Annotated in this window: 53 protein-coding genes, 2 tRNA genes and 3 pseudogenes (2 of these 58 running past the window's edge); 20 read left to right on the top strand and 38 right to left on the bottom strand. The window is 67.9% G+C overall.

Going from position 1 to position 56,651, the window contains the following annotated elements; all coding sequences use genetic code 11:
- Positions 1-828, bottom strand: partial view of a helix-turn-helix domain-containing protein gene (locus ACZ466_RS24240; RefSeq protein ID WP_378284010.1) — the 5' portion only. The gene continues 45 nt to the left of window position 1, outside the view; only the first 828 of its 873 coding nucleotides appear in the window; the start codon lies at positions 826-828; its stop codon lies off the left edge, out of view.
- Positions 829-1,606: 778 nt separating this feature from the next.
- On the opposite strand from ACZ466_RS24240, the gene ACZ466_RS24235 reads away from it, so the two are divergent.
- Positions 1,607-3,052, top strand: a complete 1,446-nt coding sequence (locus ACZ466_RS24235; protein WP_378284009.1) for a cyclic nucleotide-binding domain-containing protein — start codon at positions 1,607-1,609, stop codon at positions 3,050-3,052.
- 456 nt (positions 3,053-3,508) lie between these two features.
- Here the strand turns inward: ACZ466_RS24235 and ACZ466_RS24230 are convergent, their stop codons facing one another.
- From ACZ466_RS24230 to ACZ466_RS24205, 6 genes are all read right to left on the bottom strand, one after another.
- Positions 3,509-4,849 (bottom strand): sensor histidine kinase, encoded by a 1,341-nt coding sequence (locus ACZ466_RS24230; RefSeq protein WP_378284008.1) that lies wholly within the window; start codon positions 4,847-4,849, stop codon positions 3,509-3,511.
- 149 nt (positions 4,850-4,998) lie between these two features.
- A complete protein-coding gene (locus tag ACZ466_RS24225; RefSeq protein ID WP_378284007.1) occupies positions 4,999-5,619 on the bottom strand; it encodes a nitrile hydratase subunit alpha in 621 nt (206 codons plus the stop codon).
- Positions 5,606-5,887 (bottom strand): SH3-like domain-containing protein, encoded by a 282-nt coding sequence (locus ACZ466_RS24220; RefSeq protein ID WP_378284006.1) that lies wholly within the window; start codon positions 5,885-5,887, stop codon positions 5,606-5,608. Before ACZ466_RS24220 ends, ACZ466_RS24225 begins: the two co-directional genes overlap by 14 nt.
- Positions 5,880-6,143, bottom strand: a complete 264-nt coding sequence (locus ACZ466_RS24215; protein WP_378284005.1) for a hypothetical protein — start codon at positions 6,141-6,143, stop codon at positions 5,880-5,882. Before ACZ466_RS24215 ends, ACZ466_RS24220 begins: the two co-directional genes overlap by 8 nt.
- Before the next feature lie 42 nt (positions 6,144-6,185).
- Complete coding sequence (locus ACZ466_RS24210) at positions 6,186-7,160, bottom strand: glycerophosphodiester phosphodiesterase (protein ID WP_378284004.1); 975 nt, start codon at positions 7,158-7,160, stop codon at positions 6,186-6,188.
- 374 nt (positions 7,161-7,534) lie between these two features.
- On the bottom strand, positions 7,535-9,745 hold the full coding sequence (locus ACZ466_RS24205; RefSeq protein ID WP_378284003.1) for an adenylate/guanylate cyclase domain-containing protein: 2,211 nt from the start codon (positions 9,743-9,745) through the stop codon (positions 7,535-7,537).
- Between the two features lie 578 nt (positions 9,746-10,323).
- Between ACZ466_RS24205 and abc-f the strand changes: the two genes are divergently transcribed.
- Positions 10,324-11,940, top strand: a complete 1,617-nt coding sequence (gene abc-f, locus ACZ466_RS24200) for a ribosomal protection-like ABC-F family protein (protein WP_378284002.1) — start codon at positions 10,324-10,326, stop codon at positions 11,938-11,940.
- A 43-nt stretch (positions 11,941-11,983) separates the two neighbouring features.
- On the opposite strand, the gene ACZ466_RS24195 is transcribed toward abc-f, so the two are convergent.
- Positions 11,984-13,372, bottom strand: a complete 1,389-nt coding sequence (locus ACZ466_RS24195; protein ID WP_378284001.1) for an amino acid permease — start codon at positions 13,370-13,372, stop codon at positions 11,984-11,986.
- Between the two features lie 186 nt (positions 13,373-13,558).
- On the opposite strand from ACZ466_RS24195, the gene ACZ466_RS24190 reads away from it, so the two are divergent.
- Positions 13,559-13,633 (top strand) — tRNA-Asp (locus ACZ466_RS24190).
- Positions 13,634-13,656: 23 nt separating this feature from the next.
- Positions 13,657-13,730, top strand: a tRNA-Phe gene (locus tag ACZ466_RS24185).
- A gap of 76 nt (positions 13,731-13,806) precedes the next feature.
- Here ACZ466_RS24185 and ACZ466_RS24180 read toward each other — a convergent pair.
- From ACZ466_RS24180 to ACZ466_RS24135, 10 genes and pseudogenes are all read right to left on the bottom strand, one after another.
- The gene (locus tag ACZ466_RS24180) at positions 13,807-15,171 is read right to left on the bottom strand and encodes a tyrosine-type recombinase/integrase (RefSeq protein ID WP_378284000.1); all 1,365 of its coding nucleotides are present in this window, start codon (positions 15,169-15,171) and stop codon (positions 13,807-13,809) included.
- Complete coding sequence (locus tag ACZ466_RS24175) at positions 15,171-15,350, bottom strand: helix-turn-helix domain-containing protein (protein ID WP_378283998.1); 180 nt, start codon at positions 15,348-15,350, stop codon at positions 15,171-15,173. Before ACZ466_RS24175 ends, ACZ466_RS24180 begins: the two co-directional genes overlap by 1 nt.
- The gene (locus ACZ466_RS24170; protein WP_378283997.1) at positions 15,347-16,780 is read right to left on the bottom strand and encodes a replication initiator; all 1,434 of its coding nucleotides are present in this window, start codon (positions 16,778-16,780) and stop codon (positions 15,347-15,349) included. Before ACZ466_RS24170 ends, ACZ466_RS24175 begins: the two co-directional genes overlap by 4 nt.
- A 99-nt stretch (positions 16,781-16,879) precedes the next feature.
- Positions 16,880-17,035 (bottom strand): hypothetical protein, encoded by a 156-nt coding sequence (locus ACZ466_RS24165; protein WP_378283996.1) that lies wholly within the window; start codon positions 17,033-17,035, stop codon positions 16,880-16,882.
- A gap of 14 nt (positions 17,036-17,049) precedes the next feature.
- On the bottom strand, positions 17,050-17,202 hold the full coding sequence (locus ACZ466_RS24160; protein ID WP_378283995.1) for a hypothetical protein: 153 nt from the start codon (positions 17,200-17,202) through the stop codon (positions 17,050-17,052).
- Positions 17,202-17,642, bottom strand: coding sequence for a hypothetical protein (locus tag ACZ466_RS24155; protein WP_378283994.1), 441 nt, complete (start codon positions 17,640-17,642; stop codon positions 17,202-17,204). Before ACZ466_RS24155 ends, ACZ466_RS24160 begins: the two co-directional genes overlap by 1 nt.
- Before the next feature lie 19 nt (positions 17,643-17,661).
- A pseudogene (locus ACZ466_RS24150) lies at positions 17,662-18,424 on the bottom strand (DUF2637 domain-containing protein).
- Positions 18,421-18,699 carry a hypothetical protein gene (locus ACZ466_RS24145; RefSeq protein ID WP_378283993.1) on the bottom strand — a complete coding sequence of 93 codons (279 nt, stop codon included), beginning with the start codon at positions 18,697-18,699 and terminating at the stop codon, positions 18,421-18,423. The pseudogene ACZ466_RS24150 and the gene ACZ466_RS24145 overlap by 4 nt, the downstream one beginning before the upstream one ends.
- A gap of 98 nt (positions 18,700-18,797) precedes the next feature.
- Positions 18,798-20,156 (bottom strand): FtsK/SpoIIIE domain-containing protein, encoded by a 1,359-nt coding sequence (locus ACZ466_RS24140; protein ID WP_378283992.1) that lies wholly within the window; start codon positions 20,154-20,156, stop codon positions 18,798-18,800.
- 9 nt (positions 20,157-20,165) lie between these two features.
- Positions 20,166-20,516 (bottom strand): SCO3933 family regulatory protein, encoded by a 351-nt coding sequence (locus ACZ466_RS24135; protein WP_464043948.1) that lies wholly within the window; start codon positions 20,514-20,516, stop codon positions 20,166-20,168.
- 142 nt (positions 20,517-20,658) lie between these two features.
- Between ACZ466_RS24135 and ACZ466_RS24130 the strand changes: the two genes are divergently transcribed.
- The 3 genes from ACZ466_RS24130 (at position 20,659) to ACZ466_RS24120 (ending at position 22,914) form a co-directional block, all read left to right on the top strand.
- Positions 20,659-21,042, top strand: coding sequence for a winged helix-turn-helix domain-containing protein (locus ACZ466_RS24130; RefSeq protein WP_464043933.1), 384 nt, complete (start codon positions 20,659-20,661; stop codon positions 21,040-21,042).
- A 349-nt stretch (positions 21,043-21,391) separates the two neighbouring features.
- Positions 21,392-22,357 (top strand): P-loop nucleotide/nucleoside kinase family protein, encoded by a 966-nt coding sequence (locus ACZ466_RS24125; RefSeq protein ID WP_378293544.1) that lies wholly within the window; start codon positions 21,392-21,394, stop codon positions 22,355-22,357.
- A complete protein-coding gene (locus ACZ466_RS24120) occupies positions 22,354-22,914 on the top strand; it encodes an ATP-binding protein (protein ID WP_464043947.1) in 561 nt (186 codons plus the stop codon). Before ACZ466_RS24125 ends, ACZ466_RS24120 begins: the two co-directional genes overlap by 4 nt.
- A 4-nt stretch (positions 22,915-22,918) precedes the next feature.
- Here ACZ466_RS24120 and ACZ466_RS24115 read toward each other — a convergent pair whose 3' ends face one another.
- The 3 genes from ACZ466_RS24115 to ACZ466_RS24105 form a co-directional block, all read right to left on the bottom strand.
- On the bottom strand, positions 22,919-23,095 hold the full coding sequence (locus ACZ466_RS24115) for a hypothetical protein (RefSeq protein ID WP_378293602.1): 177 nt from the start codon (positions 23,093-23,095) through the stop codon (positions 22,919-22,921).
- Between the two features lie 41 nt (positions 23,096-23,136).
- The gene (locus tag ACZ466_RS24110) at positions 23,137-23,484 is read right to left on the bottom strand and encodes a hypothetical protein (protein ID WP_378293604.1); all 348 of its coding nucleotides are present in this window, start codon (positions 23,482-23,484) and stop codon (positions 23,137-23,139) included.
- Between the two features lie 89 nt (positions 23,485-23,573).
- A complete protein-coding gene (locus ACZ466_RS24105) occupies positions 23,574-23,813 on the bottom strand; it encodes a hypothetical protein (protein ID WP_464043946.1) in 240 nt (79 codons plus the stop codon).
- 155 nt (positions 23,814-23,968) lie between these two features.
- Between ACZ466_RS24105 and ACZ466_RS24100 the strand changes: the two genes are divergently transcribed.
- Positions 23,969-24,901: an AAA family ATPase gene (locus ACZ466_RS24100; RefSeq protein WP_378293430.1), complete on the top strand. Its 933-nt coding sequence runs from the start codon at positions 23,969-23,971 to the stop codon at positions 24,899-24,901.
- A 23-nt stretch (positions 24,902-24,924) separates the two neighbouring features.
- On the opposite strand, the gene ACZ466_RS24095 is transcribed toward ACZ466_RS24100, so the two are convergent.
- Complete coding sequence (locus ACZ466_RS24095) at positions 24,925-25,344, bottom strand: hypothetical protein (RefSeq protein ID WP_378293432.1); 420 nt, start codon at positions 25,342-25,344, stop codon at positions 24,925-24,927.
- Between the two features lie 320 nt (positions 25,345-25,664).
- Between ACZ466_RS24095 and ACZ466_RS24090 the strand changes: the two genes are divergently transcribed.
- On the top strand, positions 25,665-26,669 hold the full coding sequence (locus ACZ466_RS24090) for a hypothetical protein (protein ID WP_378293434.1): 1,005 nt from the start codon (positions 25,665-25,667) through the stop codon (positions 26,667-26,669).
- Positions 26,670-26,906: 237 nt separating this feature from the next.
- On the opposite strand, the gene ACZ466_RS24085 is transcribed toward ACZ466_RS24090, so the two are convergent.
- The 3 genes from ACZ466_RS24085 to ACZ466_RS24075 all read right to left on the bottom strand — a co-directional run bounded on the left by ACZ466_RS24085 (position 26,907) and on the right by ACZ466_RS24075 (position 29,635).
- Positions 26,907-27,338, bottom strand: a complete 432-nt coding sequence (locus ACZ466_RS24085; RefSeq protein ID WP_378293436.1) for a hypothetical protein — start codon at positions 27,336-27,338, stop codon at positions 26,907-26,909.
- Between the two features lie 28 nt (positions 27,339-27,366).
- Positions 27,367-27,879, bottom strand: coding sequence for a hypothetical protein (locus ACZ466_RS24080; RefSeq protein WP_378293438.1), 513 nt, complete (start codon positions 27,877-27,879; stop codon positions 27,367-27,369).
- A gap of 886 nt (positions 27,880-28,765) precedes the next feature.
- Positions 28,766-29,635 carry a hypothetical protein gene (locus ACZ466_RS24075; RefSeq protein WP_378293440.1) on the bottom strand — a complete coding sequence of 290 codons (870 nt, stop codon included), beginning with the start codon at positions 29,633-29,635 and terminating at the stop codon, positions 28,766-28,768.
- Positions 29,636-29,894: 259 nt separating this feature from the next.
- Here ACZ466_RS24075 and ACZ466_RS24070 point away from each other — a divergent pair, with 259 nt between their 5' ends.
- Both ACZ466_RS24070 and ACZ466_RS24065 read left to right on the top strand, forming a co-directional pair.
- Positions 29,895-31,139, top strand: coding sequence for an IS701 family transposase (locus ACZ466_RS24070; RefSeq protein WP_378293571.1), 1,245 nt, complete (start codon positions 29,895-29,897; stop codon positions 31,137-31,139).
- A gap of 914 nt (positions 31,140-32,053) precedes the next feature.
- Positions 32,054-32,386: a hypothetical protein gene (locus ACZ466_RS24065; RefSeq protein ID WP_378293023.1), complete on the top strand. Its 333-nt coding sequence runs from the start codon at positions 32,054-32,056 to the stop codon at positions 32,384-32,386.
- A gap of 446 nt (positions 32,387-32,832) precedes the next feature.
- On the opposite strand, the gene ACZ466_RS24060 is transcribed toward ACZ466_RS24065, so the two are convergent.
- The 3 genes from ACZ466_RS24060 to ACZ466_RS24050 are packed head-to-tail and all read right to left on the bottom strand — an operon-like array spanning position 32,833 to position 34,957.
- Complete coding sequence (locus tag ACZ466_RS24060) at positions 32,833-34,185, bottom strand: tyrosine-type recombinase/integrase (protein ID WP_378293022.1); 1,353 nt, start codon at positions 34,183-34,185, stop codon at positions 32,833-32,835.
- Complete coding sequence (locus ACZ466_RS24055; protein WP_378293021.1) at positions 34,185-34,364, bottom strand: helix-turn-helix domain-containing protein; 180 nt, start codon at positions 34,362-34,364, stop codon at positions 34,185-34,187. The genes ACZ466_RS24060 and ACZ466_RS24055 overlap by 1 nt, the downstream gene beginning before the upstream one ends.
- Positions 34,361-34,957: a replication initiator gene (locus tag ACZ466_RS24050; RefSeq protein ID WP_378293024.1), complete on the bottom strand. Its 597-nt coding sequence runs from the start codon at positions 34,955-34,957 to the stop codon at positions 34,361-34,363. The genes ACZ466_RS24055 and ACZ466_RS24050 overlap by 4 nt, the downstream gene beginning before the upstream one ends.
- Between ACZ466_RS24050 and ACZ466_RS24045 the strand changes: the two genes are divergently transcribed.
- The 3 genes from ACZ466_RS24045 to ACZ466_RS24035 all read left to right on the top strand — a co-directional run bounded on the left by ACZ466_RS24045 (position 34,933) and on the right by ACZ466_RS24035 (position 36,118).
- Positions 34,933-35,301: a hypothetical protein gene (locus ACZ466_RS24045; RefSeq protein WP_378293025.1), complete on the top strand. Its 369-nt coding sequence runs from the start codon at positions 34,933-34,935 to the stop codon at positions 35,299-35,301. The genes ACZ466_RS24050 and ACZ466_RS24045 overlap by 25 nt on opposite strands.
- Before the next feature lie 39 nt (positions 35,302-35,340).
- A complete protein-coding gene (locus tag ACZ466_RS24040; RefSeq protein ID WP_378293020.1) occupies positions 35,341-35,775 on the top strand; it encodes a hypothetical protein in 435 nt (144 codons plus the stop codon).
- Between the two features lie 97 nt (positions 35,776-35,872).
- Complete coding sequence (locus tag ACZ466_RS24035; RefSeq protein WP_378293019.1) at positions 35,873-36,118, top strand: DUF2283 domain-containing protein; 246 nt, start codon at positions 35,873-35,875, stop codon at positions 36,116-36,118.
- Positions 36,119-36,153: 35 nt separating this feature from the next.
- Here ACZ466_RS24035 and ACZ466_RS24030 read toward each other — a convergent pair.
- The 5 genes and pseudogenes from ACZ466_RS24030 to ACZ466_RS24010 all read right to left on the bottom strand — a co-directional run bounded on the left by ACZ466_RS24030 (position 36,154) and on the right by ACZ466_RS24010 (position 45,607).
- Positions 36,154-37,397 (bottom strand): annotated as a pseudogene (locus ACZ466_RS24030) (IS110 family RNA-guided transposase).
- 334 nt (positions 37,398-37,731) lie between these two features.
- A pseudogene (locus ACZ466_RS24025) lies at positions 37,732-39,514 on the bottom strand (IS481 family transposase).
- 2,389 nt (positions 39,515-41,903) lie between these two features.
- Positions 41,904-42,323 carry a ribosomal maturation YjgA family protein gene (locus ACZ466_RS24020; protein WP_378293018.1) on the bottom strand — a complete coding sequence of 140 codons (420 nt, stop codon included), beginning with the start codon at positions 42,321-42,323 and terminating at the stop codon, positions 41,904-41,906.
- Between the two features lie 1,559 nt (positions 42,324-43,882).
- On the bottom strand, positions 43,883-45,259 hold the full coding sequence (locus ACZ466_RS24015) for an IS1380 family transposase (RefSeq protein WP_378293550.1): 1,377 nt from the start codon (positions 45,257-45,259) through the stop codon (positions 43,883-43,885).
- An 87-nt stretch (positions 45,260-45,346) separates the two neighbouring features.
- Positions 45,347-45,607 (bottom strand): hypothetical protein, encoded by a 261-nt coding sequence (locus tag ACZ466_RS24010; protein ID WP_378286209.1) that lies wholly within the window; start codon positions 45,605-45,607, stop codon positions 45,347-45,349.
- 434 nt (positions 45,608-46,041) lie between these two features.
- On the opposite strand from ACZ466_RS24010, the gene ACZ466_RS24005 reads away from it, so the two are divergent.
- Positions 46,042-47,121 (top strand): hypothetical protein, encoded by a 1,080-nt coding sequence (locus ACZ466_RS24005; RefSeq protein ID WP_378286208.1) that lies wholly within the window; start codon positions 46,042-46,044, stop codon positions 47,119-47,121.
- Positions 47,122-47,385: 264 nt separating this feature from the next.
- Here ACZ466_RS24005 and ACZ466_RS24000 read toward each other — a convergent pair whose 3' ends face one another.
- The gene (locus ACZ466_RS24000; protein WP_378286207.1) at positions 47,386-47,757 is read right to left on the bottom strand and encodes a hypothetical protein; all 372 of its coding nucleotides are present in this window, start codon (positions 47,755-47,757) and stop codon (positions 47,386-47,388) included.
- Between the two features lie 1,242 nt (positions 47,758-48,999).
- Here ACZ466_RS24000 and ACZ466_RS23995 point away from each other — a divergent pair.
- A complete protein-coding gene (locus ACZ466_RS23995) occupies positions 49,000-49,242 on the top strand; it encodes an XRE family transcriptional regulator (RefSeq protein WP_378286213.1) in 243 nt (80 codons plus the stop codon).
- 475 nt (positions 49,243-49,717) lie between these two features.
- Here the strand turns inward: ACZ466_RS23995 and ACZ466_RS23990 are convergent, their stop codons facing one another.
- From ACZ466_RS23990 to ACZ466_RS23980, 3 genes are all read right to left on the bottom strand, one after another.
- A complete protein-coding gene (locus ACZ466_RS23990) occupies positions 49,718-50,059 on the bottom strand; it encodes a cupin domain-containing protein (protein ID WP_378286206.1) in 342 nt (113 codons plus the stop codon).
- A gap of 27 nt (positions 50,060-50,086) precedes the next feature.
- Positions 50,087-50,359 carry a hypothetical protein gene (locus ACZ466_RS23985; RefSeq protein ID WP_378286205.1) on the bottom strand — a complete coding sequence of 91 codons (273 nt, stop codon included), beginning with the start codon at positions 50,357-50,359 and terminating at the stop codon, positions 50,087-50,089.
- Between the two features lie 613 nt (positions 50,360-50,972).
- Positions 50,973-51,437: a hypothetical protein gene (locus ACZ466_RS23980; RefSeq protein ID WP_378286204.1), complete on the bottom strand. Its 465-nt coding sequence runs from the start codon at positions 51,435-51,437 to the stop codon at positions 50,973-50,975.
- 585 nt (positions 51,438-52,022) lie between these two features.
- Between ACZ466_RS23980 and ACZ466_RS23975 the strand changes: the two genes are divergently transcribed.
- On the top strand, positions 52,023-52,565 hold the full coding sequence (locus ACZ466_RS23975; protein WP_378286203.1) for a DUF4262 domain-containing protein: 543 nt from the start codon (positions 52,023-52,025) through the stop codon (positions 52,563-52,565).
- A gap of 588 nt (positions 52,566-53,153) precedes the next feature.
- Here ACZ466_RS23975 and ACZ466_RS23970 read toward each other — a convergent pair.
- Complete coding sequence (locus ACZ466_RS23970) at positions 53,154-53,750, bottom strand: hypothetical protein (RefSeq protein WP_378286202.1); 597 nt, start codon at positions 53,748-53,750, stop codon at positions 53,154-53,156.
- A 904-nt stretch (positions 53,751-54,654) separates the two neighbouring features.
- On the opposite strand from ACZ466_RS23970, the gene ACZ466_RS23965 reads away from it, so the two are divergent.
- The 3 genes in view from ACZ466_RS23965 to ACZ466_RS23955 are tightly spaced (at most 9 nt apart) and all read left to right on the top strand, a layout consistent with a single transcriptional unit that may run on beyond the window.
- Positions 54,655-55,092: a nitroreductase family deazaflavin-dependent oxidoreductase gene (locus ACZ466_RS23965; protein ID WP_378286201.1), complete on the top strand. Its 438-nt coding sequence runs from the start codon at positions 54,655-54,657 to the stop codon at positions 55,090-55,092.
- 9 nt (positions 55,093-55,101) lie between these two features.
- Complete coding sequence (locus ACZ466_RS23960) at positions 55,102-55,716, top strand: ABC transporter ATP-binding protein (RefSeq protein WP_378286200.1); 615 nt, start codon at positions 55,102-55,104, stop codon at positions 55,714-55,716.
- Positions 55,713-56,651, top strand: the 5' portion of a protein-coding gene (locus ACZ466_RS23955; RefSeq protein WP_378286199.1) for a DUF6297 family protein. It continues 459 nt past the right edge of the window; the window shows 939 of its 1,398 coding nt (coding positions 1-939); it begins with the start codon at positions 55,713-55,715; its stop codon lies beyond the right edge, outside the window. Before ACZ466_RS23960 ends, ACZ466_RS23955 begins: the two co-directional genes overlap by 4 nt.

Here is a 56,651-nt window from a genome sequence, read left to right as displayed (position 1 = left end):
CTTCTCAGGCGACAGCGCCTCGTCCAGGAGGACCTCGAAGTTGTCGCGGTAGTCGGCGACGCGCTGGTCGTCGCCGGTGATCAGCGAGCTGGGGCCGGTCATGCCCTCCATGTAGAGGACGTCGCCGAGCCCCCCTTCGAACTCCAGGACGGTGAACGGCCCGTACACGCCCAGGTGGGCGCCCGCGCTGAACGGGATCACCCGCACGGTCATGTCGTCCTTCTGCTCGGCCTCGTCGGCGATGCGGGTCAGCTGCCGCGGCATGATCGCCGGATCGGTCTTGATCCCGACATGCCGCCGGATGACGGCCTCGTCGAGGATGTAGTGCTGCTTCGGCGGGACCTCCCGCTTGGCCAGCTCCTCTTGGCGCTGTATGCGCATGCGCACGTTGCGGGCACGGATGATCTGGCTGACCAGGCCGGTGCTGAAGACCTCGGCGTACTCGCGGGTCTGGAGGAGGCCGGGGACGATGGAGTTGTGGAAGTGCCGGATGTAGGAGGCTCCGGCCGCGTATCCCACGAAGTTCAGGAAATCGTCGCTGACCTCCCCCTTGTAGGTGCTCCACCACGCGCTCTCGCGCGCGCCGCGGGCGAGTTCCTGCATCCGCTCCTGTTTGCTCTCCGAGGTCACGTCGTAGGTGAGCAGGAGAGCTTGGAGATCGGTACGGGTGATGGCGTTCTTCCCGCCCTCCACGCGGATGAGCTTGGACGGCGACCACTCCAGGGCGCGTGCCACCTGCTCCTGCGTCATCCCCTTCTCTTTTCGGAGCCGGACGAGTTCGCCGCGCAGCAGGGCGCTCTGGACGATGGGCCCTTGATCACTAGCCATCTTCGCTCACTCTATGTAGTCGGTGCCATCAACTCGCCTGCTACCTGGCATCCCGGAACCCGCCAGGCCGATCCCTGCCGCCCCGTCACCTTCCGTGGACGTTGATCGACCTGAACACCCGCGGTTCCAGGTGATCAGGCCGATAAGTACGGGTGAAAGTTGCAAATCGACCTTGCCGGATGCTGCATGTCGCGAGTCTATGTTGTAGCGTGCTATGTAGCAGCGTAGCAGGGGTCACAATGGGACCGAGCCCGGTGCGTGGTATGGTAAAGAAGATCTTGCACTCTCGGTAGTGGCGGCGCCGGCGCCCCGGCGTGCTCAACCCGATGACGCCCCCTCGGATCGGGAGGCAGATGACAGCGCCGAAATTCGTCACACACGCACAAAAAAATAGAGTCGCCCTCACTCGCCTCTGATCACCGGTAGCCAGCCAAGCAGATCAAAGGAAGCGGAGGGCGACCCCTTCGGGACCGTCGGGGCCGTTCACCAAGCCTCGGACCTGTTCTGGCACTCTTTGCCAAGACACTCCGCTGACCAGGAAAAACGACCTTAACGGACTCACCCAGTCTAACCGCGTCCACGCGGTTCAGGCTATAGGTGACAGCGACTTCCGATCGGTGCGCCCATCCGATCACGGACTCGAATCGGAACGGCCTAACGCCGACCAGCGCCATCGTTCCTCGGAGTCGCATTCGAGCATGGGGTGACTCGACCATATGCGTACTGACCACAAGGCAACCCCGACCGCAGCCATAACCCCCGCGTCGAAGGGGGCCCAATGACCCGAGACCCGGTACTCGACCCGGCACACCGCTTCGACCCCGACAACACGGGCCGTCTCCCCGACCACCACGGCCATCTGCCCGACCAGTGCGGCGACACCCACCGCCGTCCCACCGCCGCGTCCCACCACGCGGGGCGGACAACGCGCCCCGCCGACACGATGCACCCGGCCCAGGTCATGCGCGAACGCGCCCACCCCCACCATCAGCACGGCGTACTCCAGCAGTTGCCGCCCGGCTTCCCCGCGCACGGCTTCTGGGCGTCGCTGACCCGCGAAGAGCGGCACGCCTTCAGCATCGCCGCCACCACCAAGATCTACTCCGCCGGGGCGGTGCTCTGGCACGAGGGCGAGGTCGCCGGGCACCTGCTGGTCATCCTGTCCGGCTACGTCCGGGTCAGCGTCATCCGGGACGGCCACGAGCGGATCATCGCCACCCGCGGCCCCGGCGACATCATCGGCGAGCGCGCCGCGCTCCTGCTGCGGCAGCGCTCGGCCGGCATCGTCGCCCTGGACGTCGTGCGCACCCTGTGCATGACCACCCAGCAGTTCGCGGCGTTCCTGTCCGACCACCCCCGGGTCGTCGCCGTCCTGGAACGCGAACTCTACGAACGCCTCACCGAGAGCGGCGGCTCGTCCACCGACATCGTCTTCCCACCCGACCTGACGGCCACCGCGCTCTACACGCCCGCCCCGGCCCCACCGGAACTGGGCGGCGCCCACCGCGCGCCCACACGACCCACGACGCCCTACCCGTCCCCTTCCCCGTCCATGCTGTCGGCCTCCCCGGCGTCGGCGCTCGTCCCATCGCAGCCCGCCCCCGCCACCGTCCCCGCGCCCGCCTCCGGGTCGGCCACGTGGGCGGGGCAGATGTGCTCGATCATGTTCGTCGACATCGCCGGGTTCAGCGCGCCGCACCGCAACGACGACGACCGGCTCGCCGTCCGCCAGGTGATGTACCGGCTGCTGCGCGAGGCGTTCGCCGGATCCAGCGTCCCCTGGGACGACTGCCACCGCGAGGACCGCGGCGACGGAGCGATGATCATCGTCCCGCCGCAGCATCCCACCCGCTCGGTCGTCGACCCCCTGATCGCCGACCTCACCGCCGGCCTGCGCCGCCACAACCGCCGCGCCAGCGACGCCGTGCGCATCCAGCTGCGCGTCGCGCTGCACGTCGGCCCCGTCACCCACGACGACGAAGGCGTCGCCGGCTCGGCCGTCATCCACACCGCCCGGCTGCTGGACGCCCCGATCCTCAAGGAGTGGCTCGCCAAGACCCGATCCGACCTCGGCTTCATCGCCTCCGTCTTCGTCTACGAGAACGTCATCGCCCACGCCCCCGGGCACGTCGTCCCGGCGAGCTACCAGCAGGTCAGCTGCACCGTCAAGGAATCCGACATCTCCGCCTGGATGCACCTGTCCACCGCCACCGCCGCCGCCTGACAAGAGGCCGGGCCCTTCCCCGCACCCGGCCCCCCAGGCGCCCCGCCCCGCGCGCCTCGCGCCCCCGCCCGGCCCTGCGCCCAGCGCACCCGCCCCCGGCCCTCGCGCCCCGCAGCCCCAGGCCCCGCGCCCCGCACGCCCCCGAGGCCCCGCGCCCCGCGCACGCGGCCCGATCATCCTCGCGCCCCGCGCACCAATCCGGCCCTCGGGTCTCCCGCCCAGCCCGGTTTCCGCTTTCCGGCGCCGCAGGCACTCGGCCCGTGCCCTACACCGCTCGCGTCGCGCACGCGGCCACAAACCCACAACCCACCCAAGCTCGCCGCCTTGCGCATCCGGCCTCGCGCCGCCTGCCTCATGTACCGGGCTCCGTGCTCCAGGCGCCCAGCCCGCTCCCCTCACGGCTCATGGGTCGCAGGCATCGGTCAGGCCCGCTCGCCGGTCGTGTTCGCGGAAACGTCAGGTTCCGGGGCGTCGCTGGCGGCGCGGGAGTCTCAGGACGAAACGGGCGCCTCGCGGGCTGTCCTCGACCGTGAGGGTGCCGTGGTGTGCGCGCGCTACCTGACGGGCGATGGGCAGCCCAAGTCCCGTCCCCTGCGCGTCGCGTTCACGGCCCGCCTTCAACCGGGCGAAACGCTGGAAGACGGCCTCGCGGTCCTCCGGGGCGATGCCCTCCCCGTCGTCGGTCACCTCCAGAACCGCGGCCCCGTCGTCCCCCCGCACGGTCACGGTGATCTGCTCGACGGCGTGCCGTTCGGCGTTGTCCAGCAGGTTGGCGAGCAGCCGCGACAGCCGCAGCCGGTCCCCCTGGACCTCCACGCCCTGCTCCAGCGACCTGACCAGCCGCTTCTGCCGGTAGCGCGACGCGCGGTCCAACTCCGCGTCGACGAGCGCGCCGAGGTCCAGCCGCTCGCCGCGGCGGCCCGCGCCGTCCCCCTGCGCGACGGCGTCCAGCCGGGCCAGTTCGAGAAGATCGGTGACGATCGCCTGCAGCCGCTCCAGGCTCGCCAGGACGGACCGGCCCACCCGCGGCCAGTCGGCCTCTGCGGGATTCAGCAGCGCCTCCTCCAGCTGGGCCCGGGCCGCCGTGATCGGGCTGCGCAGGTCGTGGGAGGCGTCCGAGGTGAACTGCCGCTGGCGCGCCAGCGCGGCGTCGAGCCGGTCCAGCGTGGCGTTGGCGGTCTCGGCCAGCAGCCGGATCTCGTCGCGGCTCGCCGGGACGGGGACCCGCCGCCCCGACTCGGTGTCGGTGATCTCCGCCAGCTCGGCGCGGATGGCGTCCACCGGGGCCAGGGTGTGGTCCACGGTCCGCCAGGTCCGCACCGCCGCCATCAGGCTCATCAGCACCGACGCCGCGACCAGGAAGCCGAGCAGCCCGCCGCTGACGTACCACGGGACGCCCCGGTCGGACGCGTACACGGTCCAGTCGCCGTCCTGCTGGTAGACCCGGAAGGAGATGACCCGCATGCAGCCGCGCAGCCCGGACGGCGGGCACAGCGTGCGCACGGCGAACACGTTGTCCTCGTCGGGCTGGAACCGCGCCATCCTTCCCCGTCCCCGCAGGTTGGGCGTGGAGGCGACCACCCGGCCGCCCGCGTTCAGCACCTGGAGGGCCTGCGCGCCGGCCGGGTTGAGCGTCGGCGGCAGCCGGTCCCGCTTGATGAGGTGGACGATGCCCAGGGCGGCCCGACCGGTCTGGTTCTGCTTGAAGTCCTCGGCCCGGCCCCGCACGGCGACGATCAGCAGGGCGGTCACAGCGACGGACACGAGTGCGGCGAGGACCCCGGCCTTGAGGGTCATGCGCACCCGTATGGACCCTGTGTGCCGTCCGGCCACCCGACCTCCCAAAGGTGAGGTAATCACCCCGGGCGCCGGAACGCGCTCCCTGGACGGGCGACGGTCGGCTAAGAGACAACAAAGATCTCACCGAAGGCACCCGCCGGGGCCGATCAGACGGCGGCGGTGCCGATCAGGCCCTCCCTGGTGACAAGGGCGACCAGCTCGTCCCCGGTCAGGTCCCCGGTGCCGGACGGGCGGCGCGGCAGCACCATGTAGCGCGCCTCGGAGCTGGAGTCCCACACGGCGATCTCCACCTCGGCGGGCAGGGTCAGCCCGAACTCGGCGAGCACGGCCCGCGGCTCCCGTACCGTCCGGGCCCGGTAGGCGTGGCTCTTGTACCAGGACGGGGACGGGCCCAGCAGCGACAGCGGGTAGCAGGAGCAGAGCGTGCAGACGATCACGTTGTGGACGCCCTCGGTGTTCGCGACGACCTGGAGCCGGTAGCCCTCCCGCGCGGGGTCGCCGGGGCTCAGTCCGAGCTCGGCCACGGCGGCGTTGCCGTCGGCTAGGAGCCGTTCACGGAAACCGGGGTCGGTCCAGGCCCGCGCCACCAGCCGCGCCCCGTTCACCGGCGAGGCGCGGCGCAGGAACTCGCCGATGAACGCGTCAAGGTTCTCGTCGGTGGTGAGCCCGGCGGCGATCACGCGCTCCTCCAGCCGCCGCACCCGTGCGGCCACCGGCAGGTCCTCGTGCTCCGCCGTCTCGGCGTGGTGGTGGTCAGCAGCGCTCAAGGTAGGACTCCCACAGGTCAACGGCCACGGTGTGCCCGCCCTCGCCGCCCCACAGGTCGCGGGCGTCGAACCGCACGACGTACACGGTCTCCACGCGCGGCGGGTCGATGCCGCGCGCCCCGTCGTCCGGCAGCGGCCACGCACCGTGCGACAGGACGATCTCGCCGGCCTGCCCGCGCACGTAGCGGGGCGCCCGGGTGTGGTGGACGGGGTCGCCCGGCCTTACCCGCACCCGGTCTCCCACGGCGAACGCGGACGCCTCAGACAAGGCCCTTCGCCTCCAGCAGCCCTTCCATGGCGTGGAGCCACCGTTCGTAGTACGACGACCGGAGATAGGTCTCCGGCGGCAGGCTCTCGATGGCGTCGCGGAACTCGTCCATGGTGAACACGCCGACGCGCAGCAGCACGGCGCTGACGGCGAACACCCGCGCCTCCCAGTCGGCGTGGAACGGCGGCTCGTCGCCGACCACGACCGGCACGGGACCGAATCCGAGCTGGCCGCCCATGTCGTGCACTCGGCTCATGCTCTGACGCTAACCGAAAGGAGGGCGCGGCGCTCGGACCCGCTACCCGGCGGCCTGGCGGGAGCGGCGCTCCTTCCGCACGCTTTCGAGCACCTTGGGCTTGTTGGTGAAAATGCCGTCCACGCCCAGGCGGATGGCACGGCGCATCCGGGCCTTGTCGTTGACCGTCCAGGTGAGGACGTCCATCTTCAGCTTGTGCACGCGTTTGACGTACGCGGCGGTCAGTCCGCGCTGCGGCGGGTTGATCTGGTCGGCGAACTTGGCCAGCCCTCGCAACCGGCTCGTGGCCGGCTTCCCGAGCAGCCCGATCGGAACGCGCGGCATGGCCTTGTGGAAGCGCCGCATCGAATTCCAGTCGAACGACTGGACGGCCAGCCGCCGCTCCGCCGGATCGCGCCGCAGCCAGGACGGGTGCCGCCGCAGTTCGGCCGCGACGCGGCGCTCGATGCCCGGGTACCCTCCCGGCCGCTTGATCTCGATCAGCATGCCGACCCCGCTGCCGCCCATCGCGCGCAGCGACTCGCTCAGCGTGGGCACGCGCGTGCGCTTGTACTTCTTGCCGAACCACGAACCCGCGTCCAGCCTGCGGATCTCCTTGAGGGTGAACGAGGAGACGCGGTACGGCTTGCGGCGCGGGAAGACCGACTCCACGTTGGTGGTACGCGCGAGCGTGGTGTCGTGCATGAGGATCAGCTTGCGGTCCTTGGTCTGCTGCACGTCCACCTCGACGACGTCGGCGCGCTGGGACCTGGCCGCCCGGAGCGCCGGAAGCGTGTTCTCCGGCGCGTACGCCGACGCGCCCCGATGGGCGATGTTGGCGAGACGGGCCCGCGCGGCGGTGCGCTGCGCGGCCGGGAGCGCGACGTTCGCGGCCGACGAAGCCGCGGGCATTGCGGGCCCCGGGGCGGGCGTCCGCTGCGTCCGGCCGGCGGCGACGGTGGCGGACGGGGGCGCGGCGGCGGCCAGCGACGTCCCGGCCATGATCGCGGCGAACGAGAAACCGAGCCGTCGGAACATTCGTCACCTCTCGGACTAGGAGCTCTCGCTCCCACCGTCAAGGCGCCGGATGACTTCAGAGTAACGACCTGGTAGCAGATAGTGTCTACCGTATGACCTTCTGTGTCCCGTTTCGCCCGGAGACTCGCTGTAACGCTACTGCTGCGCCTCTTTGCGCGTAACGTGCTTAGTTTCCGCAATATCCGATTCAGCGGGCGTCGGAACGCCGTTCGGCCGCCCCTCCACGGGCTAAGACACAGCCCCGCCCCCCGCCCTCCACAGGCCCCGCGCCTTCCGCGCCACCCGCCCTCGCCGCACGTCCCGCCGCGCCCGCAGAGCCCGTGCTCCTCGCATCCCGCACGCGGGAAGCGGGGCCTGCGTCGCTCGCGGGCTCCTCAGTCTCCGCGGCGCGCACTCTCCGCACGGCCCGCGGTCTCCGTACCACCCGCGTTCTCGGCAGGGCCCGCCGCGTCCGCAGAACCCGCGCTCTTCGCGTCCCGCACGCTTGACGCAGGGCCCACCGCGTCCGCAGGGGCCGCGGTTTCCGCGGCGGACGCACTCTCCGCAGGGCCCGCCGCGTCCGCAGGGGCTGCGGTTTTAGCGGCGCGCGCGTTCTGCGCAGGGCCCGCGGCGCCCGCGAGATCTGCGGGGACGGCGGGATCCTCAGTCTCCGCAGCGCCCGCAGGATCAGTGGGAGCCGCAGGATCCCCGGGACCGGCCGAATCGGACGGATCGGCCGGACGCGAGGCGGGTGTGGGCTTTGACGGGCGGATGACGCGGGCCAGCGACACCGTCATCGTGAGCGGGATCGGAATCGACGGCCGCAGCGGGATCCGCCGCGGCCGGCGGAAACGCGGCGGGAGCGGCGGGCGGGGCAGGCGCAGGCGGCGGGCGGCCGAGACGGCGGCCTCGGACATACCCGCCACCGCCGTCGGCGCCGGGACCGGCGGCTCGACGGGATCGGCGACGGCGGCCGGACGCGGCGTCACCAGCCGGGTCTGGCGGCGCCGCCCGCGCAGCGTAACGGGACGCCCGGCCTCCCACTCCGAGGACTCCCGCGGGTCCGCCAGGTCGTAGACGGTCCCGGAGGCCAGCACGCGGCCGGGCGAGACCTTCGCCAGGTCGCTCAGCCGGGCCGCCTCGTTCACCGGATCGCCGATGACGGTGTACTCGAACCGCTTCTCGGCTCCGATGTAGCCGGCGACCACGGGCCCGGCCGAGACGCCGATGCCCGCGTCCAACTGCGGTACCTCGGTGCGCAGCCGCACCGCCAGTTCGCGCGCGGCGCCCAGCGCGGCCCCGCCGGCGTCCTCGATCTCGGTGGGCGCCCCGAAGATCGCCAGCGCGGCGTCGCCCTCGAACTTGTTGATCCAGCCGCCGTGCGCGCCCACCACGTTCACCACGACGCCAAAGAACCGGTTGAGCAGCCCCACCACCTCGTCGGGCGAGCGGGTCTCGGCGAGCCGGGTGGAGCCGGTGAGGTCGACGAACAGCACGGCCACCTCGCGGGTCTCGCCGCCGAGCTCGATGTCCTCGCGCTCCAGGGCCAGCCCCGCGACCTCCTCGCCGACATGCCGGCCGAACAGGTCGCGCAGCCGTTCGTGCTCGCGCAGCCCGGCCACCATGTGGTTGAAGCCGACCTGGAGGCGGCCCACCTCGCTGGCGTCGTACACGGGCACCTCGGCGCCCAGGTCGCCGCGCTCGACGCGGGCCATGCCGGTGCGCACCGACTTGATCGGGTCGGCGATCGCCCGGGTGCCGATGTACGTCACGTACATCCCGACGAGCAGCGCGACGCCGCCCAGCCCGAGGACCGTGATCGCCAGCTGGGTGGTGGCGATGCCGGGGGCCGCCAGCGCCGCGATCGCCACGCAGATCATCCCGAACACGGGGATGGCGGTGCCGAGCGCCCAGGACAGCATCACCCGGGTCGTGACGCCCGGCAGCGCGATCCGCTCCGACAGCCCGCGCGGCTGCCCGTCCGCGCCGGCGGCGGCCGCGGCGGCGGGACGCCAGCGGTTCTCCGCCTCCTGCCGCTCGCTGGCCAGCACCAGCGCCGCCGCGGGACGCAGCAGCCGTTCCGACAGCAGGTAGACGATCGTGCACGTGGTCATCGCGCCGAGCAGGCAGGTCAGCCCGGTCTTCACCGCCAGCCGCGCGGTGAAGAGCGCCAGGTCGAGCACCGCCCAGCCGAACGCGCCGACCACCCACAGCGCGCCGACCAGCAGTGTGAGCCGGAACGGTCCCAGCAGCACGGCACGGCGTTGCGCCTGGTCGGGGATGCCGCCCTCGCGGACGAGCCGTACCACCGGGCGCCACAGGTACAGCCCGAGGACCAGCGCGCCCGGCCCCGCGACCACCGGATAGCTGAAGAACGCGACCGTGTTGACCAGCCGCACGTGGTCGACGTCCGCCAGCGGCGGGTCCGGGACGACGAAGATGGCGAACAGCAGCACCACCACCGCGCCGCCCGCGTTGGCGACCACGACCACGACCAGGAGCACCCAGCGGACCCGCAGCTCCAGCATCGTGCGGGGCAGGCCCGGATAGTGGGGCAGGCTGTCCAGCCGGGCGCCGAGACTGCGCGCCACCGCTCTGCCGGTCACATGCGCCTCCAGCCCTCTGGGGGTCTGCGGCTGGCTCCAGGACTTCGCAACCCGCGTCTACGGCCGCCATTGCCGAGACGGTCCCAACTTTAGAACGCGTCGTCCGCCGGCGCCCAGGGGGACACACCGTACTATGACGGTCACCACAAGCACGGGGCCATCACCGTCCGGTAACATGAGGCGCATGGGAACACCCAAGATGAACCCCACCGGCCGGCTGCGCGCTCTCTGATCTCCCGCGCGATCACGGCACCCGGCTGAGTCCGCGGACCTCGCGTCCCGCGCCACGTACCCGACCGGCAGGCCAGAGCCGTTCCGCAGGAGATGCCGCACCCCGTCGTTCCCCAGGTTCGGAACGACCTCTCACGTCTTCGACGACGTCCTCGGGCGCGGCCTTGCAGAGAACCGCTTCTTCCCGCTCGCCGCCGGGTTCACGTTGTTCCCTTCCTCTCCACGGCCGTTCGAACACGGGCACAGCACCGCACGCAAGCCTTCGTTCCGTACGCGCGCAGGGGGCGAACCGGCTCAGCCGCGCCCCGGTGAGCGGACCCGTTCCGCACCCACCAGGAGACGCATCCATGAACCGCCGCCATCCGCATACGGCAACCTCACAGCTCACCGTCAAGGACGTCGCCAAGTCCTATGACGGCCGCGTCGTGCTCGACGACGTCTCGTTCACCGTCCGGGCCGGCGAGAAGATCGGCGTCATCGGCGAGAACGGCTCGGGCAAGTCCACGCTGCTCCGCATCATCGCCGGTACGGAACGCCCCGACGCGGGCGCCGTCACCGTCGTCGCGGACGGCGGAACCGGGCACCTCGGCCAGACCCTCGGCCTCGCGCCCGACCTCACCGTGGCCGACGCCATCGACCACGCCCTCGCCGACCTGCGCGACATGGAACGCCGCATGCGCGAGGCGGAAAAGGGCCTCGCCGACGCCACGCCCGACGAACTCGCCGCGTACGGCGATCTGCTCAGCGCGTACGAGGCCCGCGGCGGTTACGAGGCCGACGCCCGCGTCGACGCAGCGATGAACGCCCTCGGCCTGGCGCACATCACCCGCTCCAGGACGCTCGGCACGCTCTCAGGCGGAGAACAGTCACGCCTGGGCCTGGCCTGCGTACTGGCCGCCTCCCCTGAACTGCTCCTCCTGGACGAGCCCACCAACCACCTGGACGACCAAGCAGTGTCCTGGCTCGAAGCACGGTTGAGGGAGCACCACGGCACGGTCGTGACCGTGACCCACGACCGGGCGTTCCTCGAAGGGTTCGCCACCGCCATCCTCGAAGTCGACCGGGACCTCCATACGGTCACCCGCTACGGCGACGGCTGGGACGGCTACCTCGCCGCCAAGGCCGCCGCCCGCCGCCGCTGGGAACAGGAGTACGCCGAATGGGTCGACGAGGTCGCCCGCCAGACCGACCTGGCCGAGACGAACGCGGTGCGGCTCGCCAACGTCCGGCCCACCGCGCGCGAGGACCGCGCACGCAGCCATCGCCGCTCCCACGAAGGCGGCATCTCGGCCCAGGTCCGCAACGCCCGTGAACGCCTCCAGCGGCTCCACGAGAACCCGGTGCCGCGCCCACCCGACCCGCTGCGCTTCAACGCCCGCTTCCACGGAAAGGGACGCACCGCCGAACTCACCGACGTACGCGTCGCCGGCCGCCTGCACATCAACACATTCACACTGCACCCGGGCGAACGCATGCTGCTCACCGGCCCGAACGGCGCCGGCAAGACCACCTTCCTGCGCGTCCTCGCCGGAGACCTGGCCCAGGACCACGGCAAGGTGAAGCGTCCGGGACGCATCGGCTACCTCCGCCAGGAACTGCCGGCCGAACACTCGCGCCGCACCGTCCTGACCGTCTTCGCCGAAGGTCTCCCCGGACCGTCCGACGACCACGCGACCGCCCTGCTCGACCTCGGCCTCTTCCGGGAGGAGGACCTGTCCAAGCCCGCCGCGGCCCTCTCCATCGGCCAGCGCCGCCGCCTGGAGATAGCCCGGCTCGTCACCCGTCCCGCCGACCTGCTGATCCTGGACGAACCCACCAACCACCTCTCCCTCGCCCTCATCGAGGAACTGGAAGAGGCCCTGGCCGCGTACAAGGGCTCGCTCCTGGTCGTCTCACACGACCGCCGCTTCCGCAGCACCTTCGACGGCATCCGCGCCGAACTCGTCAACGGCCGCCTCGCCTGACCCGAAGGCCTCCCCGGGCGGAAACGCCCGGGGAGACCCCGGCTCAAGCCACCACCGTCTCCTTCTCGGCACCGCGCCCGGCACTGGACCCGCGCCGCACCAGCGGCCACGCGACCGCGACCAGCACCAGCCACCCGGCCATCACGTACAACGCCACCCGCGTGTCCGCCTCCCAGGCGATCAGCACGGTCACGAGCACGAAGAACGCCAGCACCGCCCAGCTGCTGTAGGGAGCCCACGGCATCCGGTACTCCGACCCGGGCACCAGCCCCGCGCGCACCCGCCGCCGGTACACCAGGTGCGACACGACGATCACCGCCCACACCATGATCGCGCCACCGGTGGAGACCGAGGTGATGTACTCGAACGCCTTGTCCGGCACGACCGCGTTCACCACCACGCCGATGCCCATCACCACCGCCGAGATCACCACCGTCAGCACGGGCACGCCGCGGCCGTTGAGCCGGGCCAGCACCTTCGGCCCGTCCCCGTTGGCCCCGGCCGTCCGCAGCATCCGGGACGTGGAGTACAGCCCGCCGGCGTTGCACGACGACAGCGCCGCCGTCAGCACCACGAAGTTCACGATCCCGGCCGCCGCCGGAATACCGATCTTGGTGAACGCCAGCACGAACGGGCTGGTGCCCTCCTCGAACTCCGTCCAGCTGATCACCGACAGGATCACCAGCAGCGACCCCAGGTAGAACAGCGCGAACCGGATGGGCAGCGCGTTGATCGCCTTCGGGATGTTCTTCTCCGGATCCTTCGCCTCGCCCGCGGTCACCCCGACCAACTCCACGCCCAGATAGGCGAACATCACCATCTGCAACGTCATCAGCGTCGCCCCGAACCCCTCGGGGAACACGCCGCCGTGCGACCACAGGTTCGTCACCGACGCGGTCTTCCCCGCGTCACTGAACCCGATCACCAGCACCCCGAGCCCCACAACGATCATCCCGACGATCGCCGCGACCTTGACCATCGCGAACCAGAACTCCAGCTCGCCGAAGATCTTCACCGAGATCAGATTGACCACGAACAGCACGACCAGCGCGATCAGCGCCGTCTTCCACTGGTCGAACTCCGGCCACCAGTACCGCACGTACTCCCCGGCGGCGGTCAGCTCCGCCATCCCGGTCGTCACCCAGATGATCCAGTACGTCCAGGCGGTCGCGTACCCCCAGAACGGCCCCATGAACTCCCGCGCGTAGTCCGCGAAGCCCCCGTCCGCCCGCCGGTACATCAGCAGCTCACCGAGCGCCCGCATCACGAAGAACAGCGCCAGCCCCGCCACCGCGTACATCAGGATCAGGCTCGGCCCCGCCTTGGCGATGTTCTTCCCGGCCCCGAGGAACAGCCCGGTCCCGATCGTCCCGCCGATCGCCAGCATCTGGATCTGCCGGGTCCCGAGCCCTCTCTCGTACCCCTCCGCCATCAGGCCCCTCTCTTCACCAAAGCACCAGGAGTGACACCCCTGCTACCGCCCCACCATCCCCACAGGGGGTATCCCTAATCGAGTTGGCGTCCCCTCCGCCCATCACGTATGCTTCCGGAGGTCGCCGAGAAACGGGCCAGCCCCGGTCGGAGACCCCCTCCAGATCCGCTAGGCTCTGGACAGCAAGGTCCTGTGGAGCAGTTAGGAGTGCTCGCCACCCTGTCAAGGTGGAGGCCGCGGGTTCAAATCCCGTCAGGACCGCAAGACGTGCGGATGCGCGTCATGGGCAGGTAGCTCAGTCGGTACGAGCGTCCGCCTGAAAAGCGGAAGGTCGGCGGTTCGACCCCGCCCCTGCCCACACTTCTGACCAGCCAAAAGGCCCGGACCGTGATCGGTTCCGGGCCTTTTTGACGGCAACCCTGACGGCAACGTCCTCAGCCGAGCGCATCCCCCAGCATCCGAAGAGCCACCCGCTTGTCGTCCAGCGAGGTGTGAGCGTAGATCGTCATGGTCACCTCAATGTCACTGTGACCAACGATCTCCCGGACGACGTTCGGCGCGATGCCCAGGTGCAGCAGCAGCGAGACGCAGGTGTGCCGCATGTCGTGAAACCGGACCCCGTCCAGCCCGGCCGCAGCGCGGACGCGCCCCCAGCTTCGGCGAAGGTTGTCCGGCTCCATGGGCGTCCCCCGCCGGGACGGGAAGACCAACCCGTGATCTTCCCAGTCGTCCCAGGCGTCGGCCCGTTCGGTTGCCTGCCGCACCTTGTGCTCGCACAGGGCCGTGATGCAGTTCGGAGGCAGCGGGATGGTCCGCTCCGAGTCGTCGGTCTTGGGGCGGACGAAGCGCAGCGCTCCCCTGACCCGTTGGAGCGTCTGTACGACTTCCAGCGTGGCGCTCTCCACCCCGCTACCGGCGCAGGTCTGGCACTCCTCACCGTCGATCTCCCCGCCTTCCCCAGCACAAGCGCGGCATCCGACGAGGGTGACGTCCTCCCAGCGCAGGCCGAGCAGTTCCCCGCGCCGCAGGCCGAGGCATAGCGCCAGGACGTACAGCGCGCTGAGCCGTTCGCCGGCGGCGGCCTTGAGGACGTCGCGCGCCTGGTCGACCGTGAGTCCCCGATTGACCTTGTACTTGGGCGTCGTGACCTTGACCAGCTTGGCCACGTTGCGCGGGATGACCTCCTCCCGGACGGCCGATTCCAGGGCGTTCCGCAGTACGGCATGGATCGACTGGACCATACGAACCGAGGGGTGAGATTCGCAGCACTCCCCACCCTTGAGAGCGCAGCAGCGCGGTACGTCGCGCGCAGCGTCCACCCCGTGCTTGCAGCAGAGGCACTGTGCCCGCACGCGGTTGATGAAGGACCGCACATCCCGCACGGCGAGCTTGCCGAGGCGCTTCTTACCCAGCTCAGGAACCAGGTAGAGCCGGATCACGCTCTCGTACCCCTGGACAGTCCTGGGCTTGCGTTCCGGCTGGACGACGTGTTCCAGCCAGTACGTGAGGTACTGCGCCACTGTCCAACTCTCGGCCGCTACGGGGATGCCCTGGTCAGCCTGTTCCAGGACCTTGGTCAGCTTCCGCCGTACCTCGTCACGCGTCCGGCCGTAGAGACGCACCCGCTTGAAGGTTCCGGCGGTCGTCGGTACGAAGGCCGCTCCCTCGTATCGCCCGTCCTTCCGCTGGTAGATCGTCCCTTCCCCATTGGCACGCTTGCGCGAACGACCCTTGCGAGGCTTAAAGACCGGCGTCTCTTCCGGTTCATCCGGAACGGCGAGCAGGGTGGTGACGGCCATCAGGCAGCGACCTCCGTGAGCTGGTCGAGGTATTCAGCGAGAGCGTTGGCGGGGACGAGACGACGGCGACCGATCTTGATCGTCCGGAGCTGGTTGGAGCGGATGAGGTTGTAGAGGGTCCAGCGGCTGACGCGGAGCCGTTCGGCGGCTTCGTCGACGGTGAGGACCAGTTCGGTCAAGCTGTGCTCCCTTGTGCGGTGGCGGTGATGTTGAGCGGCGGTAGAGGTCTGCCGGTGAGTGCGGCGGTGAGGAGTACTTCGCCGGGGGTGAGGCCCTGGCCGAGGTAGCGCCAATGTGCGACAACGAGGACCTGGTCCTCGTCGGTGAGCGGCAACCGCCCCGTGGTGATTTCGTGTTGCTGCTGGTTGTGGGCGATCCGGGCCTCACGGAGGGCGCCGAGGGTGGTGGAGTAGGCGCGGGATTTGGTGGAGAAGTGGCCGCGGAAGCCGAGCATGTGTGCCCAGTCGGTCAGCCGTAGTTCGGCGAACTCGTCGAGGGCGCCCAGGCGGAGGCATTCGGCGATCAGCCGCCGGGCATGGCCCGTAACCGGCAACTCGTCGAGGTCATCGGTCGCCCGAACCCGCCGGTCAAGGGTGCCGACGCATTCGGCCGCCTTGGTGGCGTACTTGGCGATGTAGCCGGCCACCACCCGATCGGTGAGGTCTCCGGACGTGGTGATGGGGCGGATGTAGAGTTGTGTCCCCCACTCGTGCGTCTGGGCGGGGACGCCGTTGACCGCCGGGGAGGAGACCGCGACCGCCCCACGCGCATGCGTGACCGCAGCGGCCAGCACGTCATGTGTCGCCCAGGCGGGTGGGGCAGCATCGGGTCCGCCGGGTCCGCCGGGTCCGTCGAGGCGGATGACGGCGTGGAAGTGGACCAGGCCGCGCCGCTGGTATTCGGCGACCTTGGCGAAGGAGACGGTCAGTGCCTCGCGCAGTTCACCGATGCGCAGCCCGCCGGCTTTGGCGAGGTGGCGGCGCACGGCGAGGGTGAAGCGGCGCCACAGTTCGGGTGCGTGGGCGTTCCAGAGAACGGCGCCGGTGTAGTCGAAGCAGTCGGGGCAAAGCGGTTGCCCCAGCCGAGGGTCATCGGGGCTGTGTCGGACGGCGCACGACACCGGCCGACCGTGCGGACACGTCCCGCCGTTGCGTCGAGGACGACACGGCGCCGCCTTCCTGCCCTGCTCGCGGCGGGAGTGCACGGGTCCGAAGGACGGCGCGGTGAGGGTGACGAACGCCGCCGGATGAGAGGTGACCGAGACCGGTACGCCCTTCCCACCGATCAGCCCCGCCCGCACCAGTTGATAGGTGTCGGCGCGGTAGGTCTCGGCACACGCCGGGCATCGGGAGGCGCGGCGTGTCTTGCACGCCACCCGCAGCACGCCGCCCGGTTCGCGGGCCGTGGAGTAGCGGTGCAGGACTTCACCGGTCATCGGGTCGATGTGCTCGACGCGGCCCCGCAGGTGAACGGGTTGGGCGCACCCGCCGGTGGAGCGTGCTCGCTTGGCCCAGCGGGCGAAGTCGGGCCGGTTGTAGCGAGTAGCCATGTCGCGGGCGGCGACGCCGGTGATGTGGGGTGTGGTGACGGCCGGGGCGGCGTCGGGCACGATGGGCGGGTCTCCCGTTCGTCGTTGAGGCGGGCGAGGGGCGTGGCCCCCGGCGCGGTGTGCTTGCTTGGCGGCTGTGCTGCCGCGCCGGGGGCGTGGTCAGAGGGCGGTCACGAAGGCCGAGAGCGCATCGGCGAGCGCGGCCATGGCGCTGAAGACGGCGGTGAGTGAGTCGGCGGCGGTGGTCGGGTGCCGGAGTACGTACAGGGCCAGGACGATCCAGAGGGCGGCGAAGCCGCAGCGGCGCAGGAACATGGGCGGTTGTCCTTTCAGCAGTTGCCGAAGCCGTTGCAGTCGGGGCAGGTCTCGCCTTCGGAGGCGATGCCGCGTCCGCCGCAGGTGCCGCAGGCCCAGCGCCGCACGCACACCACCACGGGCGGGGAGTCCTCACGCTGGGGGTCGTCCGGGATGTGGTCGTCCATCAGGCGGCCTGCTCGCCATCGGCCGACTCGTCGGCGCCACCCGGGGCCCCGTTGGTGGTCTCGTCGGTGGGCGGGTCGAGGACGATGTTGCGTGCGTAGCTCCACCGGGCTTCGTGGAGTTCCTGGGCGCGCGGGGGGATGTGGACGGCCTGGTAGGTGATGCGGCCGAAGGAGCGGCTGGCCCGGTAGTGTCCGCCGCGGTCGGTGTCGTCGCAGACCTGGACGTCCAGGAGTGCGGCGACGTCGTCGATCAGGGCGCGGCCGTCCGCGTCGGTGTCGGTGCGGGTGTAGACCGCGTAGAACTCACCGAGCGAGGTCACCGGCACGGCCGGGTTGTCCTCTATGAAGTCGGCCAGGGCGCGCAGGCCGGTGATGGTCTGGTGGCGGGCGAACAGGTCACCGGGAACGATCGGGCGGGTCGGGTCGGTGGGGGCGGTCATGGTGGTCTCCCTCAATCGGTCAGGCGTGTTCGGTGCGGAGCTGGCGGAGGAGGTCGGAGGCGAGTTGGTTGGACACCCCCAGCCGGGCACGTAGCGCGTCACGGGTGATCGGGCGCCCGTGCGCGGTGTGGTGTTCGGCGGCGCACACGGCGGGCGAAGTCGACCAGCGGCGCCGGAGACGAGGACGAGGAGGTGTCGCCCTCGTCGGTGGGGACGGGAATCGTGGTCTGTCCGTCCTGGTCGCCCTCCTCGCCAGGACGAGCAGAGACATCGGCGGCCAACTCGGGACGGTTCTCGTCCTGGGGCAGGGGTGCCGGGGACGGGTCGGGACGGCCGAAGGACGGCGGCGCCGTCATCACCGCTGCGGCAGTCGAATGCGACTGTTCGTCGCCCTGGCCGGTCGCCCCGGTGGTACGGCGTTCGAGCATGGAGACCGCGACGAGGAAGGCGCCGGCGGGCGTCGCAGCGGTGATCCAGCCCCACGGGGACGGGTCGGCCTGCGCCAGGTTCGCGGCCAGGGACAGCAGGATGCCGCCGACCAGGACCACCGTCGGCCACGACAGCCGCCCGGTGTGCCGGTCGGTGCGCTTGTCGCGCTGCCGCTCACGGGCCGCCATCACGCACGTCAGATCGATGCACACCGCGATGGCCCAGGCCATCCAACCGCCCTGGCCATGTTCGGTGGCGGTGTCGCGGATGTGGGTGAACGACCCCGCCGCAGCGATCCCCGCCAGGATCAGGACGGGCCCGGAGTCGGCGACGGCGCCCAGGAGGCGGGTCATGCCGCCCGCCGGACGGTGATCTCGGCCAGCAGCGCGACCAGTTCAAGGTCACAGCGGTGCGTGTCGGCCCACTGGTCGACCTCGTCGGCGCGGGACGAGGCGAAGGAGTCGGCGCACATCTCGCACCGGGCGAGGTGCAGGGAGCGGAAGGCGTCCCAGCCCACGGCGACCGGCGGGACGGCGGGGGACGCCCAGGACGACCGGGGACGGGTTGCCGGGACGGGCAGGGACGCGGGGACGGGACGGGGACGAAGGGCGATCACTTGGGCAGCCATGGCTACTACCTCCGAGAGTGCGGTTTCGGGCATGGGTCGGGTAGGGACGTGGCGTGATCAGGGCTCACACCCAGCCGCAGGGAGGGGAGAAGCGGGGGTTACGCGGCCTCAGGCAGAGGCGGGCGCGTGGTGGGGACAGAGCCGATGACGATGTCCCAGGCAGGGGTCAGGTGGGCGTGGTCGCGGGCGGCCTGCTCTGCCGTCTCCTCGGAGAGGTAGACCGACCGGGCACGGTGCCAGGAACCGTCCTGACCGGCGACGACGGCCACGCCGGGAGTCTCGGCGGGGATGGCGCGAGCGGCGTCCAGGGCAGCGGGATCCATGTCGCCGAGCGTCATGTTCGCCGTCTCGGGGTCGTTGCCCCGGTGGCAGACCCGCCCGGACAACTGGGAGCGCAGCGCGGTGACGCCAGGCCCGAGGTCGGACCCGATCCGCTGGCCGCACACGATCAGGTGGACAGCGAACGCCCGGCCGAGCTGAGCCACCCGCAGTAGCGCTGTACCGGTCTTGGCCACCTCGTCCTTCTCGGCCTTGTCGGCCATGAGGAACAGTTCGGCGACCTCGTCGATCAGCACCACGATCGGCACCGGCCGCAGGCTCTCCGGCAGCCGCCACACGTTCCGGGCACCGTGCCGACGGCACACGGCCATGCGGGCCTCTACCTCGCCCACCAGGTCATCCAGTAGCCCCACACACTCCTTACGGGTCGTGGCCAGCGCCGACAGGCGGGGCGCGTAGGGGGTGAACTCCACACCGCCCTTAAGGTCGAACCCGACCAGCGCCACGGGCTGTGGCGCCAGGCCCGCGATGATCGCGTTCGCCAGGTTCGACTTGCCTGATTGGGTGGCGCCCGCGTTGAGCCAGTGCGGGACGGTGCGCAGGTCCATGACCCAGTCCTGGCCGTTCTCCAGCTTGCCCGGCCGCACCCGCAGCAGTTCACCTGTCGCCGGGGTCACGGTCACCTCGGTGAGCGGGTCGCGCATGGTTGCCCACAGCGTCACCAGACCCGGCCGCACGTCCACCACCCGCACCGAGTGCACCCGCCACGCGTGCGCGATCCCCTCCGCCGCACGCTCGTAGTCGGCCGGGACCTGGCCATCGTGCAGCCGCAGGCGAACTCGCCACCCTTGAGCGGTCGGCCGCAGCAGCCCCAGCCGCGGAGCGCGTTCGACGTCGACACGGCGCATGCGCCGCTTGTGCTCGACGATCCCGGCCGCGCCGCGTACCACCAGGCCCGCCGCGGGGACGGCGTCCAGGGTGAGGCGCCAGCGCTGGCGGTGCCGGGTCAGCTTGCAGCCGGAGGCGATGTGATGCCAGGTCAGGTAGACCAGCACCGCCCGCGCCGGGAACGCCACGCCGTACCAGAACGAGGCCGGGTGCCAGCGGCGCCAGGCCCAGAGCCCGGCCGCCGCAGCGGCCAGGACCCCGAGCACCATCAGCGAATCATTCACCGTCATTCCCCCGGCTCAAGCGGCGTCCGCAGTGGCGGGCGAGGGCACGGCCGCGGGGACGATGCGGTCGGCGCGGTAGGCGATGCCCCACCGCTTCTCACCGTTGCGGACCTGCTCCCACGGGAAGGCCACCAGGCCCACCGGGGAGACGATCTGGCCGAGGGTGACCTCCTGGTCGCCGGAAACCGAGATGTTCAGCAGTTCGACCCGGCCCATCGGGTCGGCCGCCGACAGACCCACGGTGAACACCGTCCGCCCGCTGCGGTCCACCTTCACCTCGCCCGTGTCCTGGTCCACCAGCTTCGGACGCGGCGGCGACACACACACGAATGTGAGAGCCGAGATGTCTACAGGGATGTTGCGCACGCGGATCCTCCTGCGGTCCGTCCTGTGAAGTACTTAGACAACATAGTCGACATAGACGGCCAAGCTGTCAAGGCAGCCTTGGCTTTCTTGGTCGGTCGGACTGTGCTGAACTGGAGTCCACAGCCATGAGGGAAGGCGGACGATGGTCAAGAGGACGGGACGCCCCGGATACCTCCAGATCGCCGATGACCTGCGAGCACAGGTCGCCGACGGTCGACTCAATCCGGGGGACGCGTTGCCGTCGACCGCGCAGCTTCGCGAGCAGTACGACGTGTCCGCCGGTGTCGTGAAGGCCGCCATCAGCGTGTTGCGCACCGAAGGCTTGGTCGTCGGCCAGCAGGGCAAGGGCGTGTTCATCCAGGACCGGGACTCAGTCGAGTCGCCGGCCCCGCCCGCCGAAGACGGCGCGCTCATGGAGCAGCTCGCCGAGGTGCTGGGCGCCGTCCGGGATCTGGGCGAACGGGTCGCCCGGCTTGAGGAGAGCGTGTTCGCAGAGCCACCGCAAGCTCGTCGACCCGGCAAGTGAGGTCGTCCAGTTCCGCGAGAATCTGCGCCAGCAGTTCCCCAGGGGTCTGCCTCCGCTCACCCTCCGCCGTCACTCAGAACCGCCCCCTGTCATGCTGCGTTCTCTCGTTTGTCGGCACACTGAGATTTCAACGCAGGAGGCGAAGGAAACCCATCACTTATCAATCATCAGAAGCTTTCACAACGGTTTATACATCCGCTTTCACACCTCCCATGTAGACCGCGAAGCCCGCAGAACGCGGCATTATCTACAGTGAACGGAAAGGCCGATACGCATGACCGCAACCAAGCAGCGTCCCGGTTGGCAGCCCGGCAGGCTTCGTGAGCGACGCGAGGCGCACGGTTTGAGCTTGGAAGCCGCCGGCGACAAGTTGCGCCAGGTCGCCGACCGGGCAGAACTCCGCGTTGCGGCCAACTTCCAAACCCTGTGGGGGCACGAGAGCGGGAGTGTCTACCCAGGGCCGCACTACCGGCGCGCGTACTGCTTGATGCACCAGTCCACAGAGCCCGACCTGGGCTTTCGCCTCCCCCTCCCCGGCGAGGAGGTAGCCCTAGACGCCGTCCTGCCGCTCCCCACGCCCGGCACCAGCCCGGCCGTGACCGAAGAGGCCGCCACCACGATCTCTCGCGGACTGGACAAGGTCACCGACGCCACCCAGGACCGGGACGCCGCCGCCGGGACGGTCCTCAAGAACCGCGTGGTCAACGCGTGGCGAGGTCGAGCACTGTCGGACGGGATCAACAAGCCCGTTCTGGTCCTGGTCGGCGGCTACGCCGGATCGGGCAAGACCGAGTTCGCTCGATTCCTAGGCGATGTATCGGGATGGGCGTTCCTGGACAAGGACTCTCTGACCAGGCGACTCGTCGAACGCCTCTTGACCGCCATGGGCGGCGACGCCCACGACCGGCATAGCGACCTCTACCTCAAAGAGATCAGGCCGCTTGAGTACAAATGCCTGATGGACACCGCGAACGACAACATCGATTGCGGCATTTCCACGATCCTCGCGGCGCCGTTCATCTCAGAACTGAACGACGAAGCTTGGATGAACCGCCTCACCAACCGGTGCAGGGCCAAGGGCGTAGAGGTCGCCGCGATCTGGGTCCGCTGTGACATCGACTCCATGCGCGAGTACATCGAGTTCCGCGACGCTCCCCGCGATGAGTGGAAGCTCACCCACTGGGACGACTACATCCAGGGCATCAACACCGAGGCCAGCCCGCCGGGCGTTCACCTCACCATCGACAACCGCCAGGGCGCAGCCATCAGCATCGCCGACCAGACGCGGGACGCCATCCGTAAGATCCTGGGGTGACCAAGCGAGGCGTGATCCTGTACGGCCCGCCCACCAGCGGCAAGGACACCATCACCGCCGAACTGACCGACCAGGATGACCGGTTCGCGCTGTTGCCCAAGCTGAAGGCCGGAACGGGCCGTACGACGGGCTACCGCCAGATCTCGGCCGACGTCCTTGTAGCGCTTCGCCAGGCCGGGCGCCTGGTCGTCGAGACCGAGCGCTACGGCAACCGCTACGCCGTCGACCGCCACGACATCGACGAACTCACCGAGACGGGCCACGTTCCGGTCGTGCACATCGGCAACCTGGCCGACCTGGCCGAGCTGCGCACCGCCGTCCCACTGGACTGGACGACCGTATGCCTCTGGATACCTCGCGAGGTCTGCGCCGAACGCTCCCACCAACGAGGCGACGTCGACACGCCCGCACGGCTACGGGCATGGGACGAGACCGACGCAGACCTACAACGAAGCCAAACCCAGGAAGGCGTGTCGCCGTTCACCCTGGTCATTCACACAGACCAAGCCGAGCCAGCCGACACGGCCCGCCGCATCATTGAAGCCGTCAAGCCATGACCGGTCACTGCAACGGCCACGGCCAGAACCACGGCTCCCTGATCGCCGCGGCAAGTTCCTGGGGCGTGATCGCCTCCACCAGCCGCGGGGAATCCGCCACCTGAACCAATGCCCAGAACATCCGGGTATGCAGCCCGAACCACAGCAGCACCCCCGGAAACTGCTCGCGCAGTTCCTCCACAGCAAGAGCCGCCGGCGACCCACCCGACCGTGCATCAGCACTCACGACGCACCCCAGCGACCGCCCGTGGTGATACCCCACACGCCCAGCAGCGCCGTGACCGAGTCGGCCGCTCGCCAAGGTTGGGTGCACTGCCCCAGCCATGCGCCCGTACTCGACTGGAACCACCACAGCCCAGGCCCCCGGACGACCAGGATGCTGTCACCCACCACCGGAGCGTTCTTCGAGAACACATGCAGTACCGGCGGCTCCTGGCCGTAACGCCGTTCCGTCGCCCAGCCCTGACGCCGCAGTTCCCGCGCGAGCCGATCCAGTCGACGGCACGCCCAACGCCGCTTCCAGCGATCGGTGAAGGACGGCGCGGCCGATGCATCCGGGGAGATATCCACCGACCGCGCCGCCTTCTCATCCCCCCACGGGGCCGCCCCCTCCGAAGCGGCCCCATCCGGTGATGGCATCGACGGCCCCTCACCATCCATCACCGGGCCCGAGAGCGCTTCTTGACCTGCGCCCGTTGCCCCTCCAGCGCCCCGCGCAGCGCCTCAGGATTGTCGCGGATCACCGTCGCGTCGACGCCCTCCGCAGGGTCGTGCAGAGTCGCGACCCAGTCGCCGAGTCGGCCGTCATAGCGAATCGAGCGCCAGATGCGATGACCAGGGAAGTCCGCGCGAAGCCGGACAAGGGTCGGATCCTCGACATTTCTTGATGTTCCTGTCATGGGAGACCTCGTGTTCATGCACGAATCCAGCCATTAACGACCGGACCCGTTCGCAGGAATGGGGTCGATCCAACTTCCCGCGTGCACTCGTTCACCAAAGGCGTCTGACAGGGGGCCAGCAGGGGGCCAAACTGGAACGAGGGAGGTTGCCGCAGATGACGACCGAGCGACGCAGAGAATTCGGCCGCTACCTCGCACGCCTACGCGGAACCAGAAGCCAGCGCGCCCAAGCCGCCCTCTTGTGCGAGCTGGCAGGAACCGGAACGCTCACCCGTAATGAGGTCTCACGCTACGAACGAGGTGAGCGCATCCCCGACGACTGGTTGCCCTACATCGCCCAGGCGCACAACGTGCCGCTCGCCGTCCTGGAACGCATGGCAGCCCACGCCCGCGGCACCGAACCAGCGCCCACCGGCTACCCGTTCGACCTGTCCGCGTTCTTCCCCCACGCCGACGCGCTCAAGTCCCGCATCGCCAACGCTTGGCACGGCCGCGCGGTAGCCAATGCCGGCGGCGGGCCCGCCCTGGTCCTGGTCGGCGGCTACGCCGGATCGGGCAAGACCGAGTTCGCCCGGTTCCTGTCCAGCCTCACCGGATGGGCGTTCCTGGACAAGGACGCCCTCACCCGTCGCATGACCGAACGACTCCTCGCGTCCCTGGCCGCCGACCCCCACGACCGCCACACCGACCTCTACAAGGCCGAGGTACGCCCCCACGAGTACCGAGTCCTGATGAACAGCGCCTACGCCAACATCGACACCGGAGTCTCCATCATCCTCGCCGCCCCGTTCATCACCGAACTGAACACCGCTGGCTGGCTGCCCCGCCTCACCCACCGATGCCAGGCCCGAGGCGTCGAGGTCGCCGCCATCTGGGTACACAGCGATCTGGACACCATGCACGAGTACATCGAGGTCCGAGACGCACCACGCGACCACTGGAAGCTCAACCACTGGGACGAGTACACCAGCGGCATCAACACCGATGAGCCCCCGCCGGGCGTCCACCACACCATCGACAACCGCCTAGGCGCGGCCACCAGCCTCGCCGACCAAACCCGCGAAACCCTCCGCAAACTCATGGCATGAGCTGTGAGTCCGCCCGAGCGACATCACGCAGACGAGTCCGGAGGACTCCACTCCATCGTGCGCTCATATCGAGTCAGCGCGTCGCGCAGCTCGGCCAAGAGCGTCTCCTGCGCCGCATCCTCTTCCGATCGAAACGCCTCCAACCGAGCTTGCCGCTCAAGTCCACTCGGAAGAGTCGTGATCTCCATACGGGCATCGATAAAGCCCAAGGCCTCGTACCGAGCCCAACCCTCCTCGATCGCCAAGCAGCACATCACGCGCTCCTCCATGACCGCCACGAACTCATGCACCGGCAGATGAGGCTTGCCAACTTCCAAAGTCCACAGGTTCGACCGAGCGCAGGCAGCGATCAGCAGGCCAGCAGTCTCGACCAGTCGAAACCCGCACCCCTCTGCGGTGACGATCGCAAGAGCCACCTCCATAATCGGCGATCTCTCCGGCATGCCTACCTCCACAGTCCAAACCGTGCCCAAGACAGTGCACCACCGACCCGACCAGGCCAGACAGCCCGGATGAGAACTTTCTCTACGTCTTCAAGGGCGCCGCTACGCGTCGCCGACGGCCGCCCGCCCCGGCGCGCCGGGCGTGCGGCCTGTCCCGTCCGGTCCCGCCGCGCCGCGCCGCCCGTCCGCCAAAGATCAAGATGCAGCCCACTGTTTCGATCGGTCGCGTACGGCCTCCGACCTTAGCCCAGCAGTGGGTCAGAAGTATGGATAGCCCTGTGATGCTATGCGCAGATGAGGAACTGCGGTAACTTCAACTCATGGCAAAGGTCCCTGGACTTGAAACGAGATGGCCCTACGGCGAGGCGTCATTTCCCCATGAGGATATTTTCTTTCCACTTTACAATTCTGCCACTTATCATGCACGGTCGGCGCTGGATCTTTTCGCCAGAGGAAGAGCCGAGGAGCAACTTATTGCAGCAATAAATGTCGGGTGTGCGGTCGAGTTGCTGGCTAAAGGGTACATCGTATCAATCGAACCCGCTCTGCTGACTGATCGTGCTGACCGAGACTCCATACTCCACCTATCAGGGAAAAGTCATCGTGCCTCTACCTCTCCAAGCCACACTAAGACGCGGGGCGCAAAGGAGGTTCTGCTCCTGGCGAAGCACTTCTACCCATCGCTCCGATTCAATCCGCAGGGAGCAGATGAGCAGGTACTCCAAGTTAGAAATGCCTCCGTGCACATGGGCATTGTGGACCAGAGAGAGCTTAAGTCCGCAGTGATGGTCATGGTCCGAATAGTCGAGGACCTAATCGCAGCTATCGAAAAAGCGGACCGCGTCAAGTTCTGGGCCGAAGATAGAATACCTCTAGTTGACCAATTTTTGGACGAATCCCTTTCCGATTTGCGTCGTACTGTGGCGGCAAAGGTTGCTGCCGCTAAAAGACAGATAGCACTATTGACTCGCGACCTCCCTGCGGACGCAGCGCGTATAGTTCTGGCATCCTTGTCGGGCAGAGAAGCGAGAACCTTGATTGATCGCGAGCTGCCGCACCAATGTCCAGTCTGCAGTCAAATGGGGTGGCTTGTTTGCAGTGTAGAGCGATCAGATGTTGAGACGGACTACGACGAGAGCGGCATGTTTTACATCGTCCACCAGACGGCTTATCCGCATGTCTTTGAATGTCCGGTTTGTAATCTCACGCTAGAAGATCGTGAACTGGATGAGTTTGAATTTCCCAGGGAGATAACATTGGAGCCGGACACCGAACCCTACAAAGCATTTCGTGAATCGGATGAAGATTTGTATCGGCATCCCTAAGCAGAGGAGGGCTGTGGTCTCGCCGTTCGCACGGGTGAGTTCTCCGGAGCGAGGGGTATCCGTGCCTGGAGGTTGAATTTTAGCGACGCCACAGGGTGTTCATGCAGGTCAGTGGATGAAACGGGCTGGTCTGACTGGACCGATAGCCAAGCTGAAGGCGCCATGAGACCAGGTTCTGATCAGGTGGCCTGCGTGCGAAGCCTACAAGCGGCGCCAACGTCTGCCGGGCTGTTCTATCTAAAACGGCGGATCGTCTGAAAAACTGCCGCTTCCCGTCGCCCAAGGGTCCGTATTTGGTGGTAGCTGGGGTAGGTGCTTCATGATCTCATTGAGGACTCGGTCAACGTTCTTCACGCTACGGCGTGCCCGATCATATAGTGCTTCGAGGTCGCTATTCCACTCCATTTCCCATTCGCCATTGTCGTTTTCATATGTTCCTGATTTCAAAGAGTCGACAAGCGCTCCCTCCTCGTCGAGGATTTCGAGCGAATATGGGTACCTACCGTCATCGTCGTCGGATGCGATTACTACTGTTGCTCCTCCGAGAGTGCTGTGAAATGCGTTCGGTCGATCCGACTCATGCCATTCAACGTTGGAGTCACTCTGCTCGGTGGCCAGCAGCAATCGTTTTACCAGCTCATGGAGTCGGGCCTGTCCGTAGGTTGTCACACCAAACCCCTTCCCGGTTGTAAGCCTTCTAATTCGAACTCTGGTCGCCCGAGCCAACTTGCCTTGCCCCAAAGGGGGTAGCCGTCGAAGTTATTTGAGAAGCCAGCATTGATGTTTCAAGGCAAACTTTTTCGATTGCCTTTCGCACCCTCTTGGTGGCGTTCGGCAGATCAACATTTTCTTTTCCAACGAGATTTGTTTTTGCTAGGGCAGCAAGATTGATTGATTCTTGCGCTAGCGCGTCCAGAGCGGAGCTCTGCGCATGATCGCTTGCAAGAATTCCACGCAAGGAAGAGGCGGCTTCTCGCCACTCTCGCAAGAGTCGCCGCATCTCCTCAACATTTTTTCGTATAGCAGCGTTCTCGATGTCATGCTCAAGGCGTGACAACTTCGGAACCATCAGTAGTAGATTATAGACTCCAATTCGTTGCGTAGCATCATCAACCGCTTTCTTTGTGGCAGTTACAATCCGTCCCATCCGCCAAATCTGCCACATGGCTACGGCTAGTCCGGCAATACTGAGAACGTCCCCGACGCTCATTCACTGATCACCATATTGCACGCCCCACAATCGTCACGTGTATGTGAATTTGGTGACAGAATGCAGCATTGTATCCCAAGTTGGGTCATCGGTGCGGCATCATCGAACATTCCGGTCTCTGTCCCGTAATGGGGTCGCCCGCTGGTCGGCCCTACGATCGCCACGACGTGGCTGAGGTCAGTGCATGGTTGGGGGCGATCGCTGCCGCGGGGCTTCCGGTGCTCGGGCCGTGGCCGGCCTGCGCTCCGGGTCCCCTTGCCCTCGGATGATCGGGTGCTGTGGGGCAGGGTTGCTAACGCGGGTGCTAACGGCGGGGCTGGATGACCCTGGACGAGTGTGGACTGGGGGGCCCGCCGGGCAGGTCAGGGGACGAGCGTGGACGTCTGTGGATCTTGCTCGTCAGACTCGTAATGAATCGCTCGGCACTCAGTCTCGTCGGCCGATCTCGGCGCAGGTCTTCGGGACGTCGCGTCCGAGACCAGGGCGAACGCTTAACCCTCCTCGGGAAAGAAGTCCGGGTCGTGCTCGTCAGGGGTAGCCGGTGCGTACTGCCGCAACTCACCGTCCCTCCGCATCCACCCCCTGAAGAACGACTCCTCCTGGTCCATCACGAAGACTTGCAGCGCGTTGGGGCACCGTCAGGGCATCTGCGCGATGTGATCCAGGACTGCGTTCAGGTCGGTATGGTTGAGCGCTTCGGCCCACGCCTCACACTCCGGATATTTCCATCCACCCTTGCCGAGTCCTGGCCGGTGGTCTCGCAGAGAAAGCCCACACCGCGTTCCGGCGTATCCCACCGCAGCGGATGTAGGTTCCCCAGCAGGCTGAATATCGCACGTTCGCTGAGCAAGCAGTCCGCAGGTCATGGACACGGATGCGCTGTTGATCAATCCGTCGGCCTTGACCACTCTTTGTGAGGTGGCTGAAGCGAGCGCTGGCGGCTATTGCTCGCTGAACAGCGATCAGGGCTGGCGGCGTCCTCAAGAGGCGACGGACCATCGGCTCGTTCGACGCCGAGGATCATGCCGAGTCCGGTCAGCGCATTGTCGGCGAGGAGTGATGGGTTCGCCTCGAACCTTTGAAGCATCTTCGCAACCTGCTCGGGCGGCAACTCTGACAGCGCGTGCTCCAGCTCTTGGAACCCCTCGTCTGCTCGAATGTCGGCAGCAGCCACCAAACGCATCTGCTCCTCAGCGAAGCGTTGCGCTGCCAACGCCATGAGGTAGCGAGCCTGTGCCTCGGAACTGGTCATGTTCATCTTGACCTCAGTGAGGGCGGCCATGTCCTGGGGGGGTTCAACGATCCTCGCCTCAATCACGGCGCTGTTCTTCTCAGCTCGGTGCTGACGGAGGAGTGCTCGAAGTTCGCGCCTGCGTTCTGCTCGCGCCCGGATGGCAGGGCGTAGCTTCTCGCTCCAGAACCGCATGACGTGGGGCGTGCTGTACTCGATCGCAACGATCAATAGCTCGCGTACGACCTTCTGAACCAACTCGTCCCGTTCCTCCTGCTCCTTCGAGCGGCGAGGTGGCTCGGGTTCCTCGCGAACGTGGACTGGCTCTGAGTCGTAGGCAGACGACTCCTCGTTCTCCTCGATGTAACTGAGAGTGACCTGGTCAAGCTCCGCGTCTACCTCGCTGCGAGTGAGTGGACTGAACTCTCCTGGCTTCTTTCGTGAGTTCGAGTAGTGAGAGTCCTTCCGGCGCGTTACATACATCTTCTCCGTGACGTACTCATCATTGTCGTTCTCCTGCGCCATGAAGCAGAGCCTACGCTCGCGCCCCGACATATCCGGTCGGGTCAGCAGAGGTTGACCTTGCGGCACACGTCGCGACGTGGGTAACGCGGTGAAGGGCTAGTACTCCAGCTGTAGATCGCGATCTTGCTGGTTAAGGGCGTTTGGAAGCAGGACGGCCACCGCGTGATCATCGTTGTTTGTGAGGACAAACGAAAACCGGGCGGTGGCCGCTGGCCACAGCGTAGACCCTGGCCGCTGGCAGAGCATGTTCGATGACCTGATGGGCCATCTGGCCTGCCGATTCACCCGGGTGGAGCCACGACGCACGGCCCGGGCGATGCTGCTGGGGCTGCTGGCCGAGCTGCCGCGCAAGAACTGCTGGACGCTGGCTGAGCACGCCGGTCACGCCACCCCGGACGCGATGCAGCATCTGCTGTCGCGGGCGAGTTGGGATGCCGACGCCGTACGCGATGATCTGCGCCGGTACGTGACCGCCCGCCTCGCCGGCGCCGGGGCGGTGCTGGTGGTGGACGAGACCGGCGACCTGAAGAAGGGCACCCGCACGGCCGGGGTGCAACGCCAGTACACCGGCACCGCCGGCCGCATCGAGAACAGCCAGGTCGCGGTGTTCCTGGCCTACGCGGCCGACGCCGGGCACGCCTTCATCGACCGGGAGCTGTATCTGCCCCACGTCTGGGCCGGCGACGACCAGCGACGCCATGACGCCCGAGTGCCCGCCGACCGAGCCTTCGCCACCAAGGGCGAGCTGGCCCGCCGCATGATCGCCCGCGCGCTGGACGCCGGAACGCAGGCCGAGTGGGTGGCCGCCGACGAGGTCTACGGCCAGTACCCTGCCCTGCGCCGTGAGCTGGAGGAACGCGGCGTGGGATATGTGCTGGCGGTGGCGGCCTCCCACCGGGTCGCCCTGCCCATCGGCGCCCGCCGTGCCGACCAGGTGGCCGCCGCCCTTCCCCAGCGGGCCTGGCAGCGGCTGTCGGCCGGGGCAGGCGCCAAGGGCCATCGTCTTTATGACTGGGCGCTGGTCGACACCGACCGGCGGACCGACCGGCCGGGATGCCGGTGGCTGCTGATCCGGCGCAACCGCCGCACACGGGAACTGGCGTTCTACCGCTGCTACGCGCCCGGCCCGGTGCCGGTCGCGGCGCTGGTGAAGGTTGCCGGACGGCGCTGGACCATCGAGGAGGCGTTCCAGGCCGGCAAGGGCCTGTGCGGTCTGGACCAGCACCAGGTCCGCACCTGGAGATCCTGGTACCGGTGGACCACCCTCGCCATGCTCGCGCACGCCTTCCTGGCCGCCGTGACCACAGCCGAACGCGCCCGCCTCGGCGACCAACCCGACCTGGCCCCGATCACTTTGGCCGAGGTTCAGCGGCTACTGACCCGCATGACCTCACGCACGGCCCCTGATCCCGCGCACTGCCTGCACTGGTCGCACTGGCGGCGACGCCACCAAGCCCGCGCCCGCACCTGCCACTACCAGCGACAATCCACCCGGAAACGATAAAGATCACCTTCTACGGCTGGAGTACTAGGAGTGCCGATAGCTCGGGACGAAGAGGTGGCGCGTACCCGGACTGAAGTGTTGGGCGAGAGTGAAGCGGGGGTCTCGCGACCCCCAGCCCCCGCGGGCCGGAGCGCACACCCGCGCGAAGCGGTCTGTCACAGCGTCTCGTCGTTCGCGCGGGCGCGCCCTCCGGGACGGTCGGCGTGCTAACGGGGTGCTAACAACGGGGTTGGATCGGGCTGGACGGTGGTGGATGTGCGGGAAGGGCGTGGCCAGGTCAAGGGACGGATGTGGACGATCCTGGACTGTGTTGATCTTGCTACGGATCATATGACGCCTACTGCCCACTTCCTCATGTCGCCAGCAGAAGCCGGGGACGGCCACTCAACGTGATCACGAAGCTCGTATCCCTGGTCCGACTGGCATCATGTGCCCCGCGGCTCTGGCGTTGGCTGGGTATGCCACCAGGTCAAACCGCAATCGAGGCATCCATGGTCACCGCTCTGGGCGCCATCGAAGTCCATTCGTTCCTTAGCCGTCCTTGGGTGTTCGCATCGAGGTGAGCCAGCGTCCTTCCATCGCTGCTCGATCGCTTTCAGTTCGCTGAGGTAGACCATGCTTCCCTCCGATGTGGGTTTCATCTGCGGAATCAGGACGCTTAGCGGGATGCGTTGGTTGGCTAGCGGGCCCGTGCCTCCACGCTGGTTGAGAAAGCGGAGTGTGCCGAATACGGGCCCAAGTTCGGTATCCGATCGGCGTAAGCTCAGGTCGGAGGAGTTGGGTGGGTGGACTGTGGATCCGCTGAACTGCTGGTCCGAGCCGATCGGCTCTGTGCTGTCCTTCTTTGCCGGCCAAGGTTCGTCAGGGCCGCAGAGTAGGTTCGGGGGACCTGCTGTTGGAGAGGGCCTGTGCTGATGAGTGTTGTCGACCGTGCAGAGCTGGTTTCGGTGCTCGTGAAGGCTTTGCGGGCCGAGCAGTGTGAGCCCTTGCGGCTGGAGTACGGTCCCCAGGTCGACTACGACCTCCTGGTCGAGGCCATGCGCGAAGCCATGGACGCTGTCGGCCTTCACCAGGGCATCAGGACACGCTGGGATCCCACGAATCCAGCGTCGAGCACGTACATGGAGATTGACGTGCGCGGCCAGACTGTGGTCTCTGTTCAGGTGCGCGAGCTTGGGCGGCCACCGATCCCCAGGAAGGTCATCCGTGCCTACGAGCAGGCACACGGCATGTCCGACTCTGACTGAGAGACCAGCCCGCTCCCATGCGTTGCTGGTCAGCATGGAAGTACAGCAACGGCCCTTGACGACAGCTCACGCAGGCTCACGGCGGCACACGTTGCGAGCTGGACGGGGCCGTAGCGGGGCTGGAATGCCGGTGGTTCGCATCCAGGTGGTCACCGACACCGGGCCGAGCAGCGCAACCGGCGCGCCTGACGGCGGAAACACTGAGGTAGAGCCAGTGAGGGTGACGGCAACCCTGACGGCAACGTCGGCCACCAACCCCATCTATCGGCACACGTCTACCACCGTCTGACCTCGGTGGACGGGACGGCGGCAGGGTGGTTGCCACTTCTGAAAAGCGGAAGGTCGGCGGTTCGACCCCGCCCCTGCCCACCACCCTTGACCAGCGAAAACGCCCCGGAGCCAAACGGCCCGGGGCGTTTTTGACGACAGCGCTGACGACAACGACCTCAGCCGAGCGCATCCCCCAGCTTCCGAAGCGCCGCCCGCTTCTCGTCGAGGGCCGCGTGAGCGTAGATCGTCATCGTCACCTCGATATCGCTGTGCCCGACGATCTCCCGGACCACGTGCGGCGGGACGCCCAGGTCCAGGAGCAGCGAGACGCACGTGTGCCGCATGTCGTGGAGCCGCATCTCCCCAAGGCCAGCCGCCGCACGGATTCGTCCCCAGCTTCGCCGGAGGTTGTCAGGCTCCATAGGCGTCCCGAGGCGGGATGGGAACACAAGCCCGTGATCCTGCCAGTTCGGCCAGGCGCCCGCCCGTTCGGCATCCTGCCTCACCCTGTGCTCGCACAGCGCCGTGACGCAAAGGTCCGGCAGCGGGATGGTCCGAGTCGAGTCATCGGTCTTGGGCGGGACGAAGCGGAGTTCGCCGGCCACCCGCTGGAGCGTCTGGACCACTTCGAGCTTGGCGTCTTGGATGCCGGTTTCCGCACAGTGCGGGCACGCCTCACCGTCCAGGGTGCCGCCCTCTCCCCCGCAGACCCGGCAGGGCGTGAGCGTGATGTCCTCCCAGCGCAGCCCGAGCAGTTCCCCACGCCGCAGGCCCAGGCACAGCGCTAGGACGTACAGCGCGTAAAGCCGCTCGCTGTGTGCCGCCTTGAGGACGGCCCGCGCCTCGTCGACCGCCCAGCCCCGATTCACCTTGTACTTGGGCGTGGTCACCGTGACGAGCCGGGCGACGTTCCGCGTAAGGACCTCCTCCCGGACGGCCGCCTGTAGCGCGTTCCGCAGCACGGCTAGAACGAACTGGACCATGCGCACCGAGAGCCGGGACTCGCAGCACTCCCCACCCTTGAGAGCGCAGCACCGCGGCTTGTCGCGCTGCGCGTCCCATCCGTGTCGGCAGCACTGGCACGCCTGGCGGACGTTGGTGATGAAGACCCGCACATCACGCGCCGTGAGCTTGCCGAGCCGCTTCTTACCCGGCCCAGGCACAAGGTGGAGGCGGACAACGCTCTCGTAGCCCTGGACGGTCTTGGGCCGCCGCTCCACCCGCACGACGTGCTCCAACCAGTACGCGAGGTATTGCTCAACAGTCCAGCTCACCGAGGCGACCGGGATACCGTCGTCAGCCTGCGCCTTGAGCTTGACGTACTTGGCGTGGCACTCGTCGCGGGTCCGGCCGTAGACACTCACGCGCTTGATGGTCCCGGCCGTGGTGGGCATGAAGACCTTGGCCTCATACCGACCGTCCTTGCGCTGGACGATCGTCCCCTCACCGTTGGCCCGTCGACGAGCCCGAGCCTTACGCACCTTGCGGCGTTCCGGCTCCTCAGGTGTAGCAAGCGCGGTCTTGATCATCAGGCAGCCTCCTCGGCAAGCAGGTCCAGGCATTCGGCGAGAGCGTTGGCGGGGACGAGACGGCGACGGCCGATCTTGACGGTCCGGAGTTGGTTGGAGCGGATGAGGTTGTAGAGGGTCCAGCGGCTGACGCGGAGCCGTTCGGCGGCTTCATCGACGGTGAGGACCAGTTCGGTCAAGCTGCGCTCCCTTGGGCGGTGACGGTGGGACTGAGCGGCGGCAGAGGTCTCCCGGTAAGCGCGGCGGTGAGAAGTGCTTCGCCGGGGGTGAGCCCTTGGCCGAGGTAGCGCCAGTGCGCGATGACGAGGACCTGGTCCTCGTCGGTGAGCGGCAGCCGCCCCGTGGTGATCTCGTGTTGTTGCTGGTTGTGGGCGATGCGCGCCTCACGGAGGGCGCCGAGGGTGGTGGAGTAGGCGCGGCTCTTGGTGGAGAAGTGGCCGCGGAAGCCGAGCATGTGTGCCCAGTCGGTCAGCCGCAGTTCGGCGAAGTCGTCGAGGGCACCCAGGCGGAGGCATTCGGCGATGAGTCGCCGGGCATGGCCGGTGACCGGCAACTCGCCAAGGTCATCGGTAGCCCGAATCCGCCGGTCAAGGGTGCCGACGCACTCCGCCGCCTTGGTCGCGTACTTGGCGATGTAGCCCGCCACCGCCCGATCGGTGAGGTCTCCGGACGTGGTGATGGGGCGAATGTCGAGCTGTGTCCCCCCACTCGTGTCTCTGAGCCGGAACGCCGTTGACGGCCGGGGAGATGGCGGCGACGGCGCCGCGCGCATGCGTGACCGCGCCACCGGCGTATCGATCATCCTGGCCGGCCCCGTTCGTCACCGAGCTGAACACTGCCGGCTGGTTGCCCCGCCTCACCCACCGCTGCCAGGCCCGAGGCGTTGAGGTCGCCGCCATCTGGGTCCATAGCGATCTCGACACCATGCACGAGTACATCGAGGTCCGAGACGCCCCGCGCGATCACTGGAAGCTGTCCCACTGGGACGAGTACACCAGCACCCTCAACACCGACGAGCCGCCGCCGGGCGTTCACCACACCATTGACAACCGTCTAGGCGCAGCCACCAGCCTCGCCGACCAAACCCGCGAAACCCTCCGCAAACTCATGGCCTGATCCCTGGGGCATGGCCGCCGGTCTTGAGACCATCGACGCGTGAGCGGAACGCCTTCACGAGCAAATCAGCTGGCTGGCTATCGGCGAGTCCTGGAAGCAAGGGGACGCCACACTCCACCCGAACGGCTCCACGAACTGGCAGAAGACCCGCTTCCCGCCGTACGAATCGCGATCGCAAAGAACCCGCAGACACCGCCCCAGGTCCTACGACGCCTTGCCGACGACGAACACCCAACCGTTGCGTGGAACGCGCTGCTACGCCCTCAGATGCCCGAGACCGGCCTACGCCGACTCGCGGAACTGGAATCCCGAAACCACGGCCGACGAAACCTCGCACTCCGCGAAGCCATCGCCCACCATCCCAACGCCCCCGAGCCACTACGCACCGAGCTGACCAGCACGGGAACCTGCCGCGACGCGATCACCTGCGCCACCATGAGGGCAGCCCTCAGCAGAGCAGCCAACCCCGGATGAGACCTCCGATGTTGTTGGGACGTCAAGCCGCTTCCACCATCTCGGCTGACGTGGGCTGCTGAGATGATCCCCATATCCACCGCGGCAAGGAGAGCATGTGGCCGAACTCAAGGTGACTTATGACCAGCAGGGCAACGCCGCCTACATCTACTTCGAGGACCCTGCCCAAGCCGGAGCGCCGGGGTCGGCGGTGAAGACTTACCCGTGTGATCCCATCGCCGTCGACGGCATGATCAACCTCGACTTCGACGAGGAGGGGCGCGTCATTGGCATCGAGATCCTTGGCGCCCGCTCCAAACTGCCGCCGTACCTGCTCGGCACCGCCGAACGCCTGGATCCCTGACCAGCGAAGCCACTCGGATGAGACCTCCGATGGCGCTAAGGCGTCGAGCGGCTGCGGAAAGTGGCGGGGGGGGGGAATGCCTTGAGTGGGTCGTAGGTCTGGCGTGTTTGGAGGCAGTGGTGGAGCTGTCCGAGCATGCGGTTGAACAGGTGCCGTAGTGCGGCGGGGTGCTTGTCGCCGTGGTCGCGTCGTTGCTGGTAGTGGGTGCGCGCGGGCCCGGTTTTGGAGGACGCGCAGAACGCCCATACGGACCCTGTTGCAGCCAGCTGGTTGTTCTTGACCGAGCGACGGGTGATGGAGACGCTGCGCCCGGGGGCGCGGGTGATGGGTGCCGATCCGGCGTAGGCCTACAGCGCGCGGGCGTGTCGGTGAACCAGGCCCGGTCGTCGCCGATCTCGGCCAGCAACCGGGCCCCGAGCTCGTCGCCCAGGCCGGGGAAGCTGGTGATGATCTGGTAATCGGGGTGCTGGGCGAATGCCTCGGCGACCGCCTGGCCGAGCCGGTCGACGTTGTCGCGTTCGGCGTCCAGGACGGCCAGCAGCGCGCGGGCCTGCTCGCCCATCGCCTGTTCGACCAGGGGCGGCTGGTGTAGTTGCGGCTGCCGCAGGGCCTGCTGAATCCGTCGGGCCAGCTGGTCGATCCCGCGCTGCCGACCTGCCCGGCGCAATGCCGCGGTGATGCGGGTTCGCGGCAGATCGGCGGCCGCCGTCGGCGTGAGCGCGATGCCGAGCACCGCGCGAGCGTCGCGGCCGGCCAGGTTGGTGGTGCGGTCAGCGAAGGCGGCCAGGAAGGACGGGAAGTACTCGCGCAGCAGCGAGCGCAGCGCGTTGGAGGCACGGGTGCGGCGCCGGATGGCGTCCTGGTGGGCGCGGGCCAGCACGGCGATGGCGCGGGCCAGGTCGGTGTCGGTCGGCAGCGGCCGGTGAGCGTGGGCGTCGGTGCGCAGGATCCCTGCCAGCGTCATCGCGTCGACGTGGTCGGACTTCTTGCGGGCGACCGAATGGCGCTCCCGATAGCGGGCCACCGCCATCGGGTTGATGGCGAAGACCTGCCGGCCACTGCCGCGCAACGCGGCCACCAGCAGCCCGCGCAGCGTTCGATCGCCACCGGCGATCGGATCGTCGGGGTCATCGCCGACGTCGGCGAGCAACTGCAGCAGCTCCTCGAACCCCTCGACGGTGTCGCTGATCCGGCGTTTGGCCATCAACTGGCCGGCCTCGTCGACCAGGGCGACGTCGTGGTGATCCTCGGCCGAGTCGATCCCGCAGAACGTTCTCACCCGGAAGCCCTTCTTCGGACAGCCATGACCCGTCGATGCAGGTGGCGGCCTGGCTGGGACGCGCGGCGCTCTAATCACAAGGCTCGCTGGCCTTCCCTCCGATGGAGCCGTTCGCGATCCCAGCGACCCGCGCGGGTCCCAGTCTCATCCGGAAGCTCGAAGGCTCGGAACTTTCTCAGGGATCACCGCGCGGGCGGCTCGAACCACGACCAGCACCCTGCCGCACCCGCCAACACGGCGGAGCGCATCTGCCGGAACCGCCACCGACCATGTCTAGTCCCAGGAGATGCTTGACGTTTTGGTCCCAGGACATGCTTGACGGATGCTCTAGGAATCATGGGGCGGCCTTGCGGGGCCGGTGAGCCTTGATGCTGCGGACGGGCTGGGTGGTGGTCCGCCGGACGGTCCGGGTGTCGTCGTCGCCCAGTTCGATGGACAGGGTGGTGTCGGCGACGTGGATGGTGACCACCCGTCCGGCGTGCAGACGGCCCAGAGCGACCTTCTGCCCGGCGACCATGACGACGCCGGTGTTGCTGGCCCGCCGCTGCACGGTGATCGGCTCGGTCCGTGGCCGGGGCGGTGGCCCGGCCCGCCGCAGCCCGCGCAGCGCACGGACCCGATCGGGAGTGAACGGGTTGGGCCGCGTCCGCAGCAGCTCCCGCGAGTGCAGGTCGAAGAACATCAAGGTGGCCGGTTCGATCCGGATGCCGCCCCCGGCGGCCGCGCAGGATCTCGGCGGCCAGCACCAGCCGGCCGCCCAGGCCGACGTTGCCGTCCTTGTTGACGGTCCGGTCGACCTCGACCGCGTCCCCATTCTCGGCGGGCGGCAGCGGCGGCGGGCCGGCTGCGCGGGCCCCGCGGGCGGCCAGCGTGGTCAGGTCGGCAGTGGACAGGTGCGAGCGCACCGACTTGATCCGGGCCCCGGCATTGAGTAGGTGAATGACATCGGTATCGGCCCAGAACGTCACCGTGACGCCCGCCTGGGCGGGGCCGAGCCAGAACTGGCGCCCGGCCACGAACATGTTGCCGCTGGCCGGGACGGTCCGATCGAACTCCACCGCCCCGCCGTTCCACACCTTGATCTCGGCGGCGGCCGCCACCGGCACATCGGTCGCGGCGGGTTCGGGGACACCGGCCGGTTCGGTGGCCGCTGGGACGGCGGCCAGGCGGATCGCGGCGGGCAGCCGCAACGGCAGCAACTCCTGCTCGTCTTGGGCGGCCCGGGTGTCGAACCGGTCGGCCGGGCAGGCCATCCCCAGCGCCTGATGAGGACGGAGCGTGTCGTAATCCACCCGCCAGGCCGCCACCGCCTCCCGGGCCGCGGGCAGGTCATCGAAGGGCACCGCATCATCCAGCAGTTCACGCCGCATGCTCTGATGGAACCGCTCGACCTTGCCCGTCGTGGTCGGTGAACGCGGCTGAGTGAGCCGGTGCACGATGCCGTTGTCGCGGCAGATCCGGTCGAACAGCACCTCACCGCCCCGCCCGAACCGGTCGGTGAACTGCTTACCGTTGTCGGTCAGCACCTCGGCCGGCACCCCGAACTCACCCAACGCGGCAGCGAAGGCCAGGCACACCGCCCGCCCCGTCGCCCGCGGCACCACCGAGGCGATCACACAGAACCGCGAATGGTCATCGACCCCGGTCACCACCTTGCACTCGGTCCCGTCCGCCAGGAACACCCCGCCGACGATGTCCATCTGCCACAACGCCATCGGCTCATCACGCTCCCAGCGACGGAACTCCGCCCGCCTGCGCCGCCGCCGGCCCGGCTCGATCAGCCCATGCCGCACCGGCGCCCGATGCACACCCATCCGCGAGGGCACCGGCTCCACACCCAGCCGGGCGATCTCGTGCACGATCCGCAGCGGCCCCCACCGCGGATGCTCCCGCCGCAACTCACACACCACGGCCTCCACCCGCGCGCTCATCTGCCCAGGAGAGGACACCGGACGCCTGGACCTGTCGGCCAGCCCCGCCAACCCCTCGGCGCGATAACGCCGCACCCACGCATGCACGCTCTGGCGCGACACCCCGAACCGGGCCGCCACCTCGGTCACCGGCACACCCGCCTCGACCTCCAGCACAGCCCGATACCGCTGCTCAACCACCGACAACTCGACCAGGGCCAATCCCGGCCTCCCTGACACGCGACGCCCGCAAACGAACACGCGACAGCCAAGCCGAACAGGCACCTGTCAAGCATCTGCTGGGACAGAGGTGTCAAGCATGTCCCGGGACAGCACAAACCGCCACCGACCACCCTGATTAGAACTTTTTCCACGTCTTCAAGGGCGCCCCGCGTTGCGGGGCGCCGGGCGGCCGACCGGCCCCGGGCCGGGCATGCGGCCTCTGCGGGCCGACCCCCGTCCCGAACCGACCGGCCGCCCACACGGCACACCATGAAGCGGAGCAAGCCTCATACCGTACGCTTCTCGAGCCGAGTCATCCCCAGCCGCTCGATCGGCTCGGGCGATTACGGCCGATTCAGTGCGGCTGTGCCAACTGGTACCAGAACCGCAGCAACATCCACTGCCCGCTCGCCCTTACAAAGCAAGTAGCGATCGGGGCGCTGGGAATGTCAGTAGTTTGTGGACACTATCTGGGTGCCAGATTCTGATCTTATTCAGAGGGTTCGTTACTGTGGGTTGGCCCCTGTTCGGACTTCTGGTCCGGTGTGGCGCGGGCCGACAGAGGTGGCCACATCAGTCGGCGATGCGTCCGTCGGAGACTGGCATTGTCGCGGATGCGGGCCGCTATCATCCCAACCTCCCTATGCCACAGGACAGCTATACAGGGGATGCTGACCGCGACCATCTTGGTCCCCAGCCGGGTCAGGCGAACGCTCCACACGGCCTTCCACTTGGGATACGGCCGCCGGTCAGGCGGGAGCGTTGGGATGATCTCATCCCAACGCTGCTGGATCTGGCGTCGGTCGGTGGCCGATAGCCCGCCCCTGCCCAGTCGTGCGGCCAATCTGTCCAACTCGTCCTCGTCCCCCGGAACAGCGAACACTGGTCCGGTTGCCGTACAGGACAGCGGTTTTCCATCAGCTACGTTATAGAAGCCCGACTCGCCCGGTTTGCACGACTCACCGGGGTGTGCGAACCCGATCGTGGAGGCATCCTTGATCTCATCGCCCATCACGCCGCCCTGCGAAAGGGATACGAAGCCGACCACGAAGAGGCCTGCGCAGCCGTATTTGGCGATTATCACCAACAAGCGAAGTGAACGACGCATGCCCCTACCTTCGGCAGCGGACCATATCCGGTATTAAACATTCTGGTACGGTGACAAGGGTAGCGAGGCATGGCCGGGACCTGTCCCGAGACAGCCCATCTCCACATTAGGGCGCCGCGACGGATAAGGCCGTGACGATCGCAATGGGCGGTTGCGCGCCGTACGGGGTTGGGGCGATCGACTGCCGCCCCCGCTTCCGTTCCTCGGGCTGTGAACGGCCCTGCGGTACCGGTCGGGTTACTCCCTATCACGGTGGTTCTCTCGCAGGTCAGCGCGACTGCTGTACAGCACAGAAGTACAGCGACACCGCCGTCGGCAACTGTCGTGATCACACGCCATCACACATCGGAGCAAGGTGAGGCGGCGCCGACCATGATCCCACCGAGAGTCCGGGACGAAGCGTCGGGTATCCAGCCGAGCCGGTTGAGCGAATCCGAAGCGGGGTCTCGCGACCCCCAGCCCCCGCGAGTGTGCCGTTGAGGAGAGAAGGACCCAGGTCAGACAGGGGCGTAGTGTCATTAAGGACGGTGATCAAGGGTCAATCGCCGCTACTTGCGATACCCACGAATGCCAGGTCGGGAAGGGTGACGGCCGAGCCGCGATGGTTCCCAAGCCGACAGCTTCGTCTCGACGGCGAAGCCCCACGATCGCCACTGCGTGATTGAGCACCGCGCGGGGTTGAGGGCGATCGCTGCCGCGCGGCTTCCGAGACTCACGTGTGCCGCATGTCGTGGAAACGCATCTCGTCGAGTCCCGCCGCTTCCCTGATACGGCCCCAGCTTCGCCGTAGGTTGTCCGGCTCCATGGGCGTGCCGAGGCGGGACGGGAACACGAGCCCGTGATCTTGGCAGTTCGACCAGGCGTCCAAGGCTTCGGTCTGCTGCCGGATCTTGTGCTCGCACAGGGCCGTGATGCAACAGCGCCGGAAGGGGAACGGCCCGCTTGGAGTCGTCTGTCTTGGGCGGGACGAAGCGCAGCGCTCCCGCGACCCGTTGCAGTGTCTGGACCACTTCCAGCGTGGCGGCTTCGATGCCGCTTTCCTCGCAGCGCTCGCACGCTTCACCGTCGAGTGTGCCGCCCTCGCCGCCGCACGCCCAGCAGGGCACGAGCTTGACGTCCTCCCACCACAGGCCGAGCAACTCCCCACGCCGCAGGCCGAGGCCGAGCGCCAGGACGTACAGCGCATAGAGCCGCCCGAGCAGCCTGGAGCACGTCGCGCGCCTGGTCGACGGTGAGCCCACGGCGCTGGGCACGGCTGGTTCAAGATCATGATGTGAGGGCGGGTGCCGGGTCGGTTTGGGAACGTGTGCGGGCCCGGAGGAACCAATGCGCGGCGATCAATGGGATGACGCCGACGGGGTACCAGGCAACATCAATGAGGTCGAACTGGGCGCCCAGCAGCTGACGCGCAAACCAGCTGCGTTGGGAGAGTGCCGCAGGTATGGGGGTGAGCTGTGCGAACTCGATGAACCAGCAGTATGCGATCGCGGCACTGCCGGCGGACAGTGGGGAGATCAGCGGCCATATGCAGATCACTATCGTGTAGACGATGGCCGCGGACAAGGCGGCGCCTGAATATTGTTCGATGGGCCCGTCCATCGCGGCACGGATTGCGAAGGCCGCGACTGCAAAGCCAGCTGCCGAGACCACCATCAGCAGCCGAATCCAGCGCACTACGAGCGACATGACGCAATGGTAGGCGACAGCGCAACTAAGGTGGCAGCTGGTCTGCTGAGCTTGGACGCGCCGCAACCGCATCGTTTCCCATGCCGAAACGCGACCCGATGAGTCTTTCACTCGGCGCGAACGCCACCAAGCAGCGCGTCCAGGCCAGCTGCTCGACGAGATCCGCTGGGCGGGACCACATACGAAGCTGCGGGATATGCGCGGGATGGTTCGGCGGCCACGGGGCGCCGATATCGGTTTCCGCGCTGGTCAGAGGGGGAGTGCCCTGAGAATCCCCCACGGGCTGTAAATCCGACTGCCCAGTCGGGCGGACCCGCCCGGTAACACTGGTGAGCCAAGCCCTCAAGGGCCGACGGAGGCCGTGAGCGAGCGAGAAGTACCGCAACAGAGTCTTACGAGTGCTGGCACCGGCGACCGAGCGCACATGGTTCTACCTGCGATGACGGTGGTGATCGTGGGGCGGCCGGTCTCTTGTGAACAGAAGGTCAGGGGTTCAAGTTCCCTCGTCGGCCCCACGTCGAAGCCACCTCAGTTGCCGGAAAGGTGCTACCGCGGTGCCGGCAAGACCCCCGCCAGGTGTACCGCTCATCAGTGAGCGGGTGGTCTGGGCATGGCGTCTGGAAGAGCCCAGGCCGGTGGTCCGACGCCGCGGATCCTCACGGTTGGGTTGATCAGATATAGGCGGTACACCAGGTCCCGGAAGTCCGCAGAGACGATTCCGGTGATTCGGCCCTTGCGGAACCCCTGTGACGTGGGTCAGGGAGGTAGATCACGGCCTGCCACATCCGAAACCCTCCGCCGTTCCAGCGGACCCGTGCGAGGCCGAATCCCCCGCGGGCGACTGCGGAGACGCTGATCTCGGTCAAGCACCGCACATCTACATCGATGTGCTGCCCCAGTCCGGTGACGGTCAGACGGCCATCGCTCGACAACACCACGTCCCGTTTGAGGATGACGTTCGTGACAAGAATCGACACAACGACCACGGTCGAGGAGGTCAGGTAGGACGGAGCCAGCCAATACAGCGGAAGCAAGACAGACGCCACCACAACCGCGACGACCACAGAGATACCCACCGGCAGGTAGGCCCGATAGTGAAGAGAAGTCCTGCCCGCGTTGCCACTCTGTGTCAACGGCGCCCACTCCATCAGGTCTGGGACCCCCGAAACATCAGCCTGACATCCCACAGCACGCTCGACAATCCCCGGTTTCCTGGGGTAGGAGGTGCGTACCTGATGTGAGCCGAAATTGCGTTCCTGGTCGGCTTGTCCTCAGATTGTGAGGGCTCGCGGCGTACGCTGACTCCCCGGCCCGGTTACCCGGTTACCGTCGAAGCATGGACGCGGCGGAGGTGAGTGGACAGGTCTGGCGGGATCAAGTGCGCCAGCGGGGAACCGTCTAGCCTCGATCTTTCACAGCGCCGGTTGGGTCGTGTGGCGGCCTGACCGGTTTGTGTTTTCTGGTGGTGGTCAGGTCGGTGGCCCGGATGTCGCTCCGGGTGGGCGGGGTTCCACGGCCCCTGGTTCTCCTTCCTGGGTTGTGGGGACGGTTGGTGCTGGTCAGCCGGGGTTGGGTAGTGCCGCGAGGCGTGCGAGGGCGTCAGTGATCAGGGTGGTCCAGGGCCAGTGCCGGGCGATGCGCAGGATGCGGCGGCGTCCGGTGGTGACCAGCCGTCCGGCGGTGTGCAGCAGCCGCAGCCGCAGGCGGCGGGGTTCCCAGCGGCGGGCGGGGCCGGTAAGGGCGAGCATCGGCATCCAGGCGAGCAGGTCGAGGGCGAGTTGCACGATCTCCAGCCAGATCTGGTTCTGCGCGGTGTCGTGCAGGGGGAGGTTGCGCAGGCCGGTGGCGCGGGCGGCGCGGACGCGGTCCTCGGCCCGGGCGCGGCGGCGGTGCCGCAGTTCCAGTTCGGCGATCGGCGTGCCGGGCGTGTTGGTGGCGAAGCAGGTCAGGCGCATGCCGTCGGCGTCGGTGAGGCGCAGCTGGGCGCCGGGGTGCGGGCGTTCTTTGCGCACGATCAGCCGCATCCCGGGCGGCCAGCCGGCCAGCACCCGGCCGCTCAGCTCGGCCACCCAGGCGCCGTGGCGGATCCGGCCGTCCGGCTCGAGGGCCGGGGTCCAGGCCGGGTCCGGGATCTGCAGGACGGCGGCGTGGATGGACTCGGTGATGGTCATCCCGACCGAGTAGCCCAGCCACCGGCCCCGCGCGGCCAGCCACTCGACGAACCCGTGGGTGCCGCCGGCGGTGTCGGTGCGGATCAGGGTGCGGCGGCCACGCCGATAACGGGCGGGCAACTGGGCCAGCGCCAGCTTCGCTGCGGTGATGTGATCGGCGGCGGTGTTGGACCCGGCGTTCCCGGGCCGCAGCAGCCCCGCCACCGGCTCCCCCGATCCGCCGGGACCGTGATCGACGAACGCCATCAGCGGGTGGTGGCCGAAGGTCTTCTTCCAGGTCGGGGCGGCGTCCTGCTTGTCGGAATGCGCGATCACCAGCACCCCGTCCACATCCACGATCACCTGCCCGCCGGTGTCCGGGGCGGCGTCACCGGCCAGCGCCCACACCCGTTCACGCACCTGGGCACGAGCCCGGCGCAACGCCCTCAGCGCCCGCTCACCGCCACCGGCCAGGACATCGATCAGACGGGAGAACGTCGGGTCGGAGGCCACCGGCCCGAACAACCCCGGCTCGGCACGCAGCATCGCGACATCGGCCAGGCAGTCACCGCCCAGCGCCACCGCCAGCGCCATATCCATCACGATCTTGCCCGGATCATGCCGGGCTCGCGGCCTGCGCCAAGGCGCCAACGCCGCCGAAAGCGCGCCGTCCAGCCCGCTCTTGCGGACCGTTTCCACCAGCAGCACGGCCCCGGCCTGCGAGACCACCCCGCGACCACAGCCATCGACGCCCACACGCGGGTATGACCCGATACGCTTGCTCACCTGAAAAGTGCCTTCTGGACTGGTACGGACAGGACCTTCGACAAGCCCTATCCTCCCAGCACAGAGGCACTTTTCTTATCTAAACGGTCACTCCCGGCCCATCGCCCGGTGAAAGCCCGAGGCTAGCGGGACCGGGCGGCCTTGGCTCGTCTCATCGAGTACGACGCTGACCCGTTCGAGGTCGAGTTGTACGAGCTGGCAGCCGACCCGTAAACGTTGCTCATCGACCGCGTCCAGCGACGCCGAGCCGGACAGCACGAGCGACACGTCCGTCGGTTGAAATACCGAGGTCGACGAGCCGGAGACTGACAGCAACAGCAGCCAGCAGCCCCAGGCACGAACGCACACCGCCAGCCGTACAACCTCGGCCGACTCCCACCCGGCAGGGGCGTTGCTATGGCTGAAAAGCTGAAGGTCGGCGGTTCGGCCCTGCCCCTGCCCACCTCTCTGAACAGCCAAAAGGCCCGGACCGTGACCGGTTCCGGGCCTTTTGACAGCAGCCCTGACAGCGAAACGACCGTCCGCCTTGCGGCATCACGGTCGGCATGGGCCACTGCACAGTGGCCGCCTGACCTCCAAGACTCTCGGCATGCGCTGATGTCGCGGCTCGTCTGGATCCCGCCGCAGTCGTCTGGATGCGGGCGTTCGGCCGCGATGTTGGACTGACTCTGCTCGTACTGGCGTCGGTATCGGCGTCTGGCTGTAGCCGAGGCCGCATCAACGGATTTCCGTCTGACATATGCTGTGCGCATGATCGAGAGAATCGAGTGCTCCGTCCGCCTGTGAACGAGACCCCCGAGCCCGGACTGCTCGGAAATCAGAAGAGCCTGTACGAACACGCTCTGCAGCTTCACCGCCTCCATCCCGATGTCGCCCTCTCGGAAGACGGCAAGCCCTATCCGGACAGCGGCCTTCATCGCACACGGAACTCATGGCCACGCGACCAGCGTCGCCAAGGCGCATCTGCGGCCGCCCTCCTGGACGCCTTCTTCGCCCGCCCCGACGCCACACCGGATGAACTGGTCTGGGCCTTCCACGACGTGGACGTCCCCATCCACCGCAATGACCACATCACTGCCGCCGCGCTGCGCGCCGATCGAGAACGAGCCCAGGAAACCGGCCGATGGCTGGTCCGCCACAGCACCGACCGATGCTCCGCCCTGATCGGGCCCGCACTACTCGCCGCCGATTGGGACGGCGACATCGACCTCATCCGACACATCGGCCTCTTGTCAGAGACATTCGGCCCACTCGCCGCGATTGCATTGAAACGGCGCAAGGCTGGAAGCGAGTCACTCCTGTGGCTCGCCGAACGAACCGCCGGCTGGGGGCGCGTCTACATCGTCGAAGCCCTCTGCCAAGTCGGCAGCCGTTCAGCCCGTCCCTGGCTCCTGCGCCGTGCCTTGGACGGCGATGCCCTCAACGGCTACTACGTCGGAGACGTCGCACTTGCCGCCGACGTCCACGAGGCGATCACAGCCAACGATCCCGACGACGAACTGATCGACCACACCGGCCGTCTCCTGCACATCATGGCCGGCAACAGCGGTATGGGCATGACCTGGAACGGCTACCACTCGATCCGTCGTGTCCTCGACGCCCACGTCACCCACCTGGCCCGCCAGCACCCCACCCTGGACCGCTACTTCACCGCTGCCTCCATCGCCCACCACCTCCTCAAAAGTGACCTCACCACCCCGAACCTGCCGCCAGACCACCGGACCGACCTTCTGAACCGCTATGTGGCCGTCCTCCACCACGAGGACTGGTCATCAATGGCCCGCGCAGCACTCGACCCCACCGACGAATTCACCGCCTGGTTCCTGGAAACCATCGCCCCGCGCCTCCGACTGCTGAGCTGACAACCGCTACTCCTGAAAAGCGGCAGGTCGGCGGTTCGACCCCGCCCCTGCCCACCTCACCGAGCAGCACAAACGCCCCGGAGCCACCAGGCCCCGGGGGCCTGTGACAGCGACCGGGCTCGTATGCAGCGACTGACGTGCATCCTTTGTTGAGTGCCGTTGTTGTACAGCAGCGGGCGCACTGTCGCACACGGGTCTCGAGACCGTTGGAAACGGGACCGGCCCCGGTCGTGGTGCGTGACCGGGGCCGGAGCATGCGCGCTGTCAGTCGGCGCAGATGGCAAAGACGCTGATGCCCACGTCGTTGTAGCCGTCCTGGCGGCCGAGACCGATCCAGCCCCGGCCGTCGTCGGTGGGGAAGGAGCCGACCAGGATCGCCCGGTTGCCCCGGGCCTCGGCGCCACCGCCGAGAACCCTCTTGGTGCCGGGGCAGTAGAGGGTGCGACGCTGGAAGTTGGGGACGTTCGCGTTGGGCAGGGTCACCAGCTGCCAGCCCGGGGGCAGCGCCGTCGACTGCTTGGCGGGCGCCTGTGCGGGAGATCGGGCGGGCTGGGCGCTGGCGGCTCCGGCCGTGGCCAGGCAGGCCCCGGTCGCCAGGACGGCGAGGGTGAGGGCGGTGGTCCGCTTCACACGCATCTGCTCTCCTCTGGTGGGTTCCCTGTGCCTCAGGCGTTGACGGTTGCCACTGGGACGCCGGCGATCGTGACACCAGTGAACGTGAGAGACGAGGGAAGGTCAGTGTTTCGTACACGAAGAGTGTCCATGGAACGACTCAGCGTTTCCATAGCTGCTTGCAATCACTTAATTACGTTGAGTGCTCATAATGCAATTACGGAGGGTGTCTGATGCCTTCCCAAGCCGTTCACCAGCGGTAATCACCAGGGGGCAGAGAACCGCTGTCCTGATCCGGCCGCCGTTGGCGGCCTCAGATCGGGCTGGCGACACCATGGCCACACTCACTCCCCACCGAATGCGCCGGGTGACCCGGCCGGGACAGAGCTGCTCGAGGCCGCCGCCTACGGGACTGAGCCCACCCACGTACGAACAGCGCGCTGCCCAGGGACGGCGCGTGAAGCGCCGGGACACTGGCCCACGGCACTCCGCCAATCAGGCGACGAGGTTGTACTGCCTGGCCCCGCAGCCCGCGAGGTCACCGTTGCTCGCTCGCTGGCACACCTCGATCGACGAAGTACGTCCTTCCTCGAACGGCAGGTTGTAGGTCTCGCTGTCGACCGGCCCTTCGTGCGGGCACTGTCGAAGGTGCTGTAACACCAACCGAGCCCGGCTACCGCAGCCCGGACTCCGGGAGTCGATGAGTCCCTTTCACCGGCTGGGCTCCCCAAGTCCACCTGTACGGCGCCCTTGTCGTCGCTGTCGTGTTCTCTGAACTACCGATCTGGCTTACGGCGTGCGAAAGAAGCGCTTGCCAAGCCTCACAGACCGGACACTGACCCATCTCACCCCAGGTGGCCCGGCTATGGGGGGAAGCGCAGCCTTGCCCGACCGTCGTCGTGGCCGGCGCGCTCCCCGCAGGGTAGGACCAGGTTCGTACAACAACATCGGCGCACAGAGGCTTGCCGCATGCTGTTCGTCTTTGACTCAGAGCGTGCCGCGAGCTCCCTAGTGGGCGGGGACAACGCCGGGCAGTGGTCCCGTTGGTAGGACCCGTCCATCCCCTTGGCCAAAGCCCGCTACGCCCAGTGCCAGGCTGCAAAGGATGAGGAACCGGACAAAGAGCACCGGATGCTGCTGGCAGGACATCAAGGCAGAAGCACGTCGTCGCAACCCTGAACTGGCTGTCCCCGAGCAGCAGACCCAGGCTCGCGCCGAGCTGGACGCTTATGTCGACGGCCACCACCTCAAGGAACTCCGCGGACCATCGGCAAGACGCAAGCCGAGGTCGCCGCGATCCTCGGCGTCTCCGAGTCCCGCGTCTCTCAGATCGAGAACGACGACCTCGAAGCCATGGAACGGGAAACGCTCCGCGCCTACGCCACCGCACTTGGCGGTCACGTGGACGTCACCGTCAGCGTGGGGTCCACTCGATCAAGGTCGCCTGACAGCATCGACCGGGGGACGGCAACGTCGACGGAGCGGCGGCGGGGTGGTGGCCAATTCTGACAAGCGGAAGGTCGGCGGTTCGTCCCCTTATGCGCCAGGTTTGCCCAGCGGAAACGCTGGACGGTCGTCAGCAGGTTCCACCGCCCGTCTCAGCTGGGCCCCGCGGTGGCGATGTCCTGCCGCAGCACCGCCGTCATGTGCTGGTACCGCTTCCCATAGCTCCGTGCGGCTACTTCTGGCCTCGATCGCGGCGTGCTCGGGAACGCCGAGTTGCAGCAGCGCCATCGCTGCGGTGTGACGGGGGTCAAGGGTCCACCCGGGCCGTACTCCGGTGACGGTGAGCAGGCTTCCATTCGTTACGGTCCATCGTCGGGTCGATCGGCCGACGGTTCTTCTGAGCGAACATCCGCTCACTGTCTTCCCATACCGTGCCGACGTGCTCGCGCTCCCGGCTCTGTTGCGCCGTTCCTGTAACGGGTTCCCTTCTGAATCACGCGTGATCAGCGCCTCACGAACTCAGTGACCTCCGCCCTCCTCAATGAGCGGGCACCGACACGCAGACCATCCTGGTGTCCTCAAGGGCCTCGACGACCCCCGGCGCCTGCTCCGGAACGTGCACGAAGTCGCCTGCGCGTACTGTAACGGCGTCGCTCTCGGCGCCCACTCGTAGTGCTCCGCTGAGCACCACCCAGACCTCCGCGTAGGAGGCCGGCAGATCGGCACGCGCCCCCGCGTGGAAGAACGCCGAGTAGGCGCTCATCGACCCGCCGGCCTCTTTACCGAGGGCGGGCGCAATGAGGATCCGGTCGCCGAAGCGGACGGCGTCGTCGCCGATCGCCGAGCTGAACCTGCGGGCCCGTGAGGGCGTGACAGCCATGCCGCCACCTCTCTCCCTGCGTAGTGGTCAGGCGTCGAGCTCGGTCGCGGCGACGACGTGCACGGGCGGCGCCTGGATCCCGAGCTCTCGTGCGATGGCCGGGATGTCTGGATCCGCGAGGAACCTGTCGTAGTCCTTCGCGTCCCAGTCGAAGACGGACCACACCCGGTGCGCGTCGTCGGGATCGAAATAGACCCGGGCGGCCCGGCAGCCGTGCTCCCGCCGCTTCTCCGCACCCACGGTCTCGAAGACCTCCAGGAACCGATCGGGGTCGGTGACCCTGGCGATGGTGACGATCACTACCTGCTCCTAAGCGCCGTGGACGACTTCCCGCCAGTCGATCCGGACCCTAGAACCTCGACTCTGGTTGAGGTCAAGTGTCGGCGTCGGCGCCCCGAAAAGGGACTCTTGGGTTCGTGCGGACAGTCGCCGCGGACCTTGATCGGGCTCGTCATCGCCTGACGGTGACTACGCCAGTTAGCGCCGCTCGACCCGCGTCGCAGATCGCTGCGCGTCACACTGAGGGGCTCAACCGTCAGGCCGTCTCAGTTCTGCTCCGTTTATGCTGTGACAGGCGCTGGCCGATGGTCCATTGACCAGGGACTCAATCTGACCGGCACTGCCCGGAACGGTGGTCCGCAGACCTGAGGAGAGCGGAAGACCGACGGATCGCCCCCGCTCCTTCCGACTCACCAAGCAACACAAACGCCCCGGAGGCACAGGGCCCGGGGCGTTTTGACGACAACGTCCTCAGCCGAGGCATCCTCCGTCTCCGCAAGACCGCCCGCTTGTCGTCGAGCGGGGTATGCGCGTAGATCGTCATGGTCACTTCAATGTCGCTGTGCCCAACGATCTCCCGGACGACGTTCGGCGCGGTGCCCAGGTGCAGGAGCAGCGAGACGCCGGGGCGCGGTCAGGTGGCGTCACCCAACTGTTCAGCCAACCGCTCTAGGCCACCCTTGATGAGCTGCCCATACTCGTCGTCGCCAAGTGCACCGATTCCGGCGCGCGCCTGCTGGAGGTGCTCACGAGCGCGACCGAAATCGTCCAGCTTGCGATAGCACTCGCTCATATTGAGGTGCAACGACGGATACAAGCCAGCCACTGAAAGCGTCACCCCAGCTTGCGCCACCCGCTCATCGGTGACCAGATCGGCGGCGGCAAGCGCCCGCATGTCCCACATCAGCTCCTGGTGCACGTCGTCCTGCACGTCGGCCATCGCATGGGCAAGGACACAAACATGCAACGGGTCGCCTTGCTCGCCGCCGATATCGTCCCAGATCTGCGCGAACAACTCGCGAGCAGCTTCACGCTGACCTTGGTGGTGATGCAACTCCACCCCCTGTCCGATCCGTATGATCGTCGGGTCGGTGATCATTGGCGACTCCTTATCAGCGCTGCAGCCGCAGCCTACGTGCCTGACGCAGCTTAACGATCTTCAAGGCTCTGGCCGGCCAGTTCGCTCGACAACCCCAGATAGCGATGGCGTCCGGGAGCCGCAGATGCTTGCACCCGGCGGTCCAGACCCTTCCAAACCAGCGGCCACACGTCTCTTAGCAATCACTTGAACACGTTAGGTGAATAGTCGAGCCGCCGGGTGCTGCTACTTCTCACCGATATTCGGGGCGTTCAGCCCCTCGAGTGCCGTCCAAACTGACCGACAAACATGCCGCTACTCATCAGTAATGTCGGCGTGCGTAGTGACGGCAACAGCCACCACCAACACATCTCAACCGCCGTCCAAGGTCGGGTGAAGGGGAGGAGGCAGGCGGTTGTTGTTCTTGAAAAGCGGAAGGTCGGCGGTTCGGCCAAGCCCCCTGCCCACAGTTCTGGCCAGCCCAAAGACCCCGAGCGATCATCGCCTGGGTCTTTCTGGTGACAGCAACGCCATCACCAGGGCAGCCGATGGTCAGGCCTGAGTGATCTCGCGGTCCGTCCGAGTTCGCCAAATATCATGACGGCCATGTCGCGTGACCAGCCCCCATGCCGCTGCCTTCTCTGCCATGACTACGGCGATGAGATCGAACCGATGACCGCGCAAACCATCGCACAGATCCACGAGCACGGCTGGCAGGTCATGATGATCCCCACGGACGATGTCGGTCCGGGCTGGGCCTTCACCATCGGCCTATGGCACACCCACGGGATCCCAGAGCTCGCCATGTTCGGTCTGGATATCTATGACATGAAGGACGGCCTCAACGGGCTGGCCGAACGTGCCCTCAAGGGACGCCCCGTCAAGGCCGGCCAACTCCGGCATGAGGTCATCGACAACCACCCCGTCATGCTCAAAGCCGTCGACCTGAGGTGGTACCGGACCTTCTTCGGCAGCGCGATCATGTTCTATCGTCGACCGCCCTTCCCGCTTCTACAGGTCGTCTGGCCCGACCATGACGGGTTCTTCCCCTGGCAACCAGAAAGCGACGTGCCCTACCGGAGGCTGCAACCGCAACTGTGGCTCACCCCCACCGCCCACCCAAAGGGCGTCTGGACCCAAGACCTTTGAGCAAGCGCCGACAGGCCGGGCAAGCGGCTCAACAAGATCATCTGGTAGCGGAACCAGGATCCGAATCCGACCTCGTCAAGCACGCTGCCTACCGGCATGGCCCACAGCCATACCCGCCAGCAACGGTGACAGCTTCTCGTCAAGGGCCGTGTGAGCGTGGATCATCATGGTCAGTGAGCCCGACAATCTTCCGTCCTCCATGACGCATGTCTTGGAAGCGGATCCCGGCCGGTCCGGCGGCGTCGCGGTCGCGGTGTCGGCTTCGGCGAAGATTCCGGCTCGATGAGCGTGATCTTCTCAGTCGTCGGCCCGTTCGGTGTTCTGTCGTCGGTCTTGGGGCGGATGAACCCCCTGGACGTCTGTACGACTTCCAGCGTGGCGCCTTGCCCGCACTACCGGCACAGGTCGGCACGCCTCGATCTCGAACGGATGAGGCAGAGCGCCAGGACGTACAGCGCCCTGAGCCGTTCGCCGGCGGCCCGAGGGTGTCTCGCGCCTGGTCGACCGTGAATGACCTTGCGGGCGTTGTGACCTTGACCAGCTTGGCCCTGTGGCGCGGGGTCGTGGACCGTGTTTCGTTGTGACGGGTCAGGATGCTGTCGCGATCGACACGAGCGCCAACGCCATGACCGCGGCGCATATGACACCGGCGACCGCGAACGCGATCCGGTAGGGATGCCGTTCGGCCCACGACACGAGGCCCGGGTAGGTTTGGGCGAACTCGTTGGCGTTGACGGGGTGGTCGGGGCCGTCGCAGGGCACGCCGAGCGCCTTGACCAGCCGGTCGAGGTCCTCGCGCCTGTAGGCGCCGGTGGACACTCTGATGAGCAGATTGCGGTGTGCGTCGAGCAGGAACAGGCTTTCGCCGGGCGATCCGCGTGGTGCGGTGATGGTCGCGCGCACCACCTCCGTGACGCGCGGGCGTGACCGACGCTGACGGATGAACAGCCATCGCACGATGATCTCGTTCGAGGTCAGGATGATGCGGGAACTGAGAAGGGCCCCGGTCGCCAGAATGATCAGCACGGCGAACAGGCCGCCCACGATCGGGGCGAACACCGCCGGGGCGTCGCCGATCAGGATCGCGGCGACGATGCCCACGGTGGCCACCAGCATGGCGATCAACATGACCAGTCCTGCCCGGAGGTCGGGTCGCAATTCAAGGTCGCCCTGGACATCACCCACGCGATCTTGCTCCCTTCGTCCGGCTGGTCAACAGGGTGCCGCATCGGTGATGGTGCTTCCGCCGCGGAGTCGGGGGCGTACAACGGCTCACCTGCGCCGCCTTGAGAACGGCCCGCACTTCGTCGACCGCCAGGCTCGATCGGCGTGGCCACCGTGACGGGCCGAGCGACGTTAGGTGTGGGGCCTCCTCACGGACGGGCGCCTGTCGTCCTTGACTGCTGGTCGTGGATGGCGAGCGGTCTGCGGTTCGCCTCACGCGGATGGGCATGAATGGCCTGAGCTCGCGCATCTGGGCGGACATGCGTGCCTGCCAGGTGGACGGTCTGGTGAAGACGCTCCTGGTCCGTTCTCCTGGGCGATCGCCGGGACAGGCGGGCGGTCGCGCTCGGCCAAGGCTTGGATGGCCACGCGGTCGTGGCAGTCACAGGGCGGAACCCCTCTTGCCAGGACGAAGTGCCTGCGGAGAGAAGCGGCTGAACGCAATCACCGCGGGAAGGGCGCCGCTGGTGCCCGCGCTCGACTGGGCGGCGGCGCGCCAGCGGCGGACGTGTGTGCGTGCTCGTGATGCCAGCCGCCTCGTTCTTGTCCAGGGCCGCGGCGATCACCGCCCGTTCCAGGGGTGAGAGCGTTTCGAGCACGACCAGTAAGGCGAACTACACCGCTTCCTTGCGGAGAACGTTCGTGAGGAGCGGTTTGGGCATAGGTTTCGCGTCGGGCCTGGACTCAACGACCAGCCGGGTCGTGGTCGTCCTCCGGATCGGCCACGGTGGCGTCAGAGGTTTCGGTGTGCGAGGTAGACGGCCCCGTGCGGCTCCATCCGTGTCTGGCTAACGATCCGGGCCGCCCTTCCCAACAAGCAGACGAGGGTGTTTGCTTGACGGTGTCGAGTCGCTGGGGGGTCGGAGTGGCGGAGAGGTTTCCGGTCGCGGTCGCCGCGGTGGCGGTGCGGATCTCGTCGGTTCTGGGCCTCGGCAGGATGCGCGCCGTCGCGCGGTTCAACCGGCGCGTCACCAATCCGATCCAGCGGCTGTGGGCCCCTCACCTGCCCTATTTCGCGCTCATCGAGCACACGGGCCGCAAGTCCGGGAGGAGCTACCGGACCCCGGTCATGGCCTTCGTCGAGGGCGGCACGATATCGGTGATGCTGAACTACGGCGCGGAGTCGGATTGGGTGCGCAACGTCCAGGCCGCCGGTTCGGCCGGGGTGAGGCATCGGGGCCGACGTTATCGGCTGACCGATCCTCGTGTCATTCCCATCGATTCCGCGGAGCTGCCGCCGGCCCTGCGAAGCGCCGGCATATCGGCGCGGAGTGCTCTCTTGGGAGCCCTCGTGCGGGCGTAGAGTGCGGGGATGATCGTCGAGGCTCGGGATGTGGGAGTCGAGCTCGGGGGCGGCCAGGTACTCGCGGGTGTCGGGCTCCGTGTGGGCCGGGGCGAGATCGTGGCCGTCACCGGGGAGAACGGGGCGGGCAAGTCGACGCTGCTGCGGTGCCTGGCCGGGCTCCAGGGCGGGGTGTCGGGGGATATCGCGGTGTTCGCCCGGCCTCCGGTGGACGAGCCGGGGTTCTGGCGCGACGTCGTTCTGCTGGAGGACGAGCCCGCCTGGTATCCGGGGCTGACGGTGCGCGAGCATCTGGAGCTGATGCCCTCGGTGCACGGCGCGGCGCGGATGGAGGTCGGTGCGGCGCTGGCGGCGTTCGGGCTGGACGAGGCGGCCGACCGGGTGCCGACGGCGATGTCCACGGGCCAGCGGCAGCGGTTGTCGCTGGCCATGTCGCTGATCAGGCCGAGCAGGCTGCTTCTGCTGGACGAGCCGGAGCGCGGGCTGGACCCGGCGTTCCGGACGCGGCTGGCGGCGACGCTGGCCGGGTACGCGCGGGAGGGCGGCACCGTGGTGATGGCGACGCACGATCCGGATCTGGTGGCGGCCACCGGTGCCCGTGAGCTGAGGCTGCGGGCGTCGTGAGGACCTGGACGGACCGGTACAGCGCCGCCTTCGCGTTCGCGACCGTGGCGATGCTGCTCCTGCCGATGCTGGGGGCGGTGCTGTCGAGCCTGGCGCGGCCGGTGGACCCGTCCAGGGTCGGCGCGGGCGTCGCGCTGGTCCTGCTGGCTTACGCGGGGTATCTCGCGCTGGTTCGCAGGTTCGGTCCGGTCGCGACCTCGGCCGCGGACGCGGCGTGGCGGGTGCTGTCGCCGCTTCCCCGGCGCGGGGTGCTGCGGAGGACGGTCGGCGTCCTGGTCGCGGTCGCTTTGGCGTCCGGGCTGATTCTGGCTGTGGGCGGGCTGTCGGCGGTCGGCGTCCGCGACCAGTTCGCGCTGCGGGTGCTCACGGCCGGGGTCACGGGGATCTCGGCGACGGTCGGCGGGATGGCGGTGGCGGTGCTGGCGCAGGCGTCCCCGGCGTGGGACGTGTGGCTGCTGGGGGTGATCGTCGCGCTGGTGGTGCTGGCGGTGCTCGCGGCGGTGCTGGGAACCGGTCCGCCGGCTTCGCTCGCCGGGGTGCCCGCGGCCGCCGTCGCCGCGGTGCTGGTGCGGCTGGCGTGGGCGGCGCTCGAACGCGTCCCCGCGCGGAGCATCCTGGACGCCTCGACGCGTGCGGGGCGGGTGGTCACGGCGGCGTTCCTTGTGGATCCTTCGGCGTTGAGCTGGATCGCCGAGGACGAGCATTGGCGCCGCCGGAGGCTGCGGTCGCGTCCGTGGCCGCGGCGGTTTCCGGGCGCGCTGGTGCTGGCCTGGTCCGACTGGCGGCGGCTGGCGCGCCGTCCGGGGCGGTGGGCGTTGCTCGCCGCCGGTGTCGTGCTCCCGGTGCTGACGGCGCGGGCCGGGGGCGGCATCACGGTCGTCACGGTGGCGGTGGTGGCGGTGGGGGCCTTCGCAGCGGCCGCGGCGTGCACGGCG

Source organism: Actinomadura rugatobispora (assembly GCF_055379765.1).
This window is presented reverse-complemented; position numbering and strand designations above follow the sequence as displayed.

What these genes read in the sequence shown, in the direction of transcription:
- ACZ466_RS24235 (WP_378284009.1), top strand. Translation starts at nt 1,607, where the DNA reads ATGACCCGAGACCCGGTACTCGACCCGGCACACCGCTTCGACCCCGAC.
- ACZ466_RS24230 (WP_378284008.1), bottom strand. Translation starts at nt 4,849, where the DNA reads ATGACCCTCAAGGCCGGGGTCCTCGCCGCACTCGTGTCCGTCGCTGTG.
- ACZ466_RS24215 (WP_378284005.1), bottom strand. Translation starts at nt 6,143, where the DNA reads ATGAGCCGAGTGCACGACATGGGCGGCCAGCTCGGATTCGGTCCCGTG.
- ACZ466_RS24210 (WP_378284004.1), bottom strand. Translation starts at nt 7,160, where the DNA reads ATGTTCCGACGGCTCGGTTTCTCGTTCGCCGCGATCATGGCCGGGACG.
- abc-f (WP_378284002.1), top strand. Translation starts at nt 10,324, where the DNA reads ATGAACCGCCGCCATCCGCATACGGCAACCTCACAGCTCACCGTCAAG.
- ACZ466_RS24195 (WP_378284001.1), bottom strand. Translation starts at nt 13,372, where the DNA reads ATGGCGGAGGGGTACGAGAGAGGGCTCGGGACCCGGCAGATCCAGATG.
- ACZ466_RS24180 (WP_378284000.1), bottom strand. Translation starts at nt 15,171, where the DNA reads ATGGCCGTCACCACCCTGCTCGCCGTTCCGGATGAACCGGAAGAGACG.
- ACZ466_RS24165 (WP_378283996.1), bottom strand. Translation starts at nt 17,035, where the DNA reads ATGTTCCTGCGCCGCTGCGGCTTCGCCGCCCTCTGGATCGTCCTGGCC.
- ACZ466_RS24160 (WP_378283995.1), bottom strand. Translation starts at nt 17,202, where the DNA reads ATGGACGACCACATCCCGGACGACCCCCAGCGTGAGGACTCCCCGCCC.
- ACZ466_RS24155 (WP_378283994.1), bottom strand. Translation starts at nt 17,642, where the DNA reads ATGACCGCCCCCACCGACCCGACCCGCCCGATCGTTCCCGGTGACCTG.
- ACZ466_RS24145 (WP_378283993.1), bottom strand. Translation starts at nt 18,699, where the DNA reads ATGGCTGCCCAAGTGATCGCCCTTCGTCCCCGTCCCGTCCCCGCGTCC.
- ACZ466_RS24140 (WP_378283992.1), bottom strand. Translation starts at nt 20,156, where the DNA reads ATGACGGTGAATGATTCGCTGATGGTGCTCGGGGTCCTGGCCGCTGCG.
- ACZ466_RS24130 (WP_464043933.1), top strand. Translation starts at nt 20,659, where the DNA reads ATGGTCAAGAGGACGGGACGCCCCGGATACCTCCAGATCGCCGATGAC.
- ACZ466_RS24105 (WP_464043946.1), bottom strand. Translation starts at nt 23,813, where the DNA reads ATGACAGGAACATCAAGAAATGTCGAGGATCCGACCCTTGTCCGGCTT.
- ACZ466_RS24100 (WP_378293430.1), top strand. Translation starts at nt 23,969, where the DNA reads ATGACGACCGAGCGACGCAGAGAATTCGGCCGCTACCTCGCACGCCTA.
- ACZ466_RS24095 (WP_378293432.1), bottom strand. Translation starts at nt 25,344, where the DNA reads ATGCCGGAGAGATCGCCGATTATGGAGGTGGCTCTTGCGATCGTCACC.
- ACZ466_RS24090 (WP_378293434.1), top strand. Translation starts at nt 25,665, where the DNA reads ATGGCAAAGGTCCCTGGACTTGAAACGAGATGGCCCTACGGCGAGGCG.
- ACZ466_RS24080 (WP_378293438.1), bottom strand. Translation starts at nt 27,879, where the DNA reads ATGAGCGTCGGGGACGTTCTCAGTATTGCCGGACTAGCCGTAGCCATG.
- ACZ466_RS24075 (WP_378293440.1), bottom strand. Translation starts at nt 29,635, where the DNA reads ATGGCGCAGGAGAACGACAATGATGAGTACGTCACGGAGAAGATGTAT.
- ACZ466_RS24070 (WP_378293571.1), top strand. Translation starts at nt 29,895, where the DNA reads ATGGGCCATCTGGCCTGCCGATTCACCCGGGTGGAGCCACGACGCACG.
- ACZ466_RS24065 (WP_378293023.1), top strand. Translation starts at nt 32,054, where the DNA reads ATGAGTGTTGTCGACCGTGCAGAGCTGGTTTCGGTGCTCGTGAAGGCT.
- ACZ466_RS24060 (WP_378293022.1), bottom strand. Translation starts at nt 34,185, where the DNA reads ATGATCAAGACCGCGCTTGCTACACCTGAGGAGCCGGAACGCCGCAAG.
- ACZ466_RS24045 (WP_378293025.1), top strand. Translation starts at nt 34,933, where the DNA reads ATGGCGGCGACGGCGCCGCGCGCATGCGTGACCGCGCCACCGGCGTAT.
- ACZ466_RS24050 (WP_378293024.1), bottom strand. Translation starts at nt 34,957, where the DNA reads ATGCGCGCGGCGCCGTCGCCGCCATCTCCCCGGCCGTCAACGGCGTTC.
- ACZ466_RS24020 (WP_378293018.1), bottom strand. Translation starts at nt 42,323, where the DNA reads ATGTCGCTCGTAGTGCGCTGGATTCGGCTGCTGATGGTGGTCTCGGCA.
- ACZ466_RS24000 (WP_378286207.1), bottom strand. Translation starts at nt 47,757, where the DNA reads ATGCGTGTGAAGCGGACCACCGCCCTCACCCTCGCCGTCCTGGCGACC.
- ACZ466_RS23990 (WP_378286206.1), bottom strand. Translation starts at nt 50,059, where the DNA reads ATGGCTGTCACGCCCTCACGGGCCCGCAGGTTCAGCTCGGCGATCGGC.
- ACZ466_RS23980 (WP_378286204.1), bottom strand. Translation starts at nt 51,437, where the DNA reads ATGATCACCGACCCGACGATCATACGGATCGGACAGGGGGTGGAGTTG.
- ACZ466_RS23975 (WP_378286203.1), top strand. Translation starts at nt 52,023, where the DNA reads ATGTCGCGTGACCAGCCCCCATGCCGCTGCCTTCTCTGCCATGACTAC.
- ACZ466_RS23960 (WP_378286200.1), top strand. Translation starts at nt 55,102, where the DNA reads ATGATCGTCGAGGCTCGGGATGTGGGAGTCGAGCTCGGGGGCGGCCAG.